At 38.1% G+C, this 56,475-nt stretch carries 70 protein-coding genes, 4 pseudogenes, 1 riboswitch and 1 other annotated feature (1 of these 76 running past the window's edge); of the genes and pseudogenes, 64 read left to right on the top strand and 10 right to left on the bottom strand.

Annotation, left to right across the window (positions count from 1 at the left end):
• From BN990_RS18110 to rpsI, 53 genes are all read left to right on the top strand, one after another.
• On the top strand, positions 1-182 hold the 3' portion of the coding sequence (locus BN990_RS18110; RefSeq protein ID WP_038245930.1) for an NYN domain-containing protein. The gene continues 328 nt to the left of window position 1, outside the view; only the last 182 of its 510 coding nucleotides appear in the window; the start codon falls outside the window, past its left edge; the stop codon is at positions 180-182.
• A 125-nt stretch (positions 183-307) separates the two neighbouring features.
• Positions 308-943 (top strand): RNA polymerase sporulation sigma factor SigH, encoded by a 636-nt coding sequence (gene sigH, locus BN990_RS18105; RefSeq protein WP_038246152.1) that lies wholly within the window; start codon positions 308-310, stop codon positions 941-943.
• 72 nt (positions 944-1,015) lie between these two features.
• Positions 1,016-1,165, top strand: coding sequence for a 50S ribosomal protein L33 (rpmG, locus tag BN990_RS22105; protein ID WP_074436695.1), 150 nt, complete (start codon positions 1,016-1,018; stop codon positions 1,163-1,165).
• Positions 1,166-1,260: 95 nt separating this feature from the next.
• A complete protein-coding gene (gene secE, locus BN990_RS18100; protein ID WP_021292727.1) occupies positions 1,261-1,428 on the top strand; it encodes a preprotein translocase subunit SecE in 168 nt (55 codons plus the stop codon).
• A 206-nt stretch (positions 1,429-1,634) separates the two neighbouring features.
• A complete protein-coding gene (gene nusG / locus BN990_RS18095) occupies positions 1,635-2,171 on the top strand; it encodes a transcription termination/antitermination protein NusG (protein WP_021292726.1) in 537 nt (178 codons plus the stop codon).
• A 159-nt stretch (positions 2,172-2,330) separates the two neighbouring features.
• Positions 2,331-2,756, top strand: coding sequence for a 50S ribosomal protein L11 (rplK, locus tag BN990_RS18090; protein ID WP_021292725.1), 426 nt, complete (start codon positions 2,331-2,333; stop codon positions 2,754-2,756).
• Positions 2,757-3,019: 263 nt separating this feature from the next.
• Entirely contained in the window at positions 3,020-3,718 is a 699-nt protein-coding gene (rplA, locus tag BN990_RS18085; protein WP_038245928.1) for a 50S ribosomal protein L1, read from the top strand.
• A gap of 47 nt (positions 3,719-3,765) precedes the next feature.
• Positions 3,766-3,917, top strand: a sequence feature (ribosomal protein L10 leader region).
• A gap of 49 nt (positions 3,918-3,966) precedes the next feature.
• Positions 3,967-4,467, top strand: a complete 501-nt coding sequence (gene rplJ, locus BN990_RS18080; protein WP_021292723.1) for a 50S ribosomal protein L10 — start codon at positions 3,967-3,969, stop codon at positions 4,465-4,467.
• A gap of 54 nt (positions 4,468-4,521) precedes the next feature.
• Positions 4,522-4,893, top strand: a complete 372-nt coding sequence (gene rplL / locus BN990_RS18075) for a 50S ribosomal protein L7/L12 (RefSeq protein ID WP_222860455.1) — start codon at positions 4,522-4,524, stop codon at positions 4,891-4,893.
• Between the two features lie 134 nt (positions 4,894-5,027).
• The gene (locus BN990_RS18070; RefSeq protein WP_021292721.1) at positions 5,028-5,630 is read left to right on the top strand and encodes a class I SAM-dependent methyltransferase; all 603 of its coding nucleotides are present in this window, start codon (positions 5,028-5,030) and stop codon (positions 5,628-5,630) included.
• 398 nt (positions 5,631-6,028) lie between these two features.
• On the top strand, positions 6,029-9,565 hold the full coding sequence (gene rpoB / locus BN990_RS18065) for a DNA-directed RNA polymerase subunit beta (protein WP_021292719.1): 3,537 nt from the start codon (positions 6,029-6,031) through the stop codon (positions 9,563-9,565).
• Between the two features lie 106 nt (positions 9,566-9,671).
• Positions 9,672-13,283: a DNA-directed RNA polymerase subunit beta' gene (gene rpoC, locus BN990_RS18060; RefSeq protein ID WP_021292718.1), complete on the top strand. Its 3,612-nt coding sequence runs from the start codon at positions 9,672-9,674 to the stop codon at positions 13,281-13,283.
• Positions 13,284-13,463: 180 nt separating this feature from the next.
• The gene (locus BN990_RS18055) at positions 13,464-13,718 is read left to right on the top strand and encodes a ribosomal L7Ae/L30e/S12e/Gadd45 family protein (RefSeq protein WP_021292717.1); all 255 of its coding nucleotides are present in this window, start codon (positions 13,464-13,466) and stop codon (positions 13,716-13,718) included.
• 128 nt (positions 13,719-13,846) lie between these two features.
• Complete coding sequence (gene rpsL / locus BN990_RS18050; protein WP_021292716.1) at positions 13,847-14,260, top strand: 30S ribosomal protein S12; 414 nt, start codon at positions 13,847-13,849, stop codon at positions 14,258-14,260.
• A 42-nt stretch (positions 14,261-14,302) separates the two neighbouring features.
• A complete protein-coding gene (gene rpsG, locus BN990_RS18045; RefSeq protein ID WP_021292715.1) occupies positions 14,303-14,773 on the top strand; it encodes a 30S ribosomal protein S7 in 471 nt (156 codons plus the stop codon).
• 36 nt (positions 14,774-14,809) lie between these two features.
• Positions 14,810-16,888 (top strand): elongation factor G, encoded by a 2,079-nt coding sequence (gene fusA, locus BN990_RS18040; protein ID WP_021292714.1) that lies wholly within the window; start codon positions 14,810-14,812, stop codon positions 16,886-16,888.
• Between the two features lie 125 nt (positions 16,889-17,013).
• A complete protein-coding gene (gene tuf / locus BN990_RS18035; RefSeq protein WP_021292713.1) occupies positions 17,014-18,204 on the top strand; it encodes an elongation factor Tu in 1,191 nt (396 codons plus the stop codon).
• A gap of 425 nt (positions 18,205-18,629) precedes the next feature.
• Positions 18,630-18,938: a 30S ribosomal protein S10 gene (gene rpsJ / locus BN990_RS18030; protein ID WP_021292712.1), complete on the top strand. Its 309-nt coding sequence runs from the start codon at positions 18,630-18,632 to the stop codon at positions 18,936-18,938.
• Positions 18,939-18,967: 29 nt separating this feature from the next.
• Positions 18,968-19,597: a 50S ribosomal protein L3 gene (gene rplC, locus BN990_RS18025; RefSeq protein WP_021292711.1), complete on the top strand. Its 630-nt coding sequence runs from the start codon at positions 18,968-18,970 to the stop codon at positions 19,595-19,597.
• Positions 19,598-19,623: 26 nt separating this feature from the next.
• A complete protein-coding gene (rplD, locus tag BN990_RS18020) occupies positions 19,624-20,247 on the top strand; it encodes a 50S ribosomal protein L4 (protein WP_021292710.1) in 624 nt (207 codons plus the stop codon).
• The gene (rplW, locus tag BN990_RS18015) at positions 20,247-20,534 is read left to right on the top strand and encodes a 50S ribosomal protein L23 (RefSeq protein WP_021292709.1); all 288 of its coding nucleotides are present in this window, start codon (positions 20,247-20,249) and stop codon (positions 20,532-20,534) included. Before rplD ends, rplW begins: the two co-directional genes overlap by 1 nt.
• Before the next feature lie 31 nt (positions 20,535-20,565).
• The gene (gene rplB / locus BN990_RS18010; RefSeq protein WP_021292708.1) at positions 20,566-21,396 is read left to right on the top strand and encodes a 50S ribosomal protein L2; all 831 of its coding nucleotides are present in this window, start codon (positions 20,566-20,568) and stop codon (positions 21,394-21,396) included.
• Positions 21,397-21,451: 55 nt separating this feature from the next.
• Positions 21,452-21,730 (top strand): 30S ribosomal protein S19, encoded by a 279-nt coding sequence (rpsS, locus tag BN990_RS18005; RefSeq protein ID WP_021292707.1) that lies wholly within the window; start codon positions 21,452-21,454, stop codon positions 21,728-21,730.
• 18 nt (positions 21,731-21,748) lie between these two features.
• The gene (gene rplV, locus BN990_RS18000; protein WP_021292706.1) at positions 21,749-22,090 is read left to right on the top strand and encodes a 50S ribosomal protein L22; all 342 of its coding nucleotides are present in this window, start codon (positions 21,749-21,751) and stop codon (positions 22,088-22,090) included.
• A gap of 3 nt (positions 22,091-22,093) precedes the next feature.
• A complete protein-coding gene (rpsC, locus tag BN990_RS17995; RefSeq protein WP_021292705.1) occupies positions 22,094-22,735 on the top strand; it encodes a 30S ribosomal protein S3 in 642 nt (213 codons plus the stop codon).
• A gap of 18 nt (positions 22,736-22,753) precedes the next feature.
• On the top strand, positions 22,754-23,188 hold the full coding sequence (rplP, locus tag BN990_RS17990; protein ID WP_021292704.1) for a 50S ribosomal protein L16: 435 nt from the start codon (positions 22,754-22,756) through the stop codon (positions 23,186-23,188).
• Complete coding sequence (gene rpmC / locus BN990_RS17985; protein ID WP_021292703.1) at positions 23,178-23,378, top strand: 50S ribosomal protein L29; 201 nt, start codon at positions 23,178-23,180, stop codon at positions 23,376-23,378. The genes rplP and rpmC overlap by 11 nt, the downstream gene beginning before the upstream one ends.
• A 26-nt stretch (positions 23,379-23,404) precedes the next feature.
• Complete coding sequence (gene rpsQ, locus BN990_RS17980) at positions 23,405-23,668, top strand: 30S ribosomal protein S17 (protein WP_021292702.1); 264 nt, start codon at positions 23,405-23,407, stop codon at positions 23,666-23,668.
• 42 nt (positions 23,669-23,710) lie between these two features.
• Positions 23,711-24,079, top strand: a complete 369-nt coding sequence (gene rplN / locus BN990_RS17975; RefSeq protein ID WP_021292701.1) for a 50S ribosomal protein L14 — start codon at positions 23,711-23,713, stop codon at positions 24,077-24,079.
• 36 nt (positions 24,080-24,115) lie between these two features.
• Positions 24,116-24,427, top strand: coding sequence for a 50S ribosomal protein L24 (gene rplX, locus BN990_RS17970; protein WP_021292700.1), 312 nt, complete (start codon positions 24,116-24,118; stop codon positions 24,425-24,427).
• Positions 24,428-24,452: 25 nt separating this feature from the next.
• Positions 24,453-24,992: a 50S ribosomal protein L5 gene (gene rplE, locus BN990_RS17965; RefSeq protein ID WP_031335901.1), complete on the top strand. Its 540-nt coding sequence runs from the start codon at positions 24,453-24,455 to the stop codon at positions 24,990-24,992.
• A 30-nt stretch (positions 24,993-25,022) separates the two neighbouring features.
• The gene (locus BN990_RS17960; RefSeq protein ID WP_019375521.1) at positions 25,023-25,208 is read left to right on the top strand and encodes a type Z 30S ribosomal protein S14; all 186 of its coding nucleotides are present in this window, start codon (positions 25,023-25,025) and stop codon (positions 25,206-25,208) included.
• 29 nt (positions 25,209-25,237) lie between these two features.
• The gene (gene rpsH, locus BN990_RS17955) at positions 25,238-25,636 is read left to right on the top strand and encodes a 30S ribosomal protein S8 (RefSeq protein ID WP_021292698.1); all 399 of its coding nucleotides are present in this window, start codon (positions 25,238-25,240) and stop codon (positions 25,634-25,636) included.
• Between the two features lie 31 nt (positions 25,637-25,667).
• Positions 25,668-26,204, top strand: a complete 537-nt coding sequence (rplF, locus tag BN990_RS17950; protein ID WP_021292697.1) for a 50S ribosomal protein L6 — start codon at positions 25,668-25,670, stop codon at positions 26,202-26,204.
• A gap of 32 nt (positions 26,205-26,236) precedes the next feature.
• Positions 26,237-26,599: a 50S ribosomal protein L18 gene (gene rplR, locus BN990_RS17945; protein ID WP_021292696.1), complete on the top strand. Its 363-nt coding sequence runs from the start codon at positions 26,237-26,239 to the stop codon at positions 26,597-26,599.
• 20 nt (positions 26,600-26,619) lie between these two features.
• Complete coding sequence (gene rpsE, locus BN990_RS17940) at positions 26,620-27,123, top strand: 30S ribosomal protein S5 (RefSeq protein WP_021292695.1); 504 nt, start codon at positions 26,620-26,622, stop codon at positions 27,121-27,123.
• Positions 27,124-27,136: 13 nt separating this feature from the next.
• Complete coding sequence (gene rpmD / locus BN990_RS17935) at positions 27,137-27,319, top strand: 50S ribosomal protein L30 (protein ID WP_021292694.1); 183 nt, start codon at positions 27,137-27,139, stop codon at positions 27,317-27,319.
• A 32-nt stretch (positions 27,320-27,351) separates the two neighbouring features.
• Positions 27,352-27,792, top strand: a complete 441-nt coding sequence (gene rplO, locus BN990_RS17930; protein ID WP_021292693.1) for a 50S ribosomal protein L15 — start codon at positions 27,352-27,354, stop codon at positions 27,790-27,792.
• Positions 27,792-29,087: a preprotein translocase subunit SecY gene (gene secY / locus BN990_RS17925; protein WP_021292692.1), complete on the top strand. Its 1,296-nt coding sequence runs from the start codon at positions 27,792-27,794 to the stop codon at positions 29,085-29,087. The genes rplO and secY overlap by 1 nt, the downstream gene beginning before the upstream one ends.
• Positions 29,088-29,120: 33 nt before the next feature.
• Positions 29,121-29,765 carry an adenylate kinase gene (locus BN990_RS17920; protein WP_021292691.1) on the top strand — a complete coding sequence of 215 codons (645 nt, stop codon included), beginning with the start codon at positions 29,121-29,123 and terminating at the stop codon, positions 29,763-29,765.
• Between the two features lie 257 nt (positions 29,766-30,022).
• Positions 30,023-30,358: a KOW domain-containing RNA-binding protein gene (locus BN990_RS17915; RefSeq protein ID WP_021292690.1), complete on the top strand. Its 336-nt coding sequence runs from the start codon at positions 30,023-30,025 to the stop codon at positions 30,356-30,358.
• Positions 30,336-30,554, top strand: coding sequence for a translation initiation factor IF-1 (gene infA / locus BN990_RS17910; protein WP_010095735.1), 219 nt, complete (start codon positions 30,336-30,338; stop codon positions 30,552-30,554). The genes BN990_RS17915 and infA overlap by 23 nt, the downstream gene beginning before the upstream one ends.
• Before the next feature lie 30 nt (positions 30,555-30,584).
• Positions 30,585-30,698, top strand: a complete 114-nt coding sequence (rpmJ, locus tag BN990_RS17905) for a 50S ribosomal protein L36 (protein WP_010095733.1) — start codon at positions 30,585-30,587, stop codon at positions 30,696-30,698.
• Between the two features lie 23 nt (positions 30,699-30,721).
• Positions 30,722-31,087 carry a 30S ribosomal protein S13 gene (rpsM, locus tag BN990_RS17900; protein WP_021292689.1) on the top strand — a complete coding sequence of 122 codons (366 nt, stop codon included), beginning with the start codon at positions 30,722-30,724 and terminating at the stop codon, positions 31,085-31,087.
• Positions 31,088-31,111: 24 nt separating this feature from the next.
• Positions 31,112-31,501 (top strand): 30S ribosomal protein S11, encoded by a 390-nt coding sequence (gene rpsK / locus BN990_RS17895; RefSeq protein ID WP_021292688.1) that lies wholly within the window; start codon positions 31,112-31,114, stop codon positions 31,499-31,501.
• Positions 31,502-31,710: 209 nt separating this feature from the next.
• On the top strand, positions 31,711-32,655 hold the full coding sequence (locus BN990_RS17890) for a DNA-directed RNA polymerase subunit alpha (protein WP_021292687.1): 945 nt from the start codon (positions 31,711-31,713) through the stop codon (positions 32,653-32,655).
• Positions 32,656-32,765: 110 nt separating this feature from the next.
• On the top strand, positions 32,766-33,119 hold the full coding sequence (gene rplQ, locus BN990_RS17885; protein ID WP_021292686.1) for a 50S ribosomal protein L17: 354 nt from the start codon (positions 32,766-32,768) through the stop codon (positions 33,117-33,119).
• A 180-nt stretch (positions 33,120-33,299) separates the two neighbouring features.
• Entirely contained in the window at positions 33,300-34,139 is an 840-nt protein-coding gene (locus tag BN990_RS17880; protein WP_021292685.1) for an energy-coupling factor ABC transporter ATP-binding protein, read from the top strand.
• The gene (locus BN990_RS17875) at positions 34,115-34,987 is read left to right on the top strand and encodes an energy-coupling factor ABC transporter ATP-binding protein (protein ID WP_021292684.1); all 873 of its coding nucleotides are present in this window, start codon (positions 34,115-34,117) and stop codon (positions 34,985-34,987) included. Before BN990_RS17880 ends, BN990_RS17875 begins: the two co-directional genes overlap by 25 nt.
• Positions 34,980-35,777: an energy-coupling factor transporter transmembrane component T family protein gene (locus BN990_RS17870; protein WP_038245927.1), complete on the top strand. Its 798-nt coding sequence runs from the start codon at positions 34,980-34,982 to the stop codon at positions 35,775-35,777. Before BN990_RS17875 ends, BN990_RS17870 begins: the two co-directional genes overlap by 8 nt.
• Positions 35,778-35,797: 20 nt before the next feature.
• Entirely contained in the window at positions 35,798-36,550 is a 753-nt protein-coding gene (truA, locus tag BN990_RS17865; RefSeq protein WP_038245926.1) for a tRNA pseudouridine(38-40) synthase TruA, read from the top strand.
• Positions 36,551-36,729: 179 nt separating this feature from the next.
• Positions 36,730-37,167: a 50S ribosomal protein L13 gene (rplM, locus tag BN990_RS17860; protein ID WP_038245924.1), complete on the top strand. Its 438-nt coding sequence runs from the start codon at positions 36,730-36,732 to the stop codon at positions 37,165-37,167.
• Positions 37,168-37,180: 13 nt separating this feature from the next.
• Positions 37,181-37,579: a 30S ribosomal protein S9 gene (gene rpsI, locus BN990_RS17855; protein ID WP_269778090.1), complete on the top strand. Its 399-nt coding sequence runs from the start codon at positions 37,181-37,183 to the stop codon at positions 37,577-37,579.
• Positions 37,580-37,667: 88 nt separating this feature from the next.
• Here the strand turns inward: rpsI and BN990_RS23225 are convergent.
• Positions 37,668-37,967 (bottom strand): annotated as a pseudogene (locus BN990_RS23225) (tyrosine-type recombinase/integrase); the annotation flags it as partial.
• A 388-nt stretch (positions 37,968-38,355) separates the two neighbouring features.
• On the opposite strand from BN990_RS23225, the pseudogene BN990_RS22100 reads away from it, so the two are divergent.
• Positions 38,356-39,552: pseudogene (locus BN990_RS22100) on the top strand (IS110 family RNA-guided transposase).
• Positions 39,553-39,748: 196 nt separating this feature from the next.
• On the opposite strand, the gene BN990_RS17835 reads toward BN990_RS22100, so the two are convergent.
• The 5 genes from BN990_RS17835 to BN990_RS17815 form a co-directional block, all read right to left on the bottom strand.
• A complete protein-coding gene (locus BN990_RS17835) occupies positions 39,749-40,723 on the bottom strand; it encodes an alpha/beta hydrolase (protein ID WP_021292677.1) in 975 nt (324 codons plus the stop codon).
• Positions 40,724-41,071: 348 nt separating this feature from the next.
• Complete coding sequence (locus tag BN990_RS17830) at positions 41,072-41,896, bottom strand: dihydrodipicolinate synthase family protein (RefSeq protein ID WP_038245918.1); 825 nt, start codon at positions 41,894-41,896, stop codon at positions 41,072-41,074.
• A 142-nt stretch (positions 41,897-42,038) separates the two neighbouring features.
• Positions 42,039-42,650, bottom strand: a complete 612-nt coding sequence (locus tag BN990_RS17825; RefSeq protein WP_038245916.1) for an FMN-binding negative transcriptional regulator — start codon at positions 42,648-42,650, stop codon at positions 42,039-42,041.
• A gap of 25 nt (positions 42,651-42,675) precedes the next feature.
• The gene (locus tag BN990_RS17820) at positions 42,676-43,191 is read right to left on the bottom strand and encodes a GNAT family N-acetyltransferase (protein ID WP_038245913.1); all 516 of its coding nucleotides are present in this window, start codon (positions 43,189-43,191) and stop codon (positions 42,676-42,678) included.
• 25 nt (positions 43,192-43,216) lie between these two features.
• On the bottom strand, positions 43,217-43,669 hold the full coding sequence (locus tag BN990_RS17815) for a MarR family winged helix-turn-helix transcriptional regulator (protein ID WP_038245910.1): 453 nt from the start codon (positions 43,667-43,669) through the stop codon (positions 43,217-43,219).
• A 117-nt stretch (positions 43,670-43,786) separates the two neighbouring features.
• Here BN990_RS17815 and BN990_RS17810 point away from each other — a divergent pair.
• From BN990_RS17810 to BN990_RS17775, 8 genes and pseudogenes are all read left to right on the top strand, one after another.
• Positions 43,787-44,380 (top strand): annotated as a pseudogene (locus BN990_RS17810) (YczE/YyaS/YitT family protein).
• Between the two features lie 702 nt (positions 44,381-45,082).
• Positions 45,083-45,601, top strand: coding sequence for a hypothetical protein (locus BN990_RS17805; RefSeq protein ID WP_038245908.1), 519 nt, complete (start codon positions 45,083-45,085; stop codon positions 45,599-45,601).
• Positions 45,602-46,575: 974 nt separating this feature from the next.
• Positions 46,576-47,424 (top strand): sialate O-acetylesterase, encoded by an 849-nt coding sequence (locus BN990_RS17800; RefSeq protein WP_038245906.1) that lies wholly within the window; start codon positions 46,576-46,578, stop codon positions 47,422-47,424.
• Positions 47,425-47,459: 35 nt separating this feature from the next.
• Positions 47,460-47,613, top strand: a pseudogene (locus BN990_RS23220) (PadR family transcriptional regulator); the annotation flags it as partial.
• A gap of 615 nt (positions 47,614-48,228) precedes the next feature.
• Positions 48,229-48,573, top strand: coding sequence for a hypothetical protein (locus BN990_RS17795; protein ID WP_021292669.1), 345 nt, complete (start codon positions 48,229-48,231; stop codon positions 48,571-48,573).
• A 964-nt stretch (positions 48,574-49,537) separates the two neighbouring features.
• Positions 49,538-49,993 (top strand): hypothetical protein, encoded by a 456-nt coding sequence (locus BN990_RS17785; RefSeq protein ID WP_021292667.1) that lies wholly within the window; start codon positions 49,538-49,540, stop codon positions 49,991-49,993.
• A gap of 499 nt (positions 49,994-50,492) precedes the next feature.
• Entirely contained in the window at positions 50,493-50,645 is a 153-nt protein-coding gene (locus tag BN990_RS22095) for a hypothetical protein (protein ID WP_021292665.1), read from the top strand.
• Positions 50,646-50,940: 295 nt separating this feature from the next.
• Positions 50,941-51,047: riboswitch (SAM riboswitch) on the top strand.
• Positions 51,048-51,161: 114 nt separating this feature from the next.
• A complete protein-coding gene (locus BN990_RS17775) occupies positions 51,162-52,049 on the top strand; it encodes a sulfite exporter TauE/SafE family protein (protein ID WP_021292664.1) in 888 nt (295 codons plus the stop codon).
• 38 nt (positions 52,050-52,087) lie between these two features.
• Here BN990_RS17775 and BN990_RS17770 read toward each other — a convergent pair whose 3' ends face one another.
• From BN990_RS17770 to BN990_RS17755, 4 genes are all read right to left on the bottom strand, one after another.
• Complete coding sequence (locus tag BN990_RS17770; RefSeq protein WP_021292663.1) at positions 52,088-52,546, bottom strand: DinB family protein; 459 nt, start codon at positions 52,544-52,546, stop codon at positions 52,088-52,090.
• A 195-nt stretch (positions 52,547-52,741) separates the two neighbouring features.
• Positions 52,742-53,263 (bottom strand): LysM peptidoglycan-binding domain-containing protein, encoded by a 522-nt coding sequence (locus BN990_RS17765; protein ID WP_021292662.1) that lies wholly within the window; start codon positions 53,261-53,263, stop codon positions 52,742-52,744.
• Between the two features lie 401 nt (positions 53,264-53,664).
• The gene (locus BN990_RS17760) at positions 53,665-54,138 is read right to left on the bottom strand and encodes a DinB family protein (protein WP_021292661.1); all 474 of its coding nucleotides are present in this window, start codon (positions 54,136-54,138) and stop codon (positions 53,665-53,667) included.
• Between the two features lie 112 nt (positions 54,139-54,250).
• Positions 54,251-54,637, bottom strand: a complete 387-nt coding sequence (locus BN990_RS17755; RefSeq protein ID WP_021292660.1) for a MerR family transcriptional regulator — start codon at positions 54,635-54,637, stop codon at positions 54,251-54,253.
• 94 nt (positions 54,638-54,731) lie between these two features.
• Here BN990_RS17755 and BN990_RS17750 point away from each other — a divergent pair, with 94 nt between their 5' ends.
• Positions 54,732-55,418 (top strand): type 1 glutamine amidotransferase domain-containing protein, encoded by a 687-nt coding sequence (locus tag BN990_RS17750; RefSeq protein ID WP_021292659.1) that lies wholly within the window; start codon positions 54,732-54,734, stop codon positions 55,416-55,418.
• 39 nt (positions 55,419-55,457) lie between these two features.
• Positions 55,458-56,471 carry an NADP-dependent oxidoreductase gene (locus BN990_RS17745; RefSeq protein ID WP_021292658.1) on the top strand — a complete coding sequence of 338 codons (1,014 nt, stop codon included), beginning with the start codon at positions 55,458-55,460 and terminating at the stop codon, positions 56,469-56,471.
• Positions 56,472-56,475: the final 4 nt, after the last annotated feature.

Raw genomic sequence — 56,475 nt, 5'->3', positions numbered from 1 at the left:
CAATATTTGGTAGTGGAGCTTTACGAAAGTCGGCAAGAGAGCTATTTATAGAATCGAAAAATATAGAAAAAGAAATAGAAGCAACAATCGATCTGCATCATAAAACCCAGGCTCATATGAAAATTGAGTTGGACCAAGCCGTTCTGGAAAAATTTGAGAAGTGGCGAAGGGGAGAAATGTAAAAATAGGGTTAAACCGCATCATTCTCCTCTTTTGCTGTGTTGACGATTATAAAGCGCTTCCTGTATAATAAGTTTTAAATTGACTGCGTGGTAGTCAGGGGGTCATCTTGGTGAGTGCCAACCATATGGAGATTGACGAGAAGCATTTGAGTATGTTGGATGATGAGGGGATATTGCAGCTTATCCATCAAGGAAATAGTCAAGCGCTGGATTATTTAATACATAAGTATAGGAATTTTGTACGGGCAAAAGCTCGAACCTATTTCTTAATAGGCGCTGATAAAGAGGATATTATTCAGGAAGGGATGATTGGCCTGTATAAGGCGATCCGTGATTATGACGGGGACAAGCTATCGTCTTTTAAAGCTTTTGCAGAATTATGTGTTACTAGACAAATTATTACAGCAATTAAAACCGCCACTCGGCAAAAGCATATTCCTCTTAATTCCTATGTATCTTTGGACAAGCCAATTTATGATGAAGAGACTGACCGCACTTTATTAGATGTGATTGCAGGATCAAAAGCCATAGACCCGCAGGAGCTTTTGATAAATAGAGAGAAGTTTGGGGATATGGAACTAAAATTATCAGAATTGTTAAGCGAATTAGAGAAGAAAGTGCTTCATCTTTATCTGGACGGTAGGACGTATCAGGAGATATCTGTGGATCTTAACCGGCATGTAAAGTCTATTGATAATGCGCTTCAACGAGTGAAGCGCAAATTAGAGCAGCTCATAGAAGGGAATGAGCTTACACATTAGGAGATATATTGACACGATATTGCAAGCGTGCTAGAGTTGATAGTAGATTATTCCCTCGTTTGAGGTGACGTTATGAACAAAAAGATAACTTTGGCATGTGCAGAATGTTCAAGTAGAAATTATACCACACATAAGAATGTATCCACACAACCTGCACGGCTGGAAGTGAAAAAATACTGCAAAGTTTGCGGTAAGCATACGCTGCACCGTGAGACGAAATAGACTCCGATGCGCTGAATATAGTATGGGGTTAGCTAGTAAGGGTCAAAAATAGATAAGGTGACCCACGATTTTCAGGTTAGGTAGGGGGTACAAGTATGTTTCGTTTCTTAAAAAATGTTTCAAGAGAAATGAAAAAAGTTAGCTGGCCAAGCGGCAAGGAATTAACTAGTTATACAATTACGGTTATTACAACAGTAGCTTTCATGGCATTATTTTTCTTTTTAATTGATCTTGGAATTACACAAATTTTGAATCTGTTATAATATTGATTGAATATTTATAGGATAAATATGCTATAATGAAGAATAATATACGACTTTTTAGAAAAACCCGGAGGAAAACGGGTTTTTTAAATTGGCAAATAAATGTAATGAGAATCAATTGAAAATTAAGGGGATATCCCCTCATTTCATATAAAATGACTAATAGTAAAAGGGAGGGAAGGACAAAGTTAGATTGTCCTAATAAAATGGAGAAAAATTGGTATGTCGTTCACACATACTCTGGTTATGAGAACAAAGTAAAAATGAATTTAGAAAAACGTGTCCAATCAATGGGGATGGAAGACAAGATCTTCCGTGTTATTGTCCCAGAGGATGAAGAAACGGAAATAAAAAATGGGAAGAAGAAAGTAACGAAGAAAAAGTTCTTTCCTGGTTATGTATTAACAGAGATGGTTATGACTGATGATTCTTGGTATGTGGTAAGGAATACACCTGGTGTAACTGGCTTTATTGGTTCAAGTGGCGGTGGAACGAAACCAACTCCATTGCTGCCAGATGAAGTAGAGAGTGTGCTAAAACGTATGGGTGTGGATGAAGCTGTCGTACAGTTTGACTTTGAATTAAAAGAAAATGTACGAGTAACAGATGGCCCCTTTACTGATTTCACAGGCAGTATTGAAAATATAGATACGGATAAACAAAAAGTGAAAGTTCACGTAAATATGTTTGGCAGAGAGACACCTGTAGAATTGGACTTCTCTCAAATTGAAAAACTATCATAAAACAACAAAAGAAAATTAGACAAACCTTGCATTATTTTAAAATCCATGCTAAAATTCTTTTGTTATTCATGTATCTACCCCATAGGTAGAACAAATTTGAGTGGGAGGGCATCACAAGGACCCTATTACCACATCACGGACTTTAAGGAGGTGTGTCTCGTGGCTAAAAAAGTAATTAAGCTTGTAAAATTACAAATCCCGGCTGGGAAAGCAAATCCAGCTCCGCCAGTAGGTCCTGCATTAGGTCAGGCAGGTGTGAATATCATGGGATTCTGTAAAGAATTCAACGCACGTACGCAAGATCAAGCGGGTATGATTATCCCTGTTGAAATTACGGTGTTTGAAGACCGTTCATTTACATTTATTACAAAAACTCCACCTGCAGCTGTGCTGTTGAAAAAAGCAGCTGGTATTGAAACTGCTTCAGGTGAGCCTAATCGTAATAAAGTCGCTACAATTAAACGCGATAAAGTAAAAGAAATCGCAGAAACAAAAATGCCTGATTTAAATGCTGCTGACGTAGAAGCAGCGATGCGCATGGTTGAAGGAACCGCACGCAGCATGGGTATCAACATCGAAGACTAATCATGATGACCTATGTGCAGTCAACAGTAGCTATTTAGCTTGTTGACTAGTCAGCATTCTTACTTTGCGAAGCCAATCTTTGCATTGGAATGTTTACTGAGAGTACGGTATAGGTTGCGGTTGGGTTGCCTCTCGCAACCTTTTTCGTGAAGATGATAATTCGGTTTGGTACCAAATTATCCTCTTAAGCTTTATAAAAGCCGGGTCGTGCTTTTATAAGTGGGAGGTATAACCGTTATAACCACATTAGAGGAGGAAATAAAATGGCTAAAAAAGGAAAAAAACATCAAGAAGCTTTGAAGCTTGTTGATCGTTCAAAATCATATGAAGTAGCTGAAGCAATTGCTCTAGTTAAAGAGACTGCAAAAGCTAATTTCGATGAAACAGTAGAAGCTGCTTTTCGTTTAGGAGTAGATCCGAAGAAAGCAGATCAACAAATTCGGGGAGCAATGGTGCTTCCTCATGGAACAGGTAAATCACAACGAGTGCTTGTTTTCGCTAAAGGTGATAAAGCGAAAGAAGCGGAAGCTGCTGGTGCTGATTATGTTGGAGAATCTGACTATATCAACAAAATTAACCAAGGCTGGTTTGAGTTTGATGTAGTAGTTGCTACTCCAGACATGATGGCAGAAGTTGGTAAACTTGGACGTGTATTAGGACCAAAAGGTCTAATGCCGAATCCAAAAACAGGAACAGTTACATTTGAAGTAGAAAAAGCTGTTCAAGATATTAAAGCGGGTAAAGTTGAATACCGTGTTGATAAATCTGCTAACATTCATGTTCCAATCGGCAAGATTTCATTTGATAATCAGAAACTTGTTGAGAACTTTGAAGCTATTACAGATACGCTTGTTAAAGCGAAGCCTCAAGCTTCTAAAGGGACGTACATGAAAAATGCATCTGTCGCTTCAACGATGGGGCCTGGAATCCGTGTTGACGTTTCAAATATGGTTCGTCGATAAAAAGTTATTGACTTTTTATTAAGAATTCGTTATACTGATTTTTGGCGATAAAAGAATATGTTGTACCGTAGACAGCAGGGACGCGCAGACGTTTAATTCATCCTGCCGAGGTGTTTATAAATAAATTGGTAATCGACTGATGTGTGATTCCAATAAAAATAAGCTCCCATGTCTGCGTGGGAGCTTTTTTAATAACTATAATTGCTTTGAGAATACGGTATAATAAGTAACTTTTAGGAGGTGGAAGAATGTCTGATATTATCGAACAAAAGAAACAACTTGTCGAAGAAATTAAAGATAAATTCTTGGCAAGTGAAACTTCAGTAGTAGTAGATTACCGAGGTTTGAATGTTGCAGAAGTAACAGAGCTACGTCAGCAACTGCGTGCAGAGGGGATAGAATTCAAAGTGTACAAAAACTCTATGACTCGCCGCGCGGTAGAGGCTGCTGAATTAAATGATCTTAGTGAAACGCTTGTTGGACCGTCTGCTGTTGCATTTAGTAATGACGATGTAGTAGCTCCAGCAAGAGTCCTGAATGAGTTTGCTAAAAAACATGAAGCACTTGAAATCAAAGGTGGCGTAATTCAAGGGAATGTTGCTACAATTGATCAAATTAAAGAATTAGCAGATCTTCCAAATTACGAAGGTATGGTATCTATGCTTCTTAGTGTGCTTCAAGCACCAATTCGTAATCTTGCATATGCTACTCAAGCAGTTGCAGATCAAAAAGAGGAACAAGGCGCTTAATTGGACCGTTTCGGTATAAACAATAAATAATTTATAAAAATTAGGAGGAAAAATATCATGACTAAAGAACAAATCATTGATGCAGTTAAAGAAATGTCTGTATTAGAACTTAATGATTTAGTGAAAGCAATTGAAGAAGAATTTGGAGTAACAGCTGCAGCACCTGTAGCAGTAGCAGGTGGAGCTGCTGGCGGTGGCGAAGCTGCTGAAGAACAAACTGAATTTGATGTAGTGCTTAATGATGCTGGCGCTTCTAAAATTAAGGTTGTTAAAGCAGTACGTGAAATCACTGGTCTAGGTCTTAAAGATGCAAAAGACCTTGTTGATAATGCACCAAAACCAGTAAAAGAAGGCGTATCTAAAGAAGACGCTGAAGAAGTTAAAGGTAAGCTAGAAGAAGCAGGTGCAACTGTAGAAGTTAAGTAATTAATTTCAATATCTGGAGCTCGTCGTATTACTGCGGCGGGCTCTCTATATATCTTATAATAGAAGCTATGGAATATGCGGCTTTTAATAATAATGAATACAGCCTTCAATTTTTAATTAAAAGTAGGTGCCAAATGACAGAGCATTACTTTTCGCAAAAACCTCAAACAAAAAGTTCACCAGAAACTTGGGATTATCTATTAAACGGTAAAACTTTTACATTTACAAGTGACATCGGTGTGTTCTCTAAAAATGAAGTAGATTTCGGGAGTAAACAGTTGATTGAACAATTTAAAGAACCGGCTATTACAGGTGATCTATTAGATCTTGGTTGTGGTTATGGGCCAATTGGTATCGCAATTGCAGACAAGTATAAAGATCGCCATCTTGTTATGGTTGATATTAATGAACGTGCAATTGCATTAGCTGAGCAGAACGCTTCTCGAAATCAAGTTACTAATGTTGAATGTATGGAGAGTGATCGTTTATCCGCTGTTAAAAACAGAAGTTTTGCAGCCATCCTCACTAATCCTCCTATACGGGCGGGTAAAAAAGTAGTACACCAAATGTTTGTGGAGGCTCAACAAGTATTGAAAGAACATGGTGAATTATGGGTGGTCATTCAAAAAAAGCAAGGAGCTCCCTCTGCCAAAGAGAAACTAGCAAGTCTGTTTGGTGAAGTTGAAGTGGTTGCAAAAAACAAAGGTTATTATATCTTTCGGGCCACTAACGTTTGACCCGCCACCTCACTTGTGATAAGATAGAAAAATGCTAACATGGGGGTTCTTATGTCAAGGATTTAATTCATGAATTCACTAGGTATATTTCATTGAACTTCGGAAACAATGGTAAAATCGGAAAAAATTGGCTTTTGTTTCGCTAATTTTACTAAGTTCATAAAGTGAGGAATTTGTTTCATGAATGATCTTTCTAACTTGTTATCAGATGAACCAATAGTATACGCTTGTAATGATAAAGTATTGCAAGTCTGTTAAGTATGTTTAGCGATTTATGTTAATCGATATTCGAAAAACCAAAGGGAGCTTTTGCTTCTATTTCGGTTTTTCTAATTATATTAAATTTGGAGTAGAATTACAATCTACGAAAAAAATGTATGATTTAAGGGGTGAAGCAGTTGACAGGACAATTAGTTCAGTATGGACGGCACCGCCAGCGTAGAAGCTATGCACGTATCAGCGAAGTATTAGAGTTGCCGAATCTAATCGAGATCCAAACCGCATCATATGATTGGTTTTTAGAAGAGGGTCTACGAGAAATGTTTCAAGATATTTCACCAATTGAAGACTTCACAGGTAATTTATCACTTGAATTTGTCGACTACAGTTTAGGAGAGCCTAAATATCCAGTGGATGAATCAAAAGAAAGAGATGTAACGTACAATGCTCCGCTTCGTGTGAAGGTTCGTTTAATTAACAATGAAACTGGTGAAGTGAAAGAGCAGGAAGTGTTCATGGGTGATTTTCCATTAATGACAGATACAGGTACTTTTGTAATTAATGGTGCAGAACGTGTTATCGTTTCGCAGCTCGTACGATCACCTAGTGTTTATTATAATGAAAAAATAGATAAAAATGGGAAGAGGGGCGTTGCTGCAACTGTTATTCCTAACCGAGGAGCTTGGTTGGAGTTTGAAACAGATGCCAAAGACGTTGTTCACGTCCGTATCGATCGTACACGTAAATTGCCAATCACTGTGCTCTTACGTGCACTTGGTTTTGGTACGGATCAGGAAATAATTGACCTGATAGGTGATAATGAGTACCTAAAAAACACACTCGAAAAGGATAACACAGAAACAACAGAAAAAGCGTTGCTGGAAATCTATGAGCGCTTACGTCCTGGAGAGCCACCAACTGTTGAAAACGCCAAGAGTTTGTTAGTTTCTCGCTTTTTTGATCCAAAACGTTATGACCTTGCACATGTAGGTCGTTACAAAATGAACAAAAAGCTTCATATAAAAAATCGCTTGTTTAACCAAGTGCTAGCAGAATCGGTTGTCGATCCAGAAACTGGTGAAGTATTAGCTGAAAAAGGTGACAAGTTAGAAAGAAAATTACTAAACAAAATCATTCCTTACCTAGAACGTGAAGAAGAAAAAATCGGTGAAAAAGTACTTGAACCAAAAGATGGAGTACTGGATGATGAGATTTTACTTCAATCCATTAAAATCGTTGACCCTACTGACCCGAGCGGAGAAAGAGAATTAAATGTAATCGGAAATGCGGGTATTGATGCAGGTGTTAAGAATATTACACCAGCTGACATTTTATCTGCAATCAGTTACTTCTTTAATTTACTTCATCAAGTAGGAGACACAGATGATATCGATCATTTAGGTAATCGTCGCTTGCGTTCTGTTGGGGAATTATTACAGAATCAATTCCGTATCGGCCTGTCTCGTATGGAGCGTGTGGTTCGGGAGAGAATGTCGATCCAAGACACATCGAGTATCACGCCACAACAGTTGATTAATATTCGTCCGGTTATTGCTTCTATCAAGGAATTCTTTGGTAGCTCGCAATTGTCACAATTCATGGATCAAACCAATCCGCTTGCTGAGCTAACACATAAACGGCGTTTGTCTGCACTAGGTCCTGGTGGTTTGACGCGTGAACGCGCAGGGTTTGAAGTACGTGACGTTCACTATTCTCACTATGGACGTATGTGTCCAATTGAAACACCGGAAGGTCCGAATATTGGTTTAATTAACTCGTTATCAAGTTTTGCCAAGGTCAATAAATTTGGGTTTATCGAAACACCTTATCGCCGCGTTGATCCAGAGACAGGTAAAGTAACGGCACAGATCGATTACCTTACTGCTGATGAGGAAGATAACTATGTTGTTGCTCAGGCAAATGCCAAACTTACAGAAGATGGTCGATTTGCTGATGAAGAAGTAATTGCTCGTTTCCGTGGGGAGAACACGATTGTTCCACGTGAAAAACTTGATTATATGGATGTGTCACCAAAACAGGTGGTATCAGCTGCGACTGCTTGTATTCCTTTCTTAGAAAACGATGACTCTAACCGAGCCTTAATGGGTGCAAACATGCAGCGTCAAGCTGTACCGTTGATGCAACCTGAAGCACCGATTGTCGGTACTGGAATGGAATATGTAAATGGTAAGGATTCTGGAGCTGCAATTATTTGTCGTCACGAAGGTGTTGTAGAGCGCGTAGAAGCTAAGCAAGTACATGTTCGTAGAATCTCAAATGTAGATGGAAAAGAAGTTAAAGGTGATCTTGATGAATATAAAATGCAAAAGTTTATTCGTTCTAACCAAGGTACGTGTTATAACCAACGCCCAATTGTCAGTGAAGGTGACCGTGTAACGAAAGGTGAAATCCTAGCCGATGGTCCATCAATGGAGGACGGTGAACTTGCGCTTGGACGCAACGTTCTTGTCGGTTTCATGACATGGGAAGGTTATAACTACGAGGACGCCATTATTATGAGTGAACGACTTGTAAAAGATGATGTTTATACTTCCATTCATATTGAGGAGTATGAGTCCGAAGCACGTGATACGAAGCTTGGACCGGAAGAAATCACTAGAGACATTCCAAACGTTGGAGAAGATGCCTTGAAAAACCTAAACGAATATGGAATTATTCGCGTTGGTGCTGAAGTCTCTGATGGAGATATTCTAGTTGGTAAAGTAACACCAAAAGGGGTTACCGAATTATCAGCTGAAGAACGCCTCCTTCATGCCATCTTTGGTGAAAAAGCTCGAGAAGTTCGTGATACTTCATTACGTGTGCCTCATGGAGCTGGTGGTATTGTTTTAGATGTTAAAATCTTTAACCGCGAAGACGGTGACGAATTACCTCCAGGAGTGAATGAATTGGTTCGTGTATATATTGTGCAAAAACGTAAAATACACGAAGGAGATAAAATGGCCGGTCGACACGGTAATAAAGGTGTTATTTCTAAAATCTTACCAGAAGAGGATATGCCTTTCTTACCAGACGGTACGCCAATTGATATTATGCTTAACCCATTGGGGGTACCATCACGAATGAACATCGGACAGGTGTTTGAATTACATTTAGGTATGGCTGCAAGAGCTCTTGGTCTTCATGTTGCTACACCAGTATTTGATGGTGCGAGGGAAGAAGATGTTTGGGAGACACTTGAAGAAGCTGGCATGCCTAGAGATGCCAAAACCATTCTTTACGATGGAAGATCTGGTGAACCATTTGACAATCGTGTGTCAGTAGGTGTCATGTATATGATCAAACTTGCGCATATGGTTGATGACAAGTTACATGCTCGTTCAACAGGTCCTTATTCTCTAGTAACGCAACAACCACTTGGTGGTAAAGCACAATTTGGTGGTCAGCGTTTCGGTGAGATGGAGGTATGGGCACTTGAGGCTTATGGTGCTGCTTATACACTGCAAGAAATCTTAACAGTGAAATCGGATGATGTTGTCGGACGTGTTAAAACATACGAGGCAATTGTAAAAGGCGATAATGTACCAGAACCTGGAGTACCTGAATCCTTTAAAGTACTAATTAAAGAATTGCAAAGCCTTGGTATGGATGTCAAAATGCTGTCTAGCGATGAAGAAGAAATAGAAATGCGTGAATTAGAGGAAGAAGAAACACAGCAGGCAAGTAAGCTTAATATTGAAGTAGAAGAAAATTAAAAGCTAAATAGGTTGGCTTTACAGGAGTCAACCTAAAAGCTTTCAATTATAAATCAGATACATTGGTAGCTTGGTAAAATCGGACACTAAAAGGGAGGTTGGCCCCTTGCTAGATGTAAATAATTTTGAGTATATGAAAATAGGTTTGGCTTCACCGGAGAAAATTCGTTCATGGTCATATGGTGAAGTTAAAAAGCCTGAAACGATTAATTACCGTACACTAAAGCCTGAAAAAGATGGATTGTTCTGCGAACGAATTTTTGGGCCGCAAAAAGATTGGGAATGTCATTGCGGGAAATACAAACGAGTACGCTATAAAGGTGTTGTTTGTGACCGTTGTGGAGTAGAGGTAACGAAAGCTAAAGTTCGTCGTGAACGTATGGGTCACATTGAACTAGCAGCACCAGTATCCCATATTTGGTATTTTAAAGGAATCCCAAGCCGAATGGGTCTTGTTTTAGACATGTCGCCACGTGCGTTAGAGGAAGTAATTTACTTCGCTGCGTATATTGTGACAGAAACTGGGAATACACCTTTAGAAAAGAAACAATTATTGTCTGAAAAGGAATACCGGGCTTATTACGATAAATACGGAAAATCTTTTAAAGCCCAAATGGGTGCAGAAGCAATCCGTAAGTTACTGCAAGACATTGACTTAGAAAAAGAAGTAGATGTATTAAAAGAAGAGTTAAAAACAGCACAAGGACAGCGCAGAACACGTGCTATTAAGCGATTAGAAGTATTGGAGTCTTTCCGCCATTCTGGGAACGAAGCATCTTGGATGATTTTAGATGTTTTACCAGTTATTCCACCGGAAATTCGTCCAATGGTTCAACTAGATGGCGGTCGTTTTGCTACATCAGATTTAAATGACCTATATCGCCGTGTAATCAATCGGAACAACCGACTAAAACGTTTGTTAGACCTAGGTGCACCGAGCATTATTGTTCAAAATGAAAAGCGTATGCTACAAGAAGCGGTAGATGCATTGATTGATAATGGCCGCCGTGGTCGTCCGGTAACCGGTCCTGGAAATCGTCCACTAAAATCTCTTTCCCATATGTTGAAAGGGAAACAAGGACGCTTCCGTCAAAACCTATTAGGTAAACGTGTAGACTACTCTGGACGTTCAGTAATCGTCGTTGGGCCACATTTGAAGATGTATCAATGTGGATTGCCAAAAGAAATGGCGCTAGAGCTTTTCAAACCATTTATCATGAAAGAACTTGTAGAAAAAGGGATTGCACATAATATTAAATCGGCAAAACGGAAAGTTGAACGCGTGCATCCGGAGGTTTGGGATGTTTTAGAAGAAGTAATTAAAGAGCATCCAGTATTGCTTAACCGTGCACCAACGCTACACAGGTTAGGTATTCAAGCTTTCGAACCTACACTAGTGGAAGGTCGTGCGATTCGACTGCATCCGTTAGTATGTACAGCTTATAACGCCGACTTTGATGGTGACCAAATGGCTGTTCACGTACCGTTATCTGCAGAGGCGCAAGCAGAAGCAAGAATTCTTATGTTAGCTGCGCAAAACATCCTTAACCCGAAAGATGGGAAGCCGGTTGTTACTCCATCTCAGGATATGGTATTGGGTAACTATTATCTTACACTTGAACGCGAGAATGCTATTGGCGAGGGTTCTGTGTTTAATGATTTAAATGAAGCATTGCTAGCTTACCAAAATGGATATGTTCACTTGCACACTAGAGTGGCAGTGCACACTTCTGGATTAAGCAATAAATCTTTCTCAGATGAACGCCAATCTCAATTATTGATTACGACAGTTGGTAAGTTAATTTTTAACGAGATTTTACCAGAGTCGTTCCCGTATATTAACGAACCTACACAGGCTAATCTGGAGGAACGTACCCCAGAAATGTACTTTGTGGAAAAAGGAACAGACATTAAAGAGGTTATTCAATCTCGCGAAATCATAAAACCGTTCAAAAAAGGATTCTTGGGTGATATTATTGCTGAAGTCTTTAAACGGTTTAAAATTAGCGAAACCTCAAAAATGTTAGATAGAATGAAAGACCTTGGCTTTAGTTACTCTACAAAAGCGGGTATGACCGTAGGTATTTCTGATATCGTGGTACTTCCAGAGAAAGAAGAAATACTCGAAGAAGCACAAATGAAAGTAGATAAAGTCCTGAAACAGTTCCGTCGTGGTCTGATTACAGATGATGAACGTTATGATCGAGTTATTTCTGTCTGGTCACAAGCGAAAGATACCATTCAAGATAAGTTAATGCACTCACTTAGCAGTAGAAACCCTATCTTTATGATGAGTGATTCTGGTGCAAGGGGTAACGCATCTAACTTTACGCAGCTTGCCGGTATGCGTGGGCTAATGGCAAACCCAGCTGGTAAGATTATTGAATTACCGATTAAATCAAGCTTCCGTGAAGGGTTAACTGTATTAGAGTACTTTATTTCTACGCACGGTGCTCGTAAAGGTCTTGCTGATACAGCATTGAAGACGGCCGATTCTGGTTACCTAACAAGACGACTTGTTGATGTTGCACAAGATGTTATTGTTCGCGAACAAGACTGTGGTACGGATCGAGGGTTAACCGTATCTGCTTTACAAGAAGGTTCGGAAATGATTGAACCATTAATTGATCGTTTAATCGGACGTATAGCATTCTATGAAGTGAAACATCCTGAAACCAACGAAGTACTTGTTGAAGCTGACGCCTTAATTTCTGAGGATCAAGCGAAACAAATTACCGAAGCGGGTATTGAGAAGGTAACGATCCGCAGTGCGTTTACTTGTAACACCAAACATGGTGTTTGCCAAAAATGTTATGGTCGAAACCTAGCAACTGGTGCTGACGTTGAAGTTGGTGAAGCAGTAGGAATTATTGCCGCTCAATCTATCGGTGAACCAGGTACACAGCTAACGATGCGTACATTCCATACTGGTGGTGTTGCTGGAGACGATATTACTCAAGGTCTACCGCGTATCCAAGAATTATTTGAAGCGCGTAATCCGAAAGGGCAAGCGGTTATTAGTGAAATTTTCGGTACGGTACATGAAATCAAGGAAGTAAAAGACCGACAAGAAGTGGTTGTTCAAGGTGAAGTCGAACAACGTTCCTATACCGTTCCTTATAATGCTCGACTTAAGGTTACTGTGGGCGATGAAATCATTGCAGGTCAAGAACTAACAGAAGGTTCGATTGATCCAAAAGATCTCTTACGCATTCAAGGTGTAGAAGGCGTGCAAGACTACTTGCTACGGGAAGTTCAACGAGTTTACCGAATGCAAGGGGTAGAAATTGGTGATAAGCACGTAGAAGTAATGGTACGCCAGATGCTTCGTAAGATCCGTGTAACAGATTCTGGAGATACGAATGTACTGCCAGGATCGTTGTTAGAGCTTCATCAATTTAGAGATGCCAACCACACGGTGCTAAATGAAGGATATCAACCTGCTATTGGAAAACCGGTATTACTTGGTATTACAAAAGCATCTCTTGAAACAGATTCATTCTTATCTGCAGCATCCTTCCAAGAAACAACAAGAGTTCTTACCGATGCAGCAATTAAAGGTAAGCGCGATGAATTACTTGGTCTTAAAGAGAATGTTATTATTGGTAAACTTGTACCAGCTGGTACGGGAATGCAGCGATATCGTAAAGTACAACCAGCAACTGATGAACCAATAGAAGTTGAAGAAGTAGAAGAAACAACAGAAACTGTACAATAAGAAAATGACTCCTTGCATATCGTAATTGATATGTGAGGAGTCCATATAGTACAGTATAAAAAGGACAAGTGAGCTTGACGGAAGTGTAAAAATATCTATTTTTATATTGACATAAAAAAATGCCAGTGATAGAATATTCAAGGTGCTTCCGATTATACTTGTTGCTTTGGAGGATATGGAATGTCTTATGAAAAAGTAATGCAAGTTCAATCAAGGGTAATTATCGGATTAAAGCAAACACTTAAAGCCATGAAAAATGGTGAGATAAGTGAAGTGTTTATTGCTGATGATGCTGATCAACATATGACACAAAAAGTTTCAAGTTTGGCTAAAGAGCTTGATATCCCATGTCATTATGTGGATTCTAAAGAAAAACTCGGAGCTGCATGTGGCATTGAGGTGGGGGCATCAACAGTGGCAATTAAACATGGATAGTTTTGACGAAAAATCGTTAAAACTTTGTTTTTTGCCAAAAGATGAACCACCTGGATGTGTGGAATTAAACATCCCGCTAAGATCATTAGTTGAACAGATGATATAGATAAAGAAAGGAGGAAAATAGAATGCCTACTATTAATCAGCTTGTACGCAAAGGACGCGTAAGCAAACCAAAGAAGTCTGACTCTCCAGCACTTAATAAAGGGTACAATAGCTTCAAAAAGAAATTCACAGATCAAAATTCTCCACAAAAACGTGGCGTTTGTACTCGTGTTGGTACACTAACACCTAAGAAACCAAACTCAGCGCTTCGTAAATATGCACGTGTACGTCTTTCTAACAACATGGAAGTAACTGCATATATCCCTGGAATTGGTCACAATCTGCAAGAGCACAGTGTTGTACTTCTACGTGGAGGTCGTGTTAAAGACTTACCTGGTGTACGTTATCACATTGTTCGTGGTGCGCTAGATACTGCAGGTGTAGAAGGACGTAAACAAGGTCGTTCTAAATACGGTACGAAAAAATCAAAAAAATAAGTAAGTGACTATATACCAGACAGAAGAAAGGAGGAAGGACATATGCCACGTAAAGGACCAGTACCTAAACGCGATGTCTTGCCAGATCCACTTTATCAATCAAAATTAGTGACTCGTTTAATTAACCAAATTATGGTTGATGGAAAAAGAGGGAAAGCTCAAAAAATTCTTTATCGCGCATTTGAACTTGTTTCAGAAAGAAGCGGTCAAAATGCAATGGAAGTATTTGAGCAGGCAATGAAAAATGTAATGCCAGTTCTTGAGGTTCGTGCACGTCGTGTTGGTGGATCTAACTACCAAGTACCGATGGAAGTACGCCCGGAACGTCGCCAAGCATTAGGTCTACGTTATATCGTGAATTATTCTCGCCTACGCGGGGAAAAAACAATGGAAGAACGCCTTGCAAACGAAATTTTAGATGCTTCTAATAATACAGGCGCTTCTGTTAAAAAACGCGAAGAAATGCACAAAATGGCGGAAGCTAACAAAGCATTCGCACACTATCGCTGGTAATTTAAAACAAACCCAAGCTAGGAAGGAGAAGAATACATGGCTAGAGAATTCTCCTTGGAAAAGACGCGTAATATTGGTATTATGGCACACATTGATGCAGGTAAGACCACTACTACCGAGCGTATTCTTTTCTATACAGGACGTATTCATAAGATTGGTGAAACACATGAAGGTGCTTCACAGATGGACTGGATGGAGCAGGAGCAAGAACGCGGAATTACAATTACTTCCGCAGCAACGACTGCTGCTTGGAAAGAACATCGTATTAACATCATCGATACACCTGGACACGTAGACTTCACTGTAGAAGTTGAACGTTCTTTACGTGTACTTGATGGTGCAGTAACGGTTCTTGATGCCCAATCTGGTGTTGAACCACAGACAGAAACAGTATGGCGTCAAGCAACAACTTATGGTGTACCTCGTATTGTATTCATTAACAAAATGGATAAAGTCGGTGCTGATTTCCTTTATTCGACCGGAACATTAAAAGAGCGCTTAGGTGCTAATGCACATCCGGTTCAGTTACCAATCGGTGCTGAAGATGATTTTGAAGGTCTGATTGACTTGATCACCATGAAAGCATTCTATTATGAAGATGATCTTGGTACTCGTGCAGAATCACGTGAGATTCCTGCAGAATATAAAGATAAAGCTGAAGAACTTCGTGCTAGCCTAATTGAGGCTGTTTCTGAACTTGATGAAGACTTAATGATGAAGTATTTAGAAGGGGAAGAAATTTCTAACGAAGAACTTAAGCTGGCAATTCGTAAAGCTACACTAAATGTTGAGTTTTATCCAGTTTATGCTGGATCAGCATTTAAAAACAAGGGTGTTCAATTAATGCTTGATGGTGTTATTGATTATCTTCCTGCTCCAACGGATGTAGCTGCTATTGAGGGTATTGTACCTCAAACAGAAGAAGAAGTAACTCGTCCTTCTGATGATAATGCACCATTCTCTGCGTTAGCATTTAAGGTTATGACGGACCCGTATGTAGGGAAACTTACTTTCTTCCGCGTATACTCTGGGACATTAGATTCCGGTTCTTACGTGAAAAACTCTGTGAAGGATAAACGTGAGCGTGTAGGACGTATTTTACAAATGCATGCGAATTCGCGTGAAGAGATCTCTAGAGTTTATGCTGGTGAGATCGCAGCTGCAGTTGGTTTAAAAGATACATCTACTGGTGATACTCTTTGTGACGAGAAAAACCTAGTTATTCTTGAATCCATGGAATTCCCAGAACCAGTACTTGGTGTAGCAATCGAACCAAAAACAAAAGCAGACCAAGATAAAATGGCAATTGCTTTAGGAAAATTAGCCGAAGAAGATCCAACATTTAAAACGGAGACAGATGAAGAAACAGGGCAAACCATTATCTCTGGTATGGGTGAACTTCACCTTGATGTCATTGTTGACCGTCTAAAACGTGAGTTTAAAGTAGAAGCGAATGTTGGTGCTCCACAGGTTTCTTATCGCGAAACATTCCGTTCATCTGCTGAAGTTGAAGGGAAATTCGTACGTCAGTCTGGTGGTCGTGGACAATACGGTCACGTTTGGGTTAAATTTGAACCAAACGAAGAAGGCGCTGGCTTCGAATTTGAAAATAAAATTGTTGGTGGGGTAGTTCCTAGAGAATATATTCCTTCTGTACAAAATGGTATCGAAGAAGCATTGGAAAATGGTGTATTAGCTGGCTATCCATTAATCGATGTGAAAGCAACACTATATGATGGTAGTTACCATGACGTTGACTCAAACGAGATGGCGTTTAAAGTTGCTGGTTCATTAGCACTAAAAGCTGCTAAAAACAAATGTAGCCCAGTTCTACTTGAGCCTATTGCAAAAGTAGAAATTGTTATCCCAGAAGAGTACATGGGAGATATTATGGGTGATGTTACAGCACGTCGTGGTCGTGTAGAAGGAATGGAAGCGCGTGGACCACTTCAAGTTGTTAAAGGTTTCGTGCCTTTAGCTGAAATGTTCGGTTATGCAACGGCTCTACGTTCTAACACACAAGGTCGCGGAACATTCACAATGCATTTTGATCATTATGAAGAAGTACCTAAGAGTATTTCTGAAGAAATAATTAAGAAAAATGCAGGCGAATAATTGATTTTTTAATTAATCTAAAGTATAACTTGTATTAAAGGCTAAGAAATGATAGGAAGTATTGTTTCTTAGCTAACCATAAATATTAAAAAAACACTTTTACTTATTTAAAGGAGGAACTATAAATGGCTAAAGAAAAGTTCGATCGCTCTAAAAGTCACGTGAACGTTGGTACAATTGGACACGTTGACCATGGTAAAACTACGTTAACTGCAGCAATTACAATTGTAATGCACAAAAAATCTGGTAAAGGTACTGAAATGGCTTATGACCAAATCGATAACGCGCCAGAAGAGAAAGAGCGTGGAATCACTATCGCAACTTCTCACGTAGAATATGAAACTGACACTCGTCACTATGCACACGTTGACTGCCCAGGACACGCTGACTATGTTAAAAACATGATCACTGGTGCTGCTCAAATGGACGGCGCTATCCTAGTAGTATCTGCTGCAGATGGTCCAATGCCACAAACTCGTGAGCACATCCTACTATCTAAAAACGTTGGGGTACCTTCCATCGTTGTATTCCTTAACAAAACAGATATGGTAGATGACGAAGAGCTTCTTGAACTTGTTGAAATGGAAGTTCGTGACCTATTAACAGAATACGATTTCCCTGGTGATGATGTACCAGTAATCAAAGGTTCTGCCCTTAAAGCAATTGAAGGAGATGCAGAATACGAAGAGAAAATCGTTGAACTTATGGCTGCAGTTGATGAGTACATTCCAACTCCAGACCGTGACAAAGATAAACCATTCATGATGCCAGTTGAGGACGTATTCTCAATCACTGGTCGTGGTACAGTTGCTACTGGTCGTGTAGAACGTGGTGAAGTACGTGTTGGTGATGATGTTGAAATCATCGGCCTTAACGAAAAAGCTGCTAAAACTACTGTAACTGGTGTAGAAATGTTCCGTAAGCTTCTAGATTACGCTGAAGCTGGCGATAACATTGGTGCACTACTACGTGGTGTAGCACGTGATGATATCAACCGTGGACAAGTGTTGGCTAAACCAGGTTCAATCACTCCACACACGAAATTTAAATCTGAAGTTTACGTACTATCTAAAGAAGAAGGTGGACGTCATACTCCGTTCTTCCAAAACTATCGTCCACAATTCTATTTCCGTACTACTGACGTAACTGGTGTTATCACTCTACCAGAAGGTACTGAAATGGTTATGCCTGGAGATAACATTGAAATGACTGTAGAGCTTATTTCTCCAATCGCTATTGAAGATGGTACTCGCTTCTCTATTCGTGAAGGCGGACGTACAGTTGGATCTGGCGTTGTAACTGAAATTAACGAGTAATTAAAAAAACCGTAGATGTAACATTCATCTGCGGTTTTTTATTATGTTGATTTCGTATTATTTTTTTGAACTTCTCAACAAGGTCTAAACCTATTTATAGCATGCTTTTTAGTGCAAGAAACCTTAACTCAGAAATGAAACTTGCAGATTGCTAAAAATTTCTGCTTACTACTAATAGAAAATTTCTTTCATCCCTTGCAATCACTAGCTATAACAAGTATAATACATAAATGTGCAATTACCTATAAATTATCGATAAAGGGTTGCATTGACCAGCTATATTCTATATAATAAGAATGTTGGTCATCAGAGGCGATGAAGCGGAAGGTTGTTGGCACACCCGGCCCCTTTGCCATGGCGAGTGGTTAAGAAATTTCCGCGGAGTATGTCTATACGAAATATGGGCGAAAAAAGGAGGGAAAATAATGGCAAAAGAAAAAATTAGAATCCGTTTGAAAGCTTATGATCACCGTATTTTAGATCAATCAGCTGAAAAGATTGTAGACACAGCGAAACGTTCCGGAGCAAATGTTTCTGGTCCAATTCCGTTGCCTACAGAAAAATCAGTTTACACTGTATTACGTGCGGTTCATAAATACAAGGATTCACGTGAGCAATTCGAAATGCGTACACATAAACGTCTAATCGATATTGTTAACCCTACACCGCAAACGGTCGATTCACTAATGCGTCTTGACTTACCATCTGGTGTGGATATTGAAATCAAATTATAATTCTTTTTTATAAATAGGAGGTGTAACGGATGACGAAAGGAATCTTAGGTCGTAAAATCGGCATGACTCAGCTTTTCTCTGAAACTGGTGAATTAATTCCCGTAACAGTAATTCAAGCTGAGCCAAATGTTGTTTTGCAAAAAAGAACAATGGAAAATGACGGTTATGAAGCACTACAACTCGGTTTTGCTGATGTAAAGGAATCACGTACTAATAAGGCGGAAAAAGGTCATGCTGAAAAAGCAAACACAACCCCTAAGCGCTACGTTCGTGAAATCCGTAACGCAAATCTTGACGAACATGAAGTAGGTCAAGAAATCAGCGTGAATGTTTTTGAAGCAGGAGAAAAAATCGATGTTACTGGTACAACGAAAGGGAAAGGATTCCAAGGTTCAATTAAGCGTCACAACCAACAACGTGGCCCAATGTCCCATGGTTCCCATTTCCACAGAAGTCCTGGTGCACTTGGTTCTATTGACCCAATGCGCGTATTTAAAGGAAGACCTCTTCCGGGACGTATGGGTGGAGATCAAGTAACGATTCAAAACCTTGAGGTTGTAAAAGTAGACGAAGAAAGTAATCTTCTATTAGTGAAAGGGAATGTCCCTGGAGCGAAAAAATCATTCGTGAAAATAACAAGTACTATTAAGGCTAACTAATCATACACACGAAGGGAGGATATGTCATGCCTAAAGTAGCACTATTGAAACAAGACGGTACACAAGCTGGCGATTTAGAATTGAACGATGCTGTATTCGGTATTGAGCCAAATACGCATGTTTTACATGAAGCAGTAGTTATGCAAGGTGCATCTACACGCCAAGGGACGCATGCGGTTAAAAACCGTTCTGAAGTTCGTGGCGGTGGTCGCAAACCATGGCGCCAAAAAGGAACTGGTCGTGCACGTCAAGGATCTATCCGCTCACCGCAATGGGTAGGTGGTGGAACTGTATTCGGACCAACTCCACGCAGCTATAGCTATAAATTACCGAAGAAAGTACGTCGTTTAGCAATGAAATCTGCATTGTCTTCAAAAGTAAAAGAAGATAATCTTGTTGTTTTGGAAGGTATTGCAATGGATGCTCCAAAAACAAAAGAAGTAGTAAAAATGTTAGAAGCTTTGAGCATTGATACGAAAGCTTTGATTGTAGTTGCTGAGAAAGACGAAACAGTCATCCGTTCAGCAAATAATCTTCAATCAGTAACTGTATTAACTGTTGAAGAATTAAATGTTCTAGACTTGCTTGGACATGACAAGCTGATCCTAACGAAGGATGCAGCTGAAAAAGCAGGGGAGGTGCTTGCATAATGAAAGATCCACGTGATATTATAAAGCGCCCTGTCATTACGGAGCATTCAGCTGATTTAATGGCAGAAAAAAAATACACGTTTGAGGTAGCTCCAAAAGCAAACAAAACAGAAATTAAGAATGCTGTAGAATTAGTTTTCGGAGTGAAGGTTGTAAAAGTTAACACATTAAACCTAAAAGGTAAGTTTAAGCGTATGGGTCGTTACGGTGGATATCGCCCAGATCGTAAAAAAGCTATTGTCGAGCTTTCGGAAGATAGTAAAGAACTAGACTTCTTTGAAGCATAAAAAAAGAAATTCGTAAAAGGAGGGAAAAAAGATGGCGATTAAAAAGTTTAAACCAACGTCCAATGGTAGACGTAATATGTCCGTATCTGACTTTGCTGAAATCACTACAGATACGCCTGAAAAATCCCTTTTAAGCCCTGTTTACAAACGCGGCGGTCGTAATAATCAAGGGAAATTAACTGTTCGTCATCAAGGTGGCGGCCACAAGCGTCAATACCGTATCATTGACTTCAAACGTGATAAAGATGGTATACCAGGACGCGTTGCTACTGTTGAATATGATCCAAACCGTTCAGCTAACATTGCGTTAATTAACTATGCTGATGGTGAAAAACGTTATATCCTTGCCCCTAAAGGAGTAAAAGTAGGTCAGGAAATAGAGTCTGGCGAAAATGCTGATATCAAACTTGGTAATGCTTTGCCACTGGCTAACATTCCTGTCGGTACAATTATTCACAATGTCGAGTTGAAACCAGGTCGTGGTGGGCAACTAGCACGTTCAGCTGGAGCGGATGCTCAAATTCTTGGACGTGAAGACAAATATACGTTGGTTCGTCTAGCATCAGGAGAAGTTCGTTTAATTCTATCTACTTGTCGCGCAACTGTAGGTCAAGTTGGTAATATTGAGCATGAACTTGTACGTGTTGGAAAAGCAGGTCGTTCTCGTTGGTTAGGCAAACGCCCAACTGTACGCGGATCTGTAATGAACCCTAATGATCACCCGCACGGTGGTGGTGAAGGACGTGCTCCTATCGGTCGTAAGTCACCAATGTCACCTTGGGGTAAACCAACACTTGGATATAAAACGCGTCAACGTAATAAGCCAAGTGATAAATATATCGTTCGTAAGCGTAAAAAATAGTTAAATCTAGTGGCGGGACATCACCCGTCTCTCAATTGCGAAAGGAGGTTTATCCATGGGTCGTAGTTTGAAAAAAGGACCTTTTGCAGATGACCATCTGATGTCAAAGATTGAAACGTTAAATGAAAGTGACAAAAAACAAGTAATTAAGACTTGGTCACGCCGTTCTACTATATTCCCTACTTTTGTTGGCCACACCATTGCTGTGTATGACGGACGCAAACATGTACCGGTTTACATCACAGAAGATATGGTTGGACATAAATTAGGAGAATTCGCGCCAACACGCACTTACAGAGGGCACGGTGGCGACGATAAGAAAACAAAACGCTAATGAGAGGAGGCACACAACATGCAAGCTAAAGCCGTTGCTAAATCGGTTCGTATTGCTCCTCGTAAAGTACGTTTAGTCGTTGATCTTATTCGAGGAAAAAATGTTGGTGAAGCAATTGCGATATTACGCCATACACAACGCGGTGCTTCTCCAGTCGTAGAAAAAGTATTAAATTCTGCTGTAGCTAATGCAGAACATAATTATGAGATGGATACAGACAATCTAGTGATTTCAGAAGCATATGTCAATGAAGGTGCTACTTTGAAACGTTTCCGTCCACGTGCACAAGGACGTGCAAGTAGAATCAACAAACGCACTAGCCACATTACAGTTGTGGTAACAGAAAAGAAGGAGGGATAGTCAGTGGGTCAAAAAGTAAATCCAACGGGTCTTCGTGTCGGTATTATTAAAGACTGGGAGTCTAAATGGTACGCAGGCAAAGATTATGCAGACTTACTACATGAAGATATTAAAATAAGAGAATATCTTGAAAACCGTCTATCAATTGCTGCTGTTTCTTCTATCGACATTGAGCGTGCAGCAAACCGTGTAAACATTACAATTCATACTGGAAAACCAGGAATGGTAATCGGTAAAGGCGGTTCAGAAGTAGAAGCGCTACGTAAATCATTGAACAGCTTAACTGGCAAGCGAGTTCATATCAATATCGTAGAAATTAAAAAAGTAGACTTAGATGCGACGTTAGTTGCTGAAAATATTGCTCGTCAATTAGAGAATCGTATTTCTTTCCGTCGTGCTCAGAAACAATCTATTCAACGTGCAATGCGCGCTGGGGCTAAAGGGATTAAAACACAAGTATCTGGTCGTCTTGGTGGAGCAGATATCGCTCGTGCGGAACATTATAGCGAAGGAACAGTACCACTACACACACTTCGTGCTGACATCGATTATGGCACAGCAGAAGCAGACACAACCTATGGTAAATTAGGTGTTAAAGTGTGGATCTATCGTGGAGAAGTCCTTCCAACTAAATCAGAAAAATAAGGAAGGGGGCAATGCATTATGTTAATGCCTAAACGTGTGAAATATCGTAAACAACATCGTGGTAAAATGAGAGGCCAAGCTAAAGGTGGCACTACTGTGGCTTTTGGTGAATATGGTTTACAAGCAACAGAAGCTACTTGGATCACTAGTCGTCAAATCGAAGCTGCTCGTATTGCAATGACACGTTACATGAAACGTGGCGGTAAAGTTTGGATCAAAATCTTTCCTGATAAACCATACACTGCAAAACCCCTAGAAGTTCGTATGGGTTCCGGTAAAGGTGCTCCTGAAGGATGGGTAGCAGTAGTGAAACCAGGAAAAATTATGTTTGAAATCGCAGGTGTATCAGAAGAGGTTGCTCGCGAAGCGTTGCGTCTTGCTTCTCATAAACTTCCGATTAAAACTAAGTTTGTAAAACGTGAAGAAATTGGTGGTGAAAGCAATGAAGGCTAATGAAATTAGAGAACTAACCACTGCCGAAATTGAACAAAAAGTGAAATCGTTAAAAGAAGAGTTATTTAATTTGCGTTTCCAACTTGCGACTGGTCAATTGGAAAATACGGCACGTATTCGTGAAGTAAGAAAAACAATTGCTCGCCTTAAAACTGTTGTACGCCAACGTGAACTTAGCGTAAATAACTAGAAATCTGAGAGGAGGTTACCCTCAAAATGACTGAACGTAATAATCGTAAACTTTACACAGGCCGTGTTGTTTCTGACAAGTCGGATAAAACAATCACTGTTTTAGTTGAAACTTATAAGTTTCATAAATTGTACGGTAAACGTGTTAAGTATTCTAAAAAATTCAAAGCACATGATGAGAATAACCAAGCAAAAACTGGTGATATCGTAAGTATCATGGAAACTCGTCCGCTATCAGCTACTAAACGTTTTCGTCTCGTTGAAATCGTTGAAGAAGCGGTAATTATATAATAAAGTTCGCTCGGAAGGTATCCGAAGGGAGGTCACAGCGATATGATTCAACAAGAAACTCGTTTAAAAGTTGCAGATAACTCTGGTGCACGTGAATTGTTGACCATTAAGGTGTTGGGTGGATCTGGACGCAAGACTGCTAATATTGGTGATGTTATTGTTTGTACTGTAAAAGAAGCAACACCAGGAGGCGTTGTCAAAAAAGGTGAAGTTGTTAAAGCTGTCATCGTACGTTCAAAATCTGGTGCACGCCGTAAAGATGGATCATATATTCGTTTTGATGAAAATGCAGCGGTAATTGTTCGTGATGATAAAAGTCCAAGAGGAACTCGTATCTTCGGACCAGTCGCACGTGAATTACGTGAAGCAAAATTCATGAAAATCGTATCTCTTGCTCCAGAAGTATTATAAGCTTAAAAATTAGCCTTGTTAGGAGGTGCGTTAAGCATGCATGTAAAAAAAGGTGATAAAGTAAAAGTTATTTCCGGTAAAGACCGTGGAAAAGAAGGCACTATCTTAGAAGCATTTCCCAAGAAGGATCGTGTGCTCGTAGAAGGAATCAACATGATTAAAAAACATGCGAAACCTTCACAAGAGAATCCGCAAGGCGGTATTCTGAATCAAGAAGCAGCTATCCATGTTTCTAATGTAATGCTAATAGACCCTAAATCCGGAGAACCAACTCGTGTTGGCCATGAAGAACGTGATGGAAAGAAAGTCCGCATCGCTAAAAAATCCGGTGAAGCGTTAGATAAATAGTTTCAGGCGAAAGGAGGGCCACATGATGAATCAATTGAAAACAAAGTACCAAGATGAAGTATTACCATCTTTAATGAATAAATTTAATTATGAATCTGTTATGCAAGTACCAGCAATCGAAAAAATTGTTATTAACATGGGTGTTGGTGATGCAGTACAGAACTCGAAAGCTTTGGATAACGCTGTCGAAGAGCTTGCGTTAATTTCTGGTCAAAAACCAATGATAACTCGTGCTAAGAAATCTATCGCTGGATTCCGTCTACGTGAAGGTATGCCAATCGGCGCTAAAGTAACCCTTCGCGGAGAGCGTATGTACGAATTTCTTCAAAAGCTAATTGCAGTATCACTTCCACGTGTACGTGACTTCCGTGGTATCTCTAAAAAGGCTTTTGATGGTCGTGGAAATTACACATTAGGTGTTAAAGAACAACTAATTTTCCCAGAAATTAATTATGATAAAGTAAACAAGGTTCGTGGTATGGATATTGTTATCGTAACAAGCTCTAATACTGACGAAGAAGCTCGTGAACTTCTGGCTCAACTAGGCATGCCTTTCCAAAAATAAGCCAAAGAGCTAATACAAGGAGGGAAAATTGTGGCTAAAAAATCCATGATTGCAAAACAAAAACGTCCACAAAAATATCAAGTACGTGAGTATACACGTTGTGAGCGTTGTGGTCGTCCACATTCTGTAATCCGTAAATTTAAACTTTGCCGTATTTGTTTCCGCGAACTTGCCTATAAAGGTCAAATTCCTGGTGTCAAAAAAGCAAGCTGGTAAACCCCGATTCGGGAAGGAGGTAATGATTAATGGTTATGACAGATCCAATCGCAGATATGCTAACTCGTATTCGTAATGCTAACATGGTAAAACATGAAAAGTTAGAGCTTCCTGCTTCTAAAATGAAAAAAGAGGTCGCAGACATCCTGAAACGTGAAGGTTTTGTTTCTGACTATGAGCTTGTTGAAGACAGCAAGCAAGGTATTCTGCGTATTTTCCTTAAATACGGTGTAAACGAAGAGCGAGTAATTACAGGTATCAAACGTATTAGTAAACCAGGACTACGTGTCTATGCAAAAGCTAATGAAGTACCTCGCGTACTTAACGGTTTAGGTATTGCTATCGTTTCCACTTCTAGAGGTGTGCTTTCTGACAAAGAAGCTCGTTCTCAAGCAGTTGGTGGCGAAGTAATTGCATATGTCTGGTAATTGAACATTTATTGATGAGGAGGTGCATGGGATGTCTCGTATAGGACTTAAACCGATTGAAATTCCCCAAGGTGTAGAAGTAAAATTCGATGGTACGGTAGTAACAGTTAAAGGACCTAAAGGTGAATTAACTAGAGATCTACATCCAGATATTAAAGTTAATATGGAAGATAACGTGATTACGTTAGAACGTCCAAGTGATCACAAAGATCACCGCGCTCTACACGGAACGACTCGTAGCCTTATCAACAACATGGTTGAAGGTGTAAGTAAAGGGTTTGAAAAATCTCTTGAAATTATCGGGGTTGGTTACCGTGCTCTAAAACAAGGCAATAAAGTTGTGATTAACGCAGGTTACTCACACCCTGTTGAACTAGATCCAATCGACGGAATTGAAATTGAAGTACCGAAGAATACACAAATCGTTGTAAAAGGTATTGATAAAGAATTAGTTGGCGCTGTTGCTTCTAACATTAGAGCAATTCGTCCTCCTGAACCGTATAAAGGTAAAGGGATTCGCTATGAAGGTGAATATGTACGTCGTAAAGAAGGTAAAACTGCTAAGTAAGAATAGTTAGGGAGCAGAAAGGAGTGACCTAAATGATTACAAAACCTGACAAAAATGTTGTACGTAAAAGAAGGCACGCACGTGTACGTAAAAGTCTTTTCGGCACACAAGAGCGTCCGCGTCTAAACGTATATCGTTCAAATAAACACATCTATGTACAATTGATTGATGATATAGAAGGAGTTACTGTTGCAAGTGCTTCTACGAAAGATAATGAACTGAATGCAGGCTCTACAAGCAATGTAGAAGCGGCAAAGCAGGTCGGAGAAATGATTGCTAAACGTGCTCAGGATAAAGGTTACAAATCGGTTGTTTTCGATCGCGGAGGCTACCTTTATCATGGACGTGTGAAAGCTTTGGCAGATGCTGCAAGAGAAGCAGGTCTTGAATTTTAATCGATAAAGGAGGGACATACATGAGTAAAAACATTGATCCGAACAAATTAGATCTTGAAGAACGTGTTGTTACGGTCAACCGTGTTGCAAAAGTTGTAAAAGGTGGACGTCGTTTCCGTTTTGCAGCTCTAGTAGTTGTCGGTGATAAAAATGGTCATGTAGGTTTTGGTACAGGGAAAGCTCAAGAAGTACCAGAAGCAATTAAAAAAGCAGTTGATGATGCAAAGAAAAATTTAATTTCAGTACCAATTGTTGGAACTACTATTCCGCATGAAATTCATGGTCAATATGGTTCAGGTAATGTATTATTAAAACCAGCAACAGAAGGTACTGGAGTTATCTCTGGTGGACCAGTTCGTGCAATCTTAGAACTTGCTGGTGTAGGTGATATTCTAACGAAATCACTCGGTTCAAATACACCGATTAATATGATCCGTGCAACATTAAATGGACTATCAAACTTGAAGCGTGCAGAAGATGTAGCAAAACTACGTGGAAAGTCTGTAGAAGAACTGTTAGGATAAGGAGGGAACTGTTATGTCTAAAAAACTAGAAATCACCCTCACGCGCAGTGTTATTGGTGGAACAGAAGCACAAAAGAAAACTGTTCAAGCATTAGGCTTAAAAAAAATTCGTCAATCAGTTGTTCATGAAGATACTCCAGCGCTTCGCGGCATGGTAGATAAAGTATCTCATTTACTAACGGTTAAAGAAGTTTAATTTTAAAATCAGCGTAAAGAGGAGGTGCTCGAATGAAACTTCATGAATTGAAGGCTGCAGAAGGTGCACGTAAAAACCGTAATCGTGTAGGTCGCGGTATGTCATCAGGTAACGGTAAAACTTCAGGACGTGGACATAAAGGACAAAAAGCACGTTCAGGCGGTGGAACTCGCCCAGGTTTTGAAGGTGGTCAAATGCCACTATTCCAACGTTTACCAAAACGAGGATTTACAAACATCCATCGTAAAGAGTTTGCTATTGTAAACTTAGATACGTTAAATCGTTTTGAAGACGGCACAGAAATTACACCTGAGCTATTACTGGAAGAAGGTGTCGTAAGCAAACTAAAAGCCGGTATTAAAGTACTAGGCAATGGTGCTATCGAAAAGAAACTAACAGTAAAAGCTCATAAGTTCTCGGCTTCAGCTAAAGAAGCAATCGAGGCAGCGGGCGGTCAAACAGAGGTGATCTAATGTTCCGTACAATCTCCAATTTTATGCGCGTAGGTGACATTAGACGGAAAATAATCTTCACATTACTTATGTTAATTGTCTTCCGTCTAGGCACATTTATTCCTGTGCCGTTTACAGATAAGCAAGCACTTGATCAATTGATGAGCTCACAAAATGTGTTTGGTTTTCTAAATACATTTGGTGGGGGAGCACTACAAAACTTTTCAGTTCTTGCCATGGGGATTATGCCTTACATTACAGCGTCTATTATTATGCAACTCTTGCAAATGGATGTTGTACCTAAATTTGCAGAATGGAAAAAGCAAGGTGATGCGGGTCGGAAGAAATTGGCACAGGTTACGCGTTACGGCACGATCGTACTTGCATTTATCCAAGCAATTGCGATGTCAATTGGCTTCAATGCAATGGCAGGTGGTATGTTAATCTCAGACCCTGGCGTAATGAAGTTCCTTGTTATTGCAATTGTCTTAACAAGTGGAACAGCATTTCTGATGTGGCTCGGCGAACAAATCACTGCAAATGGAGTAGGTAATGGTATTTCCATTATCATTTTTGCAGGTATCGTTGCAGCTGTGCCAAATGGAGTGAAACAATTATACAGCCAGTATTTTGTAAATCCTGGTGATGATTTGTTTATTAATATTGTTATTGTTGCACTAATTGCTTTGGTAGTTGTAGCAGTGACGGTTGGTGTTATCTTTATTCAACAGGCATTGCGCAAAATACCAATTCAATACGCGAAAAAACTTGTTAATCGCTCTCCGGTTGGCGGACATTCTACACATTTACCATTAAAAGTAAATGCTGCTGGAGTAATCCCAGTCATCTTTGCGATTGCATTTATAATGGCACCAAGTACGGTTGCCGGTTTCTTTGAAGGTAATGAAATAGCGGCTACGATTCAGCGTATATTCGATTATACACAGCCAATTGGTATGGTTATCTATGTGGCATTAATAATTGCTTTCACTTATTTCTATACCTTTGTTCAAGTTAATCCAGAACAAATGGCCGAGAATTTACAAAAACAAGGTGGTTACATCCCGGGGATTCGCCCAGGTAAGAACACAGAAACGTATTTAACAAGAGTTCTTTACCGTTTAACGTTTGTAGGTGCATTGTTTTTAGCGGCTGTATCTGTACTACCTATTGCCCTTGGTGGAATGGCGAATCTACCTGCTTCTGTACAAATTGGCGGAACGAGTTTGTTAATCGTTGTAGGTGTAGCCCTGCAAACGATGAAACAATTGGAAAGTCAGTTAGTAAAGCGTCACTACAAAGGGTTTATAAAGTAATTTTTGCTGACAATGAGAGCGAGGGGAAATTTGTTGAACTTGATTTTAATGGGTCTGCCAGGTGCTGGTAAAGGTACGCAGGCTGAGAAAATAAATGAAAAATATAACATCCCTCATATTTCAACAGGAGATATGTTCCGTTTAGCTATTAAAGAGGGAACAGACCTAGGAAAGAAAGCAAAAGAATATATGGATCAAGGCGAACTTGTTCCAGATGAAGTTACGATTGGAATTGTCAGAGAGCGCTTGAATAAGGACGACTGTAAAAATGGTTTTCTATTGGATGGTTTCCCAAGAACGATCAACCAAGCCGAAGCCTTACAAGACTTATTACAAGATATGAACGAAACCATTGATTATGTACTTCATGTAGATGTACCAGAAGAAAAATTAGTGGAGCGTTTAACTGGTCGTAGAATTTGTCCGACATGCGGAGCAACTTATCATGTGGTTTATAACCCTCCTAAAGAGGATGGGATTTGTGATAAGGATGGTTCACAGTTAATCCAACGAGATGATGATAAAGCTGATACGGTGAAAAAGCGTCTATCTGTTAATATAGAACAAACAAAACCGTTATTAGATTTTTATGAGGATAAAGGATATCTTGTAACCGTTGATGGAAACCAAGATATTGATCAAGTATTTCGTGATATTCAATCCAAAATTGAGAAATAAGCATCTAAGCTGTTTTTAGCACACAAGGGATGCATTTCTATTTGCTAAAAGTTATAATTAGTTGTGAGTAACATACGCTTAAGACGTGTATTACTTTATAATATAAGTGACACAGGATAAAAAGTAGTAAACCTTTTTCCTATAAATAGTTGTTCTAATAGAGGTTAAAGTAGTGTGTCTAACGCTTGCTTCACCCTCTTGGGACATCATCTAAAAGGTAGCCATATAAACTATAGCCTAAGTGAAGGTGATCGTTGTTGAACGAAGATGATTCGATTCCGCTAATAGGTCAAGTTGTTCGTATTATGCAAGGACGAGAAGCGGGTCAATACGCAGTGGTAATTAAATTTATCGATGATAAGTATGTCCTGCTTGCAGATGGGGAAAAACGTAAATATGATCGACCAAAGAAAAAGAATATGCATCATATTGAATTAATGGATTACGTTTCTCCGGAAGTCCAAAACAGCCTTCTAGAAACTGGTCGTGTCACAAATGGTAAATTGCGATTTGCCATAGCAAAATTTGTCAATGAAGTTGTGACTGATTTGAAGAAGGGAGATCAACACGATGGCGAAAGACGATGTAATTGAAGTGGAAGGAACCGTAACAGAAACGTTGCCGAATGCGATGTTCAATGTTGAGCTAGAAAATGGCCATACCGTATTGGCCCATGTGTCTGGTAAGATTCGCATGCATTTCATTCGCATTCTTCCTGGCGATAAAGTAACGGTTGAACTTTCTCCGTATGATTTAACAAGAGGACGAATTACGTACCGTTATAAATAAGCTCTGCTCCATTTAAAGGAGGTAAAGATGATGAAAGTAAGAGCATCTGTAAAACCCATTTGTGAAAAATGTAAAGTAATTAAACGTAAAGGCAAAGTAATGGTCATTTGCGAAAATCCAAAGCATAAGCAAAAACAAGGATAATAAACAGGAGGTGTTTAAACGATATGGCACGTATTGCAGGTATTGATGTTCCACGTGATAAACGTGTGGTAATTTCACTAACATACATTTATGGAGTTGGTAAAACTACTGCACAGCAAATCCTTAAAGAAGCAGGCGTTTCTGAGGATACACGCGTACGCGACCTTACTGAGGATGAATTAGGTAAAATCCGTAAAGCAACGGATGAATATACAATCGAAGGTGACCTTCGTCGTGAAGTATCCCTTAATATTAAACGACTAATCGAAATTGGCTCTTATCGTGGGGTTCGTCATCGCCGTGGTCTTCCTCTTCGTGGACAAAAAACGAAAAACAACTCACGTACACGTAAAGGACCACGTCGTACGATCGCTAACAAGAAGAAATAACGAAAAAGGAGGTATATATAACCTATGGCACGTAAAACAAACACACGTAAACGTCGTGTGAAAAAGAATATTGAGTCAGGTATAGCACATATCCGTTCTACATTCAATAACACGATTGTTACGATCACGGATAAACAAGGTAACTCTATTGGATGGAGTTCAGCTGGTGCACTTGGCTTCAAAGGCTCTCGTAAATCTACGCCTTTTGCTGCACAAATGGCAGCTGAAACTGCTGCTAAGTCTGCAATTGATAATGGTATGAAAACACTTGAAGTAACGGTTAAAGGACCTGGAGCTGGTCGTGAAGCGGCTATTCGTTCACTTCAAGCAGCAGGATTGGAAGTTACAGCAATTGTTGACGTAACTCCAGTTCCTCATAATGGTTGTCGCCCACCAAAACGTCGTCGTGTATAATTATACCGTATATAATTTGTCACCCTGTCTATAATGGGTTATGATAGCTAAAAATGCAAAGGAGTGTATCCTTAGCGAACAGCATCCGAGAGACAAGAACGTACGAAAGAACTGCAGGTAGTGCAGAAACGCCAACTGCCTATTTGAGGAATTTCGGTTAGACAGTGGTCTAACCGGGGTTTCGACGTTTTAAAGGAGGGTTTTATTGAATGATCGAAATTGAAAAACCAAAAATTGAAACGGTAGAAATCAGCGATGATGCTACATTTGGAAAATTCGTAGTCGAACCGCTCGAACGTGGATATGGTACCACTCTAGGAAACTCCTTGCGTCGTATCCTACTATCCTCACTTCCAGGTGCTGCTGTTACATCAGTTCAAATTGATGGAGCGCTACATGAATTTTCAACAATCGAAGGTGTTGTTGAAGATGTGACAACGATTATTTTGAACCTGAAGAAGCTAGCTCTAAAAATTTACTCTGACGAAGAGAAAACATTAGAGATTGATGTGCAGGGAGAAGGAAAAGTTACGGCTGCAGACTTAACCTATGATAGTGATGTAGAAGTCTTAAATCCTGATTTGCCTATTGCTACATTAAACAGCAAAGGTAACTTGCATATGAAGATTACAGCAGAACGTGGACGTGGCTATCGTCCAGCTGATGCTAATAAAAGAGATGACCAACCAATTGGAATGATTCCAATTGATTCTATTTTTACTCCAGTGTCACGTGTTACCTATCAAGTAGAGAATACACGAGTAGGGCAAGTAGCTAATTTTGATAAATTAACAATGGATGTATGGACAGACGGAAGCATTCGTCCTGAAGAAGCCGTTTCTTTAGGCGCGAAAGTCTTTACGGAGCATCTTAATATTTTTGTAGGTTTAACAGATGAAGCACAAAACGCAGAGATTATGGTCGAGAAAGAAGAAGATCAAAAAGAAAAAGTGATGGAAATGACCATCGAAGAACTTGATTTATCTGTTAGATCTTATAACTGCTTAAAGCGTGCTGGTATTAATACAGTTCAAGAGCTTGCAAATAAATCTGAAGAAGATATGATGAAAGTTCGTAATCTTGGTCGTAAATCACTAGAAGAGGTAAAAGTTAAGTTAAATGATTTAGGTCTAGGCTTACGAGATGATGACTGATCATATAGACACCTAGATTAGGGCAATATGCTGAAATCACTATTATTCAAGCAGGTTGTTCGTTTAACTTTAGATTTAATCATAGTCATCAAGAAAGGGAGGGATAGTCCATGGCTAGAAAATTAGGTCGTACAACCGATCATCGTATGGCTTTGCTTCGTAACCTTGCTTCTGATTTAATTATTCATGAGCGGATCGAAACAACAGAAGCAAAAGCAAAGGAGCTAAAATCCGTCGTTGAAAAAATGATTACCTTGGGAAAACGTGGAGATCTTCATGCACGTCGCCAAGCTTCATCATTTTTATATAACCAGGAAGCTAACGAAAACGAAAGTGTAATTCAAAAGCTTTTCGATGATGTGGCTCCACGTTACGAAGACCGTCAAGGTGGATACACTCGTGTTCTTAAATTGGGTGCTCGTCAAGGTGATGGAGCAAACATGGCAATTATTGAACTAGTTTAATGTAACCACAACGACAAGGGCAGGACTGAATCTCTTCTACGAGGTGCATCCAAGCCCTTTTTTTGTAGTGGGAAGCGACTGTTTAGAGACGTTGCCATAAGTAAAAGGAATAACTCCGCTTCTTTTACTTATGGCCTCGGTTACATAAGATCCCAAGGTAGAGACGAGGAGGAGAAACAGATGAGAAGCAAATTAATCGAGTTTAGAAATGTGTCATTTCGATATGGAGAAGAACAGCCTTGGGTACTAAAAGATTGCTCATTTGAAATCTATGAAAATGAGTGGGTAGCAATTATTGGACATAATGGTTCGGGTAAATCCACGATTGCTAAGTTAATGAACGGTTTATTATTTCCTCAAAGAGGAGAAATATTCATAGATCAGAAGCCAGTTACACCAGATACGATCTGGGAAGTGCGTAAAGATGTAGGTATGGTATTTCAAAATCCAGATAATCAATTTGTCGGTACCACCGTACAAGATGATGTTGCGTTCGGTATGGAAAATAGAGGTTTTACAAGGACAGAGATGTTAACTCGCCTGGAGGAAGTATTGGCTGCTGTTGGCATGCCAGCATATCGACAAACAGAGCCTCATCGTTTATCGGGAGGCCAAAAACAGCGTGTGGCAATTGCGAGTGTCCTAGCAGTATCTCCCCAAGTAATTATCTTAGATGAAGCCACAGCTATGCTTGATCCAAAAGGTAGACAGCGTATTATGCAAACAATCAAAGATGTGCAGCATAGCAAAGATATTACGTTATTGACGATTACCCATGATTTACACGAAATCGTCCAAGCTGATCGTGTTATTGTGATGAATGATGGACAACTATGGGACGAAGGATTACCAAGAGAGGTATTTTCTAAAAAAGATGGGCTTAAAGAAATAGGATTGGATACGCCATTTATTTCCAGTTTAGCAGAAGAATTAAAGCTGGCTGGTATTTCTCTTACACAAGAACCATTAAATCACGAAGAACTTTTGGAGGACTTATGGACATTACATTCAAGAACGTAAGCTTTGTATATCAGCAACATTCACCATTCGCTCATCGTGCATTAGATAAGTTAGATTTGCATATTCCTTCTGGTTCATTTGTAGCTGTTGTCGGACACACAGGTTCTGGTAAATCTACGCTTATTCAACATTTAAATGGGTTAGTTCGTCCAACAGAAGGGGATGTGTGGATTGGAGATTTTCACCTGAATGCAGAACATAAACCAAAGAATATGAAGGAATTAAGAAGTAAAGTTGGTGTTGTATTTCAATATCCGGAGCACCAACTTTTTGAGGAAACGGTAGAAAAGGATATCCGATTCGGTCCCAAAAATTTTGGTGTTGGGGATAGAGAAATACAAAGGCGCGTGAAAGAAGTACTTCCATCTGTTGGTCTAACAGAGGATTTCTTGGACCGTTCTCCGTTTGACTTAAGCGGAGGGCAAATGCGCCGAGTTGCCATTGCAGGTGTGTTAGCTACCAAACCAGATGTCCTCGTATTAGATGAACCGACTGCTGGATTAGACCCACGTGGTCAAAAGGAAATGATGGAGATGTTTTATGCTGCACATCAAGAGCAAAAGCTAACCACGATTCTTGTTACTCATAGCATGGAAGATGCGGCAACCTATGCTGACCATGTGATTATTCTTAATAAAGGTACTAAATATATGGAAGGAAAGCCTGAAGCAGTTTTTGTTCAAAAAGAAGCATTGCAGCAAGTGCAATTAGATGTTCCTGAGGTTGTTCGGTTTCTTGATCTATTTGAGAAGAAGTTTGGAATGTCTATTCCATATAGACGGCAATCCGTGAAAGACATAGCTAAAGCTATTGAGAAGGTAATGACGGGAGGCAGCGGCCATGAATAATGCGCTCGTAATTGGTCAGTATGTTCCTGGAAATTCTCTCATTCATCGGCTAGACCCGCGTACAAAAATAACGATAATCTTTTTCTTTGTGTTTATTGTGTTCTTTGCGAATAACTTTTGGAGTTATGCTATATTAACCGTTTTTGCCTTGGCCAGTTTGTTCACATCGCGGGTACCTATTCGATTTATTCTAAAAGGGTTAATGCCAGTATGGTTCTTAATTATTTTTACTTTTATTCTCCATATGGTTGTAACAAAAGAGGGAACGCCAGTCTTTAACATCTTTACATTCACTGTTTATTCCGGTGGTATTCTTCAGGGGTTTGCAATCTCGATGCGTTTTTTCTTGTTAATTCTAGTAACTTCATTATTAACGTTAACGACTACCCCTATCGAGATAACAGATGCAATCGAAGAATTGCTCCATCCATTAAAAAAGGTAAGGTTCCCTGTCCATGAACTAGCCTTAATGATGTCAATCTCCCTACGGTTTATCCCGACCTTATTACAAGAAACAGAGAAAATTTCAAAGGCACAAGCATCTAGAGGGGTTGATTTTCGAACTGGACCAATCAAAGAAAGGGTACAAGCAGTGGTACCATTATTAGTGCCTCTTTTCGTTAGCGCGTTTAAACGTGCCGAAGAACTAGCAATGGCGATGGAGGCAAGAGGTTATCAAGGTGGACAAGGTAGAACAAAGCTGCGTGAATTAAAAATCGGCAAGCGCGATATTTTTGTCTATTGCTTATTTATTGGTGTGGTTATCGGTCTATTGTTTATACGAAATTAAGAGAGAAAGGCTAGAGCAATATGGTTAGAGTGAAATGCATTATTAAGTACGATGGATCACAATTTTCGGGGTTCCAGATACAACCTAAAAAGCGAACCGTACAGGGGCTACTTGAGCAGGCATTAACAAAAATGCATAAAGGAAAGCCTGTACGAATCCAAGCTTCAGGACGAACCGATTCAGGGGTGCATGCAAAAGGACAAACCATTCATTTTGATTCTCCCTATGATATTCCTTTATACAACTGGAAGCAGGCGTTAAATACGTTACTGCCAAACGATTTATATGTAAAGCAGGTGGCTTTTGCTTCAGATACATTTCATGCTCGTTACGATGTAGTTGAAAAAGAATATCGTTACTATGTATGGAACGAGAAGGAACCTGACGTATTTAAGCGTAACTATGCATATTTCTTTCCCTATTCCTTGAATATAGAAGCGATCCAGAAGGCATGCGGCTATCTTGAAGGAACGCATGATTTTACCACTTTCTCTTCTGCAAAGGCATCAGCAAAAGGAACAAAACAACGGACGTTATACGCTGTATCTTGTGGAAAACAGGGCTCTGAGATCGAATTTATATTTCGAGGAAGTGGTTTTTTATATAATATGGTACGAATCATTGTTGGTGTCTTATTAGATATAGGCCAGGGAAGGCGTCAGCCGTCCGAAATTCATGATTTACTAGCTAAGAAGGATAGAAGGCTTGTTGGGGAGACAGTGCCCCCAGAAGGGCTCTATTTGTGGAATGTCAGGTATGGGGAAGTTGACTAAGGGGGTTTACAAAGAAATTGCAACTCATATGCATCAGAGCTTGACAAAAATCTAGTTATTGGTGTATTATGATCTATGGCATTTTATTTCTAAACCATGATTAGCCCCGGAAACTAATTATGTTGAAATAGACGAATGAATATGGAAAAATGATTTTTTAAATATGGAGGGAAACACTCATGCGCACAACTTTCATGGCAAATGAAAATAACATTGAACGCAAATGGCTAGTTGTTGATGCAGAAGGTCAGCGTTTAGGTCGCTTAGCGAGTGAAGTTGCTGCGATCCTTCGTGGAAAGCACAAGCCAACTTATACACCACATGCAGACACAGGTGACCATGTGATCATCATTAATGCAGATAAAATCGAATTAAGTGGTAAAAAAATTACGGACAAAAAATACTACCGTCATACAAGCTATGCTGGTGGATTAAAAGAACGTACAGCATATGAAATGCGTACGAAATATCCAGAGCAAATGCTAGAGCTAGCTGTAAAAGGAATGCTTCCTAATGGCCCTCTAGGTCGTAAAATGGCTAAAAAACTTCATGTATTTAGAGGTTCTGAACACAATCATCAAGCACAAAAACCGGAAGTTTATGAGCTTCGCGGGTAACTAAAAGGAGGTAATTAATTTGGCACAAGTACAATACTATGGTACAGGTCGTCGTAAAAAATCAACTGCACGCGTACGTTTAGTACCAGGCTCAGGTAATGTTACTATTAACGGACGTAATGCATCTGATTATTTCCCATACGAAACACAAATCTTAATTCTTAATCAACCACTTGCAGCTACAGAAACTCAAGGAACGTATGACGTAATGGTAAACGTTCATGGTGGAGGATTCACTGGTCAAGCTGGCGCTATCCGTCATGGAATTGCACGCGCACTACTTGAAGCAGATCCAGAGTACCGTTCTTCTCTTAAAACAGAAGGTTACCTAACTCGTGATGCTCGTATGAAAGAACGTAAGAAATACGGTCTTAAAAAAGCACGTCGTGCACCTCAGTTCTCAAAACGTTAAGATACCAACGTTTCAAGGCTCTCAACCAATTCGGTTGGGAGTCTTTTTTATGGTCAATTTGGCGTTCGTGACTATATTTTGACTATAGTTATTCAGATTCCATAAATTTTTGAAACGTATTTGCTGTTTTTTGAGAAACAAAATTAGTAACGTGCGTGTAAACATTCATCGTTGTTTGAATATCCTAATGGCCTAATCTTGCTTGTACTTCTTTTATAGAAGCTCCAGCTTCAAAAAGAAGTGAAGCATGTGTGTGTCTTAACCCATGAATTGTAATCGGATGAAGCTCATGTCTTTTAATAAAAGATTTGAGTATATCATTTGGTTGGGCTAATCTAAGAGGACGCATATCTGGTCTAGTTAAGACGTATTCTATTTCCATCGTAATAATCCTTGTAAATTAGAACGCTTTCTTAGTATTACTCCGTTTGCAATAAATTCGTTAAAATCTGCGATTGCCAAAATAGATAAGGCTTATATGAAAGAATGAGCGCTAATCTTTATTCCAGAAAAGGGCCCGATCGTATTATAAGGTCAACCGGAAATATGATATTTTTCTGGTTGACCTAATGTTTTATAGGTTATTCTTTAGGTAGTCGGGGTAGGACGTAAGCGCCCGTGGGACTTGATCCCGTCCGTAATACTGTCCACCCCCTACTTGTAGAAACATGTTTGAGGCTGATTGGGGCACTGACCCCGCATAACAAGCGAAGCTATGACACTACAAGATAGACAGGGGCTACCGACAAATCTACTAAAAGGAGATGTGATAAATTATGGATCCAGTGATTGGCCTGGATGTTGCAAAAGGAGAAAGCCAAGTTCAAGCTTTCCTGGCAAGAAAGCAGCCTTTCGGGAAGACCTTTAAGTTTAAGCATGATACCAATGGTATGAGTGATTTTTTTATATTTTACAAAGAAGTGGAGTTCCAAGCTGAATCTAAACCGGTTGTTGTGTTTGAGTCGACAGGACACTATCATGAACCTATTTTACAGTACCTTGAGGAAAGAAAGATTACTTACTACTTAGTGAATCCTGTAGTTTCTTACGAAACGAAAAAAAGTAGTCTTCGAAAAGTAAAGTCAGACCCAGCCGATGCGAAACACCTGTGTGAAATGTATTACAAAGAGGACTTAGTAGCCTATCATCGAAAATGTGTTCAAACGATGAATTTGAGAAATTTATGTAGACAACACGATTCTTTAACACGTAACTATGTACAACTGAAACTTCAGTTCCAAACGATATTGGATTAAGTATTCCCTGAATATAAAGGAGTTTATAGTAATTTATACGCACCTCTTTCCTTAAAAACGTTACTCCTCTTTCCTACTTCTCATGAAGTATTAAAGGTTCCAACGGATGAATTAGCTAAGGAGATGCATGGACTAGGAGGAAAGAGGTCGTATGATTGGTTTTATGAAAAGGCCTTGAAGTTAAAAGAAGCAGCAGAACGAAACCCCTTTAAGAAAACGCTGTATCAAAGCCACTTGGTTACACTAAAAATGTATATTCAAATGATTCTTCAACAACGAGAGTTTCTGAACGTACTTGAGCAGGAGATTGAGACGTTAGCGAAACAATTTGAGGTGTATGAGATTCTTACATCCATCCCCGGAGTAGGTACTAAAATTGCAGCCACTCTGATTTCAGAAATAGGGGATGTCACACAATTTAGTCACCCTAAGAAACTAGTAGCCTATGCAGGACTTGATCCAAGGGTATACCAATCAGGTAAGTTTACAGCTACGATAAACTGGATAACCAAAAGAGGATCTACGAAGCTACGTCAGACCATCTATTCAGCTGTTCAGTGTGGACTAACCAATAACCGGAATGTGAAAATTCGAGAGTATTATGACAAAAAAAGAAGTGAGGGCAAGCCTCACAAAGTAGCCATCATAGCTTGCGCCAACAAGCTATTGCATTGGATTTATGCCATATTAAAGCATAAGCAAAAATATACCGCATAAACCCATACAAATAATTACACAACTTACAAAAAATTCAATTATAAATATTGAAGCTTTTTTGTGATGCACATTTTTATTATACCATCTTTAATCTAGTATGATTACTTAAAAAGTATTGACTTATATTAGCTGGTATTACTGAAGAACGTTCCATTACATTTTTGATTCAAAAACTGTCATAAATAAAGTCTTCTTTCTATGTATAGTTGAGTGATATATCATACATGGTTTTATGAAAAAGTCCAGGCTCTTCAAATGGCAAATTATGTGCAACTCCTGAAAAAAAGATCGTCTCTTTAATAGGTGCGGTTAAACTACTATAAAATTCTTGAACAAGCAAATTTGGCGTATTGAAATCAAATTCGCCCAACAAAAAATAAACCGGACAGTTTACATCCTTAATTTGATCAAGTAAATTCACTGTCATTACTTCATCCCACATGACTCGCATAGAGAAAGTATTACCTTCATTTAATTTATCGATGTCGGTCTCTTTATATTCTGATCTCTTTTGGATGATATGTACCGTTCGTTTAAAAAAATCTGTATCTTTATAGACAACTCCCCCAAATTCAGTAAGCCATTTCCTTTGAATAAATAAATCATTAAGCGTCTTATATGGAGGATGACCGATAGCTTTTAGTTCACTGGTTGCTTTCTGTAACTCATTTCGCTTTGCAAAGTCTACTGTAAAGTTATAGCTTAATAATTCCCCTCGTTGCAAATGTACACTTTGACCCACTCCAACATATGCATAGATTAAATCGGGGTATTTTTGTGCCAACAACATTCCAATAATGCTGCCCCACGAATGCCCAACCACAAATATTTTATCCTTTTTAAACCGGTAGATAAGGTATCTAGTCAATTCATGCGCATCATGTACAAAGTTCTCTATATTCATTGATTCCTCTGATAAGGAATCATTATATGATAAACCCGCCCCTCTCTGATCCCAATTGACTACAATAAAGTCTTTTTCTAATGAAGTTTGATATTCAGGTGCCCATCCAATTTGGGCGTTCCCGGGTCCACCATGAAGAAAAAGAATGACTGGATTATTAATATTTTCACCACGAAGCAAGACCCATTGCTCAACTTGATCAAGCATTACTTTTTCTAAAGAATTGACACTCTGTTTTCCTTCGATCATTGGTGTAAATCTATCCATACATTAATCCCCCCTTTGCATTATTTAGAAAAAACCTATTAAACACTATAAGATTTTGCTTCAAAACAAAATCTTATAGTTAATTCTACTTTATTTCGCCACAATCCTGCTCTGTTTAGCTTAAGAAGACTTACTCCATTATATGGCCTGATTCATAAATAGATCGCAGATTCTTACTCCAGAATTGCGCCCGATTACCGAAGACTTGAATCCAAGATAATTTGCGTATGTTCTTCGACTAAAGCCCCCACTTGATTTCGAGATATTGGAATAGATCAATAATGTAAAATATCCGTATTACTAGTAGAGGTAAACATTTTAGCAATCGGTCTGAAATATACTGTATAATTAAATGTTTCCTATTGGACTTCTGCAACCCCCCATTGGAATCCCCTTATGATTAATGTGCTTTTTCAGATTCACAATAGCGTTTCCTTGATAGACTTGTTCCATAATATTTTCTATTTTTTCGCTTTCTTGTTTACTTACTATTTGCTTCATAAGCATTTTTTTGAACCATTGACTAATTTCCGTCGGTAAAACATTCCCAGCAATGGAAGAAAGACGATCATATCCATGTAATACTTTTTCTTCTAAATCCATTTCTCCACCAGCATAAAAGTACAAAACGTTATGCATACCTTTTTTTATTCGTTCAACTTTTTCTTTATTGCCAGCATCTTTTATTCCAACCACTAAGTTATTCTTACTTAATTGAATAATACTTTTTTCCGATAAATCAAATCCAGTTCTTTTTGGATTGTTATATAAAATTGTAGGTTTATTACTAAGGTGGATAATCCTCTCTGTATAAACTAATGCTTCTTGTTGAGTCGGTATAACATAAGGGGGATACCCAAGCATGATACCTGATATTTTTGAATGACAAATCTTTTCAGCTAATTCCTCTGCTTCTTTCTGTCTAATTGAAGCTACACCAAATATAATTTCCATATTACTAATGAGTTCTTCTTCCAGTTCTAATCCATTTATTATTTCAATTTTCTCTTGGAGGTTTAGACTATGCTGTTCTCCAGTAGTTCCAGAGACAAGAACAGATTTTACTCCTTGTTTATACAGGCCTTTTATATGGCTTATTGTTCCTTGAACATTTATAGACTCATCTTCAAAAAAAGCTGTTGGTACAGCAATATGAACTTTTTCGGTTAGCATTTTATTATCCCTCTTTTCTTTTTTATATACTTGTACTAAACTGCCTGTTAGCACAATAATCGATATCCACTGGGCTGCTTTCCCGCAATTGTTTAAAGATCGAATTCACGATATAAACATCTAAACTCTAAGATAGAATTGATCACTTCGTTTTCCTAGCTTTCATCACTTCGGCAAATTGTCGAGAGTTTGAATCTTTTTCTTTATTTAGTTTATCAATAATATTGATATAGTCCTCTTCATTTCGATTTTGACTCAATTTAAAGGCTGCTTGAACTTCTTGCACTTTTACTTTAAATCCAACAATACCTTTAGTTTGGTTTTTGGTTTTTGGAGAGAAGTTCTCCCATAACGCTGCATTTTCACGGTGTTGTTCATACTTTTGCAATAGAGACTTTAAGTCTTCCAGCAATTCTTGTTCACTCATCAGACTAGCCGTTCCATATACATGGACAGCTTGATAATTCCATGTGGGGACATTTTCAGACTTGTACCACGAGGATGAAATATAAGCATGGGGCCCTTGATACATAACAAGAACAGGATCATCCCCGAAAGTTTTCCACTGTGAATTCGCATAAGCAAAATGCCCAGTAAGATAGTAGTCATCCCCTTGTTTATGCAACTCCAAAGGTAAGTGAGTCGCTATAGGTTTTCCTTCTTCTGTCGTTACGATCGTGCCGAAAGAGTTCCTCTGAATAAAGTCTTTGATTTCAACAAAGTCTGTGACTCTAAAATGCTTTGGGATATACATCCTCATTCACCTCTCCACATAATTATTAGAGCTTTTTAACCATTATTAAGTCCGTTTGTTCTTCATCCCCCATATAAAAAGAGTGCGCTCCCGTTTGAGTAAAACCCAATCTCTTGTAAAAAGAAATGGCATTTTTATTTTTTTCCCACACGCCCAGCCATATCTTCTTTTTATTCTGTTCCATAGCAATATCCATAGCTTTATTGAACAGGTATTTACCAAGGCCAAGCTTTTGAAATTTATTAATAATATAAATCCGCTCAATCTCAAGGGCGTCATCATCCATTTCTTCAGTCTGGGCATCCTCAGTATTAACCTTTAAATATCCAGCGACCTCACCATTAAAAGAAACAAAAAAGAAATGGGATGAAGGATTGGATAACTCATTTTCTACTTGGTTTATGTTAAAAGCCTCTTCCAAGTATGCTTTCATATTTTCTGGAGAATTCTGATCCTCAAACGTCTCCTTAAATGTTTCATAACCAATTTCTTGAAGTTTTCGTGAATCTCCCAATGTACATCTTGTCATATTTATATTCATAAAAACCTTTCGCTCCTCTCTACAATCAGTAACTTCTCTTGTTTCCTTTTTTTACGAATTCCCAGTCTTTTTCTATATTTCTTCTTACTCTTTGAAGAAGATCAAAAAGATTTTCTATTTCTTCTTCGGACAAACGCTCTAAAGCAATGGTATTGGAATGATCATTTTCTCTTTTTATAATAGGAAAAACCTTTTTACCTTTCTCTGTTGGTAAGAGTTTTTTTATTTTTTTGTTATGTTCGTCTTCTTTCTTCACAATAAAGCCATTCATTTCAAGTTTCTTAATAGAACGAGCTGCTGTGGTACGATCTACTTTTATCATCTCAGCTACCTTCTCTTGAATGATTCCCGGACTTTCACAGATTCTCACAAGATATAAATACTGCCCTCTCGTGAGGTCATATTCTTTGAATTCTATATTACTTATTGAATCTAACGCCCTCGCTATGATTCCAATTTCACGTAGTATTTCCTTCATATTTAACCCCTCACGCAATATTTTTGTTGCAAATGCATCATTTAACGTTATATACTTACCCTAACTTATTTTTGTTGCACTTGCAATAAAAAAATATTAGTGAAGAGGTAGATTAGTGTGAAGTTTTTCTTTTATGTAGTAGGAATCTTGATTTTAACCATCGGCATTTCTTTCACGATATAATCTGACCTTGGGACTTCCCCTTTTGACGCCCTTTTGGTAGGACTGTCTATCCATCTGGGTTTTACGGTCGGTACTTGGGAAATAATCATTGCTTTGATATTAATAGGGTGTAATTCACTTTTAAAAAAACAAAAACCAGAAGTTTGGGGATTGTTAACAGCATTTATAACGGGGGTTAGTATCGATATGTGGCTCTTTTTATTAGATACTTTTCACACACCTGAACTATGGTACAGCAAAGCTGTTTACTTTGGAATCGGCTTAGTTGTTATAGGATTAGGTACTGCCATCTATCTGAACACAAATTTTGCACCGATTCCGGTTGACCGGTTAACGTTAATCATACAAGAATTAACCAGAACCAATATATTTTCTTCGAGATCATTAATTTACCTAATATTTTTAATGATGGCCATGATTTTTAAAGGACCAATTGGTGTTGGCACTTTATTAATCGTCTGCTTAAGTGGTCTAATACTGAACTACTTTATGTCATGTACTAAAAAGTTACTGGAGCAAGCCTCTTAAATCCTCGTACACCAAAAAGCTTTGAGAGAAAGAATGCATTCAATATAGAGTGCTTTTTCTGGGTTATCTCGAAATCAAGTCTTCCAGATAATGGCCCGTTAGTTGAATAAGCGAATAATTTAAACTCAGATTTTTCCCGCACCTATCACATTTTAATTCCATTTGATCATTCCTTCCGTATATATTAATTTCCGCACCTCACGAATAAAACTTTTCATAATAATTAATGAATATAAAAAGATGGTGGTTTTTTAACTTTATGTTAGTTTTTAGAAACTAACATAAAACTAACGAAGAAAAATAAAATAGCAAAATAAGAAGAATTTAATGTGGATTATGTTTTATAAAATATGCATTATGATAAATAAAAACGAATGCGAGAGAAACTTAAAAAAACGAGGTCAAGTATGGGCGGCATGATGTAAATCACCGCCCAGCAACCTTAGCCTTACAATGTTTTTAGATTTGGATATTGCTTATTCGCACTAAAAACTAACAAAAAGCTAATATTATTTTTTCAGCGTAATAATCTTAAAATGGCGTTTTCATATAAAGTTTTTACTTTTACGGAAACGTCCTTTTTCATTTTGTGGGTAATATGTATAAGTCTTATTTTTGTTTTAGATTTAATGATACACGTTGAATTAACAGTGAAATTGTGATAGATTTTTGTGATTCATGGTACATAAGGGAGAGTTTAAAATGAAGCTACCATCTTTTCTTGTTATTTTTTTAATGTCAATAATACTTATTGGTTGTAGTAATGAGGACTCGGACGAATCAAAGAGTGGCGAACAGAGTAATTCAACTCTTATAAAGAATCATAAGTTCAACCTAGAGGATAAAGGAACTTTTTATAGGCATAGTAAAGTAAATAATATCGGTAAATATGAAACAGGTCCAGTAAGCATAACTTTAGAGTCGGCAGAAATAGTAAGTGGAAAATATAATGAAAAGTACGATTATGAGGATGTTAATCCTGAAGGTGAAAAAATGATAAATTTTCAGGCACGATTCGAATTAACTCAGGAGATAGAGGATATCACCTTTAATCAAGAATATATGCATCTATTATTGGATAGTGAGGAAATGTCTGAACACCCACTAGAATTAAGGAGTAGTGCAATTGATATTCCTATAATTAGAAATTACAATAATACTCGACAAATAACCTTCGCAATAAAAGAAACTAATATTCAAAAATTTAAAAAGCAACATTAATTATAGATTCACCTGTCGATAGTAGTGGTGAACCTTTAGGAGAAGACTTAGAGATTGAGGTAGATTTTTCTAAAAGTAATAATTAATACATACTGAGATTTATTTAATATTAGTAGTTATGATTTTAAATCTAACCTAAAAAGTAAAGAAAGCCTTTTAATAATAAGGCTTTCTTACTTGAAAACACTCTAATAATTTTGTTTTTAACATGATTAGTAAAAAATAGCTAATCTAAGTGTTTGCCTATGTTGGGTTTGTTGTTGTCATTTGACTACATTTTGACTATAAAAACGTTAATCACCCTTATATACCAAGAATTTGCCCTCTTTGTTCTTATCGAACAAAGAGGGTTTTTCATGACTAAATTTAGACATTGATACGTACGTCAAACATGATAGACACCTTTCCGGAATTGGTGCGGTATTTCGTTAGCAAAAAAACCGGTACAGGCGAACCTGCGTCGCCCTGTCAAATGGTATTTGGGATTTATTGTACCGAGTTTTCATTTTCCCGTAAATTAAACGAGAGGATCGATTAGTTGAAGTTAATCGTTGTTTTCACAACAATGGAAATAACGATTCTCTTTCGTATTTCTTTCTTTTCCGAATAAAGGATCTTGAAAAAGTCATTCATTCTTTGCATCGTATTATCTTCTTTTGGTAAATAATATGCAGTATTTCAAACCTACACTTCTTTGATCGAGCTTGACCCCGTTCAAAGCCTAACATACATATCTATTGTGAATGTGTCGTTGAAGTAGCGTCACGATGATTAAAATAAGATACGAGGCTTTACAATCTATAGATAGTCTAAAGAGTTACCTTATGGTGAAAGAAGGAATATATAGTTATTCTGCAAAAGGGCCAGATAATTGAATAATGACAAAATTGACTTGACAAAAAGACTAATTGAGCTATATGCTTAACCCGTTTATTCTAATTAGACCATTGCATACAAAGAAAGAAGGTTTTTCTATGAAATCTATATTATTAATCGGACAATCAAATATGGCAGGCAGAGGGTTTATTGAGGATGTACCGCCGATTTATAATGAGGACATAAATATGTTGCGAAACGGTAGGTGGCAAATGATGGCAGAACCGCTTCATTTTGATCGTCACATATCTGGTATTGGGCCTGCAGCCTCTTTTGCTCAGGCTTGGACAGAAGATCATTCGGGCGAGTCCATTGGGCTAATAACATGTGCCGAGGGAGGCAGCTCTATTGATGAGTGGTCAATTGATGGACTTTTAACAAGACATGCAATTTCTGAAGCAAGATTCGCTATGGAAACAAGTGAAATAGTGGGAATACTTTGGCATCAAGGAGAAAGCGATAGTTACGGAGAACGTTATCAGACGTATGAAGCTAAATTGCTTTCTTTATTTAAACACTTGAGAGAAGAATTGAATGCACCAAATATCCCGATTATTATCGGTGAGTTGGGACATTACCTTGGAGAGGTCGGATTTGGAAAAAGTGCTGTAGAATATAAACAAATAAACCAGATATTATCTAAAGTTGCTCATACCGAAAAAAATTGCTATTTTGTAACATCAAAAGGCTTAACAGCAAATCCAGATGGTATTCATATTGATGCAATCTCCCAAAGAAAATTTGGGTTGAGATACTATGAAGCTTTTTCAAAACAAAAGCATGTTTTGGATATTTTAGACATAGAGCATGGATGGATTGAAAAGGAAGCAAAACGTGAACGAACTAAAAATGAACGTATATTTGTTCAAAGTATGAAGTTTGCCTTAGGAAAATTGAGTTTTGAGGAGTTCTCTATTAATGTCTCCACTATTAATGAAAGTAAGTAAAGCAAAATCAATCTCATTTGATGAGGAGGGATCAATTGATTCAACTGTTAATATTAGGTTTGTTAAAAGAAAACCCAGGTTTATATGGATAGGAACTTTTGGCAATTATGATGAGCGAAATCATTTGTAGTCAATTATACCAAAGGTTTTCTTTATTATAATATTCAACAGTTAGAAGAAAAAAGATTGCCGCATTTTTAAAGAAAAGAATGCAGATTTAGTTCATTAAAATGAAACATCTTTAATTTTATTGAATGATTTACATATTAAGATGAGAATATATATGATGCTTTTCTTCTTTTACTTTATTCGTGTTTTCTATATTAGCCAATGATGTTAGGTTCTTTGTAGTTGCTGCTATTCTTATGATCTTATACATGAGTAGTTTGATAAAAGGATTAAAGGCTTTTAGAAAGCATAAACAAGATACATCTATATAAATGAGAGATATAGGACAGTTATTTAGGTTTGTGTTAATTTTTTTCATATATCATAGGTTAAGAGAGAGGTAAACATGAAGTATGCACATATTTTATTATTTATAGTTCTAATTGCTGTTAGTGGGTGTAGCAATAAGAGGAGAATATAAGTCAATCTCAGGAAAAGAGCAATCCTATTCTGATACAAGAACATCAATTTGGCCTAGAATCCGGACGCGGAGGGGAATTTTACAGGTACAAAAGTATAAATGATATTGGTACATATGAAACAGGGCCAATTACAATAACGGTTGAATTCGCAGAAACAGTGAAAGGAAGTATAACAAAAGATTTTAGGTCAGGCAATAAGGACACTTATAAGTCGATGGAAATAATAAATTTTCAAGTGAGATTTGAATTAAATAAAGAAGTAGACGATGATAGTACATTTAATAATGAAGAAAATATTCATCTTTCAACGGATACTGGTGAAGTAATTCAACAACCATTCCAATTTTTGAGCAGTGTTGTTAATATGTCTATACTTAAAAATACTCAAGAGTATAATAATGGAAGTTACCTTCGTCAATTTACATTTAGGTTGAAAGAATCTACTGCTCAAGATATTAAAAAGGCAACATTAATTATAGATTCACCTGTGGATGGTAGTGGTGAGCCTCTAGGAGAGCACTTAGAGATTGAGGTCGATTTTTCTAAGAGTAATAATTAATACATACTGAGAATTAATTAAAATATTTAATTTATATTTTAAAATCTAATAATTTTGTCTTAAGGACCAGATAGTTGAATAAGCATTTGATGCGATTCTGAGAAGTGAAACATTCTAACATATAATATAGATGCAAGCCTGAAAATGATGCTTCATTTAAATCTCAGTGGTAAATTATTGGAAGATATCACATGTCTGGTATTGAAATCTTGAAAAGTATTTTTAGTTTTAAATCTTTGAAAATAAGCGTTATTGGATTCTTTTACCCATATTTATAACTGCTGTTTTGTTAACGCTTCTTCTTATTGCTGATAAGTATAAAATACTACCCGTTTACTCTTAATGGGTTTATTAGTAATCTTGTTTTTGGACTGTATAGTGTGTCTGGAATTTCTTGAGCGAAAAAAAGAATAATAGGGATTAAATTCGATCGGATCATTTAAAAACACTTAGGAATGAAAGAGGTGAAGAAAGATGATTGTATTACTAACATTGTCAGCTATATCCCTATTTTTAGTCATTACTAAGACTTTAAAGAACCACACAAATAATAAATTTCTGAAACAGTTTGGATTGGCTATATTAGTGGGAATCATAACGATAAATAATCTTATTACGAATAACAGTGGAACGGCTTTGAAATATGCTGTTATAGGTATAGGAATAATGTCATTTATTGCTATTCTAACTGAAATAATAATTTTCAAGAAGAAACAAACTACATCATGAATTTAGCTAATTGCTTTATTCAACAAACAGGCACAAAACAGGAATACAGATGCATCACCTATTAGAGTCAACGGCGCTTTCCATGGATTTAGAAGATGCTTTTCTTATGACTGATTAAAAGAGGGTGGCTACCCTTCTGAATTTAACAGATGGATGAACGGTCTTATAGTCGCATCCACGATTGCCGTTATGAGACTTGGAGATAATCAGGGTCAGTATAGAAAGGGAGGATAAGATGGATGAAACAGAATGGGATATACAAGAAGTTAAGCGTTTAAAAAAGAAGCAGTTAATCCAATACAATTTTGGGATGCTGTTTTTATTCCTTCTGTTTGCTTATTATGTAAAGACAGGTGGAACGTTTTTAGCTTTTTTAATTCTTTGTTGCGTGTTTTTTTGGATTATGGCAGCGCATACATTATATACCCTTAAGACAGGAAAGATGATTGGTACAAAGACAAACAGGCTTGTCCAGGCTTTTGACAGGGATCACAGGGGAGAGAGGCGCTGGAAGCGAAAAACAATGACAGAGGCTGTCATCATCAGTATGATTAGCGTTATTTTTACGGTGCTTTTGTTTATGATCAACTTTGACTCAGTAAAATTAGATTTTCCTTCTGATACTTTCCCGTTAATCGGGGGTTGGTTAGGATTTAATATAGGAGAAATCGTCAGAATGAATAATTTATAATAAACACTTTGATATTTTACAGTTACCTACATATAATTCTATCAATCAATTATTCATAAGAAAGGCTAATGCCATTTATTATAAAGTGTATCAAGATTATCAAAGGAGAAAGGGTGTTATTAATGAGAACCCCAAGTAGATATTCAGTGTTGATTGCTTTATTAATATTGATTGGCATCACATCGTTTGTAGTTTTATGGAATATGATTCCTGCCAAAGGTATAGCCTTTATCTTACTGGTAATTGTATCAGTAGTTACTACTCTTTCGTTAATTGGAACAATACTTTCTGCAACAGAAATCTACAAGGCAAAGGATCTGAAACACAGAATAATAAATATAACTTGCTTAGTAGTATCACTCACAACTTTTTTGATACCTATCACCTTTAATTTGCTCCCTAACTTAAAGATGTAAGTTTATGAATGGAGTATTCATCAAACGGGTACTTATCCTGAATAAGAACTTGGTCCATCGACCAGCATAAAGGGGCTATGAATATGTTGAGTTATTATAGTAATCTTTCTTCAGGGGTATGCGATATAGATAAATACATTGGTCTTTCATTTGATGATGTGGAATTTTATAGTGACAGATTAGCTTCCTGTAAGGGGGAAATTCGTGAGCCGGGAGTTGGGACGGGTCGAGTGTAATCGGAATTTTATTTTACGGCCTACTTGTTGCTTTTAGAGGTGTTATATTATCTCTTCGATATAATGGTCATTTTATTGAAGAAAGAAGGGGAATAGAAGGGGATGTTTCTATATAATGCATGTTGCGATTTAAGAGGGATTTTAATATCGATACCTTACGTCAACTAGCTTTCTTCATAGCTATCACTGATGTAAGCAATGTATGCGAACCTATTTAAAAATTCTGCAAAAGCTATTGACAAAGCTGGGAAGCTCCTATAAAGTGATTATTAAATTAAAATGATATACAATTATTTCCTTATAAAGAGTCGGGGGAGGAATCTGGTCTTTTGATCCCGCAGCAACCTCATGTTAGAGATGAAGGTGCTAAGTCCAGCAGACAAATTGTCTGAAAGATGAGGGTAAATGATCATACCTAAGCCCTTGTCCTTTGAAGGATAAGGGCTTAAAATTTTTTTAATTATAAACCATACTATATTGATCGGAATACTTTAATTAAAAGGAGTGTGTTGCAGCTTGAGAAAATTAATCATATTCTCACTCGTTGGTTTTTTTGCCCAATTAATTGATGGATCGTTAGGAATGGCATTCGGTTTAACATCCTCGTCTTTACTACTAGCATATGGAGTAGCCCCTGCAATCGCATCAGCTTCCATTCATATGGCGGAGATTGCTACTACAGCGGCATCGGGGATTTCCCATTATAAATTTGGCAATGTCGATAAAGGAATTGTATTTCGCTTGATGATTCCTGGAATGATAAGTGCGTTTTGTGGGGCAGCTTTTTTAAGTAGTATACCTGGAGATTTGATTAAGCCTTATATTTCTGGCTTCTTGCTTCTCTTAGGGATATATATCCTCTTCCGTTTTTTAATAATAAAGACAGATACGGGATCGAATGGGAAGCATCGGCAATTGAAGCATCGTTTTTTATATCCTCTTGCTATGATTGCGGGTTTTTTTGATTCCGTAGGTGGTGGTGGCTGGGGGCCAATAAATACCCCTGTGCTCCTTTCCCGAAAAGGAGCAGTGCCTCGTAAGGTAATTGGTACGGTGGATACAAGCGAATTTGGTATTACTATTTCTGCTACGTTAGGCTTTGTAATGTTTTTAGGATGGGAGCAGATTAATTGGATTTGGGTGTTAGCGTTTGTCATTGGTGGCGTATTTGCAGCACCACTTGCTGCTTGGCTTGTTCGGAAAATCCCATCCTTTATCCTTGGCGTATTAGTAGGAGGTTTTATTATTCTAACAAATGCCAATACGATATTAACAGAGATAGCTGTTGCTTCTAATATAACTACAATTATTTATGCAATAATGATTATCGGTTGGATTATTTCGATTGTTACGGTGGTTCGAAGAAATAGCAAATCAGCCAATCAATTCCAAAATGCGGGATAGCAACCAAGATACCCACCGAGTAGGTTTTGGCGGGTATCTTAGTTTATTCCTCTTCCATCATTCCATAAGTGAAACTGTTTTCTAATGTGAACAATTTGTCCAATATGGTATGCGTTATGCATGGTTATATGCGCAATGGTTTCTTCCCAGTCATGGAGGTGTATCGATTCTTTCACTACGCTTTCCCATTCGGAGTATAGGCTGTCGATTTTTAAAAGCGCTGCATCCCAGGAATGATTTTCATTATTATGAAATGTTTCCTTGATTGTTTGTAATGGATGATCCTTGTCCTCCATTTGTTTAAAGCGGTTTAGATGTTTCTCGTTGTAGTAAATTAAATGATTGATAATCTCCCGAATACTATTGGTTTCATCCATGCTTATCTTGGAAGCATCTTCTTCTGTCAGGTCCTTCACTGCAGTTTGGAAGGACACAAACCAGCCATCCGTATCATGGACAGCCTTCAGCTGTAATAATAGTAATTCCTTTGGAGTCATTAAACGTACCTCCTTTTTTAGTATCATAACACATATTTGGAAGTTATCGGAAGATTTCAGCAATAGAAGTAGAATGATAAAGGCAAAGGAGGGGAGAGGAAGCAAAAGGTTACAAAAAATGAAAGGCATGAGTCCGATTTGATTGTGAACTCATGCCCAACAAATTTCCTAATCCGTGGAAAGTTGTACGAAGTATTAATTTACTATTTGAACTGGTAATTCTTTCACTCCAAACTCTAATGCATCATCTAAATCATTCATATAAACATCTAATCTATCTCCTGTAATTGCTCCACCCCTATCTTCGCAAGTAAATGTTTTGTCAAAATATGGTATGGAAATTTTGGTCCCAAAGGATAAGTCTGGCGGGCAAGCAACCGTTTGCCCTTCTTGTACTTCAGCGCCTGAAGCTGTTATACCATAACCAGGGTCACCTGGTTCTTTCCCTGTTGATTCATAGCCAGCTGTATAGGCTGTTACTGTATACGTTTCGCCCTTCACATCCGGAATGGTTAGCGTTTGACCAATAAATATTTTATCTGGATCGGTAATAGCAGGATTTGAATTAAGTAGTTCATCCACACTTACATTGTGATCCATTGAAATTTTTGATAGGGCATCTCCCGATTCAACTGTATACTTTCCACTAGCATGTGCTTCGGTAGAAAATAAAAATAAACCTAAGGTTAGTAATGTTACTAAAGTTATGTACTTCATCTTAATACCTCCATTAATTGTTTTAAAAACTGGAATGTTTTTATATGCTTTCGTATATCAATCTACTTTTCCAACGGACTTTAATAGAATTGAAAAATTGTAATCGAATTTTAATAGGGAATGTAGGTTCGGGTATCGATGATAAAAAGAGCTATTCCTAATAAGTGGTCCCGGTTTAGGTGAAGGTTCTAATTGCGGAAGTTAAGGGAAGGTGGTTATTATTATTTTTACTAAAAACAATAATAAAAAGGCATGAGCCCGGCGAACTTCCGGGCCCATGCTAATCAAATCTGATAAGAGATGCTGTAGAATCAGTTGAAAGCTTTTATGATGAGTTTGTATCATGGACGTACCAAATAAAGACGATTGATGAATATTTACCAATATCATAATCTAGAAGGTTAATTAGAAGAAATAGATCGATGTATTCGCTTAATTGTTTCCATATGTAATGCTTCATGGTAAAAGCTAAATAAAAATGCTTCACCAACCGTGTAAAACGTAACTCCTGCCTTGTTTGTAAATGGCGTTGGCAGCTTTTCATACAAACGCCCTTCAATAAAGGATTCTATCCTCGTTTTTTGTTCCGTCAAGACCTCAGCAATCTCTACAAATGAAGGTGGTGCTTCCTCCCAGTTTGCCGGTTTCGTTCCAGCAGCAAAAAAACGTCCAAAGTCTTTAGGAATGTTCATTTCTTCCTTTAAAAGACCAAAGACAAGCTTTTCTTGTATAAATGCGATATGTCCGAAGTTCCAACGAATATTATTGTTAAAACCTTTCGGAATAATGTCCGACGTTTCCTCTGGAATTTTCTTCATCGCCTGTTCGGTAATGCTGCGTACGGTTTCCATATGTTTAAAAATGGTTTGTTCCAAGAAAAACCCTCCCATATTCATGATCTCTGTTAGTCATTTCGTCATTATTATCCTTTTTTCCTGCTAGATAGTAAGAGATTATATCTATAGAGGACGGTATGATGATGAAATATTAAGAACTTTTCATTCGTCGCGATCGACGTTCCATTGCTTCATAGTAATCAAGCGTACATTCAATTCGTTGCAAGTATTTTTTTCGTTCGGCAATTTCTATTTCTACTTTTTCTTTATGGCTTTGAATCAGCTCTTTTCGATGATGGATGGTTTCTTCCCCTTGATGAAATAATTTTACGTATTGCTTAATATCGATAATAGGCATATTGGTAGATCGAAGTACCATAATAAACTGAATACATTCTAAATTCGTCTCATTATATACACGTACGCCATTTTTATCTCTTTCAATGACAGGAATTAAACCTTCTTTTTCATAATAGCGTAGTGTAGACGGGGACAGGTTAGTCATTTCTGATATTTCATTAATAGAATAATAGGTCATTATTATTTCTCCTTAAGGCATTATAGTTGCGTTAAAGTGTACTTTAACGGATATGATGAAGATGATCAACTATTAAACGTTAAGGGGGATAGAAATGAGTAACAAGATACTTGTTGTCGTAACCAGTTTTGAGAAGTATCCAGATCTAAACCGGGCAACTGGCCTATGGCTAGGTGAAGCGGTTCATTTTGTTAAAAAGGTAACAGAAGCGGGATATAAAGTAGATTACGTCAGTCCTAAGGGAGGATATACTCCAATTGATCCTCATAGTTTAGAAATGGCAGAACCGGTAGATTGGGATTGGTACCAAAACAAAACGTTTATGAACGAGTTAGGTTCTACCATGAAGCCCGAGGAAGTAAGACCTGATGACTATGCGGCTATTTATTTTACTGGTGGCCATGGGGTGGTATGGGATTTCCCTGAGAACCACGAGTTGCAAAAAATAAGTCAACAAATTTATAGAAATGGAGGAATTATTTCTTCCGTCTGTCATGGTGTAGCGGGGTTGCTTAATATAAAGAATGAAAAAAATGAATTTCTCATTAAAGATAAAAAGGTAACAGGTTTTTCCAATGAAGAAGAAAAACTAGCTGGAGTAGATGAATATGTCCCATTTCTTACCGAAGATGAAATTGTCAAACGCGGGGCTAACTATCACAAGGCAGAAAAAGCCTATGATGCGTATGCTATAGAAGATGGGAGAATAATAACTGGCCAAAATCCTGCGTCAAGTGAAGACGTGGCAGTTCTTGTATTAAATCAGTTAAAGAACGGGTAAATATCTATTGGAATATTTCATTTTATAAGGAGGATGAAGATGAAACAACAGCAACTTATTTTACATGAACGACCGAATGGTTTACCAGATGATAACACTTTTCAATTTAAAGAGGTAGCAGTAGGAGAGCCTAAAGAAAATCAGTTGTTATTAAAGACATTATATGTGTCTGTAGATCCCTATATGAGAGGGAGAATGTCTGACGGGCCATCCTATATTGAGCCTTTCCAAGTAGGTGCTCCTTTGAATGGAGGTATTGTGTCTCAAGTGGTGGAATCGAGGAGTGAATCGTTTGAAAAAGGTGATATTGTAACTGGGCAGCTCGATTTTCAAGCGTACCATGTTGTTGAGCCAAAACAGGTTCGTAAAGTAGACACTTCTGGTTTAAGTCCGAGCACGGCGCTGGGACCGCTTGGGATGCCAGGATTAACTGCTTATTTCGGAATGATGCATATTGGTGAACCGAAAGAAGGAGAAACGGTAGTCATTTCGGGTGCTGCAGGGGCAGTTGGCCAGGTGGCAGGTCAGCTTGCGAAACAAGCAGGTGCGCATGTTATTGGCATCGTTGGTTCAAAAGAGAAGGCTGACTATATAACTAAAACATTGGGATTTGAAGGTGCTGTTGAGTATAAGCAAGGAAATGTTTATAAACAATTAAAGGCAGCCTGCCCGAATGGCATCGATGTGTATTTTGAGAATGTAGGTGGAGAAATCTCTGATGCAGTCTGGCCGTTGTTAAACACTTTTGCGCGTGTACCCGTTTGTGGTGCTATTTCATCCTACAATTTAAAAGCAGGCGAAAAGGATATCGGTATTCGCGTACAACAGTATCTGATTAAAGCAAGGGCTAAGTTACAAGGCTTTCTCGTAGCAGATTATGCGAGCCATTATAAAGAGGCTTATCAAGTTTTAGGCAATGGCATATCAAAAGGTGCAATAAAGTATGAGGAAACCATCCATGAAGGATTCCACGCAATTCCTGATGCGTTTCTTGGATTGTTTTCGGGACAAAACATTGGGAAACAGCTTATAAAAGTGGCAGATGCTGAATAAAACA

It is taken from the genome of Virgibacillus salexigens, from assembly GCF_000723585.1.
In the GTDB taxonomy this organism is placed as follows: Bacteria; Bacillota; Bacilli; order Bacillales; family Amphibacillaceae; genus Virgibacillus; species Virgibacillus salexigens.
This window is presented reverse-complemented; position numbering and strand designations above follow the sequence as displayed.

Bases quoted from the DNA above. Each gene is read 5' to 3' on its own strand.
- sigH (WP_038246152.1), top strand. From the start codon at position 308: ATGGAGATTGACGAGAAGCATTTGAGTATGTTGGATGATGAGGGGATA.
- rpmG (WP_074436695.1), top strand. From the start codon at position 1,016: ATGAACAAAAAGATAACTTTGGCATGTGCAGAATGTTCAAGTAGAAAT.
- secE (WP_021292727.1), top strand. From the start codon at position 1,261: ATGTTTCGTTTCTTAAAAAATGTTTCAAGAGAAATGAAAAAAGTTAGC.
- nusG (WP_021292726.1), top strand. From the start codon at position 1,635: ATGGAGAAAAATTGGTATGTCGTTCACACATACTCTGGTTATGAGAAC.
- rplA (WP_038245928.1), top strand. From the start codon at position 3,020: ATGGCTAAAAAAGGAAAAAAACATCAAGAAGCTTTGAAGCTTGTTGAT.
- rplJ (WP_021292723.1), top strand. From the start codon at position 3,967: ATGTCTGATATTATCGAACAAAAGAAACAACTTGTCGAAGAAATTAAA.
- BN990_RS18070 (WP_021292721.1), top strand. From the start codon at position 5,028: ATGACAGAGCATTACTTTTCGCAAAAACCTCAAACAAAAAGTTCACCA.
- BN990_RS18055 (WP_021292717.1), top strand. From the start codon at position 13,464: ATGTCTTATGAAAAAGTAATGCAAGTTCAATCAAGGGTAATTATCGGA.
- rpsL (WP_021292716.1), top strand. From the start codon at position 13,847: ATGCCTACTATTAATCAGCTTGTACGCAAAGGACGCGTAAGCAAACCA.
- rpsG (WP_021292715.1), top strand. From the start codon at position 14,303: ATGCCACGTAAAGGACCAGTACCTAAACGCGATGTCTTGCCAGATCCA.
- fusA (WP_021292714.1), top strand. From the start codon at position 14,810: ATGGCTAGAGAATTCTCCTTGGAAAAGACGCGTAATATTGGTATTATG.
- tuf (WP_021292713.1), top strand. From the start codon at position 17,014: ATGGCTAAAGAAAAGTTCGATCGCTCTAAAAGTCACGTGAACGTTGGT.
- rpsJ (WP_021292712.1), top strand. From the start codon at position 18,630: ATGGCAAAAGAAAAAATTAGAATCCGTTTGAAAGCTTATGATCACCGT.
- rplC (WP_021292711.1), top strand. From the start codon at position 18,968: ATGACGAAAGGAATCTTAGGTCGTAAAATCGGCATGACTCAGCTTTTC.
- rplD (WP_021292710.1), top strand. From the start codon at position 19,624: ATGCCTAAAGTAGCACTATTGAAACAAGACGGTACACAAGCTGGCGAT.
- rplW (WP_021292709.1), top strand. From the start codon at position 20,247: ATGAAAGATCCACGTGATATTATAAAGCGCCCTGTCATTACGGAGCAT.
- rplB (WP_021292708.1), top strand. From the start codon at position 20,566: ATGGCGATTAAAAAGTTTAAACCAACGTCCAATGGTAGACGTAATATG.
- rpsS (WP_021292707.1), top strand. From the start codon at position 21,452: ATGGGTCGTAGTTTGAAAAAAGGACCTTTTGCAGATGACCATCTGATG.
- rplV (WP_021292706.1), top strand. From the start codon at position 21,749: ATGCAAGCTAAAGCCGTTGCTAAATCGGTTCGTATTGCTCCTCGTAAA.
- rplP (WP_021292704.1), top strand. From the start codon at position 22,754: ATGTTAATGCCTAAACGTGTGAAATATCGTAAACAACATCGTGGTAAA.
- rpmC (WP_021292703.1), top strand. From the start codon at position 23,178: ATGAAGGCTAATGAAATTAGAGAACTAACCACTGCCGAAATTGAACAA.
- rpsQ (WP_021292702.1), top strand. From the start codon at position 23,405: ATGACTGAACGTAATAATCGTAAACTTTACACAGGCCGTGTTGTTTCT.
- rplN (WP_021292701.1), top strand. From the start codon at position 23,711: ATGATTCAACAAGAAACTCGTTTAAAAGTTGCAGATAACTCTGGTGCA.
- rplX (WP_021292700.1), top strand. From the start codon at position 24,116: ATGCATGTAAAAAAAGGTGATAAAGTAAAAGTTATTTCCGGTAAAGAC.
- rplE (WP_031335901.1), top strand. From the start codon at position 24,453: ATGAATCAATTGAAAACAAAGTACCAAGATGAAGTATTACCATCTTTA.
- rpsH (WP_021292698.1), top strand. From the start codon at position 25,238: ATGGTTATGACAGATCCAATCGCAGATATGCTAACTCGTATTCGTAAT.
- rplF (WP_021292697.1), top strand. From the start codon at position 25,668: ATGTCTCGTATAGGACTTAAACCGATTGAAATTCCCCAAGGTGTAGAA.
- rplR (WP_021292696.1), top strand. From the start codon at position 26,237: ATGATTACAAAACCTGACAAAAATGTTGTACGTAAAAGAAGGCACGCA.
- rpsE (WP_021292695.1), top strand. From the start codon at position 26,620: ATGAGTAAAAACATTGATCCGAACAAATTAGATCTTGAAGAACGTGTT.
- rpmD (WP_021292694.1), top strand. From the start codon at position 27,137: ATGTCTAAAAAACTAGAAATCACCCTCACGCGCAGTGTTATTGGTGGA.
- rplO (WP_021292693.1), top strand. From the start codon at position 27,352: ATGAAACTTCATGAATTGAAGGCTGCAGAAGGTGCACGTAAAAACCGT.
- secY (WP_021292692.1), top strand. From the start codon at position 27,792: ATGTTCCGTACAATCTCCAATTTTATGCGCGTAGGTGACATTAGACGG.
- infA (WP_010095735.1), top strand. From the start codon at position 30,336: ATGGCGAAAGACGATGTAATTGAAGTGGAAGGAACCGTAACAGAAACG.
- rpmJ (WP_010095733.1), top strand. From the start codon at position 30,585: ATGAAAGTAAGAGCATCTGTAAAACCCATTTGTGAAAAATGTAAAGTA.
- rpsM (WP_021292689.1), top strand. From the start codon at position 30,722: ATGGCACGTATTGCAGGTATTGATGTTCCACGTGATAAACGTGTGGTA.
- rpsK (WP_021292688.1), top strand. From the start codon at position 31,112: ATGGCACGTAAAACAAACACACGTAAACGTCGTGTGAAAAAGAATATT.
- BN990_RS17890 (WP_021292687.1), top strand. From the start codon at position 31,711: ATGATCGAAATTGAAAAACCAAAAATTGAAACGGTAGAAATCAGCGAT.
- rplQ (WP_021292686.1), top strand. From the start codon at position 32,766: ATGGCTAGAAAATTAGGTCGTACAACCGATCATCGTATGGCTTTGCTT.
- BN990_RS17880 (WP_021292685.1), top strand. From the start codon at position 33,300: ATGAGAAGCAAATTAATCGAGTTTAGAAATGTGTCATTTCGATATGGA.
- BN990_RS17875 (WP_021292684.1), top strand. From the start codon at position 34,115: ATGGACATTACATTCAAGAACGTAAGCTTTGTATATCAGCAACATTCA.
- BN990_RS17870 (WP_038245927.1), top strand. From the start codon at position 34,980: ATGAATAATGCGCTCGTAATTGGTCAGTATGTTCCTGGAAATTCTCTC.
- truA (WP_038245926.1), top strand. From the start codon at position 35,798: ATGGTTAGAGTGAAATGCATTATTAAGTACGATGGATCACAATTTTCG.
- rplM (WP_038245924.1), top strand. From the start codon at position 36,730: ATGCGCACAACTTTCATGGCAAATGAAAATAACATTGAACGCAAATGG.
- BN990_RS17835 (WP_021292677.1), bottom strand. From the start codon at position 40,723: ATGGATAGATTTACACCAATGATCGAAGGAAAACAGAGTGTCAATTCT.
- BN990_RS17830 (WP_038245918.1), bottom strand. From the start codon at position 41,896: ATGCTAACCGAAAAAGTTCATATTGCTGTACCAACAGCTTTTTTTGAA.
- BN990_RS17825 (WP_038245916.1), bottom strand. From the start codon at position 42,650: ATGTATATCCCAAAGCATTTTAGAGTCACAGACTTTGTTGAAATCAAA.
- BN990_RS17820 (WP_038245913.1), bottom strand. From the start codon at position 43,191: ATGAATATAAATATGACAAGATGTACATTGGGAGATTCACGAAAACTT.
- BN990_RS17815 (WP_038245910.1), bottom strand. From the start codon at position 43,669: ATGAAGGAAATACTACGTGAAATTGGAATCATAGCGAGGGCGTTAGAT.
- BN990_RS17805 (WP_038245908.1), top strand. From the start codon at position 45,083: ATGAAGCTACCATCTTTTCTTGTTATTTTTTTAATGTCAATAATACTT.
- BN990_RS17800 (WP_038245906.1), top strand. From the start codon at position 46,576: ATGAAATCTATATTATTAATCGGACAATCAAATATGGCAGGCAGAGGG.
- BN990_RS17795 (WP_021292669.1), top strand. From the start codon at position 48,229: ATGGAAATAATAAATTTTCAAGTGAGATTTGAATTAAATAAAGAAGTA.
- BN990_RS17785 (WP_021292667.1), top strand. From the start codon at position 49,538: ATGGATGAAACAGAATGGGATATACAAGAAGTTAAGCGTTTAAAAAAG.
- BN990_RS22095 (WP_021292665.1), top strand. From the start codon at position 50,493: ATGTTGAGTTATTATAGTAATCTTTCTTCAGGGGTATGCGATATAGAT.
- BN990_RS17770 (WP_021292663.1), bottom strand. From the start codon at position 52,546: ATGACTCCAAAGGAATTACTATTATTACAGCTGAAGGCTGTCCATGAT.
- BN990_RS17765 (WP_021292662.1), bottom strand. From the start codon at position 53,263: ATGAAGTACATAACTTTAGTAACATTACTAACCTTAGGTTTATTTTTA.
- BN990_RS17755 (WP_021292660.1), bottom strand. From the start codon at position 54,637: ATGACCTATTATTCTATTAATGAAATATCAGAAATGACTAACCTGTCC.
- BN990_RS17750 (WP_021292659.1), top strand. From the start codon at position 54,732: ATGAGTAACAAGATACTTGTTGTCGTAACCAGTTTTGAGAAGTATCCA.
- BN990_RS17745 (WP_021292658.1), top strand. From the start codon at position 55,458: ATGAAACAACAGCAACTTATTTTACATGAACGACCGAATGGTTTACCA.